This is a genomic window from Arthrobacter sp. USHLN218 (assembly GCF_037144715.1).
Taxonomy (GTDB): Bacteria; Actinomycetota; Actinomycetes; order Actinomycetales; family Micrococcaceae; genus Crystallibacter.
Genome location: NZ_JBBCYT010000012.1, coordinates 1 through 57,554, shown reverse-complemented (window position 1 = coordinate 57,554; position 57,554 = coordinate 1). Strand labels below are relative to the sequence as shown.

Here is a 57,554-nt window from a genome sequence, read left to right as displayed (position 1 = left end):
TGGGCATCCTGCTGGGCGGGCTAGGCATCCACCGCTTCTACCTGGGCTACGTCGGCCTGGGCATCGCCCAGATCGCCGTGACCCTGGTGACCTTCGGCGTCGGTGCCATCTGGGGCTTTATCGAAGGCATCATGATCCTCGTCGGCGCGGAGATGTTCCGCCGGGATGCCAAGGGCGTGCCGCTCAAGGAGTAGGACCGGTCCCGGCGCAGCGGCCGGGCTAACCGCATTCGGCGACGACCGCGGCGGGCGAGATCCTCACGAAACCTCACCCGCCGCCGTCGTACTTAATAAGTCAGGCAGAGACCTTCACGTCTTCGGCCTGAGGCCCCTTCTGGCCTTCCCCGATCTCGAATTCGACGCGCTGCCCCTCCTCGAGGGATCGGTAGCCGTCCATCAGGATCGCCGACCAGTGCACGAATACGTCCGACTTGTTTTCATCAACGGTGATAAAGCCGTAGCCTTTCTCCGCGTTGAACCATTTGACGGTTCCCAGCGCCATATTGCTCTCCAGTCCAGTAGTTCCCCCTGCAGCCACTGCTCCCGGCAATCAGGTGCGTTTACTCTATCGGCACCCGGGCCGGGATGTGAGGCGCGGCACATTGAACGTTATGGAGGTGTAATGATGCGGCGGTTGCGCGCCGCCGCGGGCTACTGGAAGCCCGGACCGAGTACCACGGTCACGTAGAGCGACACTGCGCCCTGGGCCGTCTCGCGCAGGTCGGTGATGCCCAGCAGCTGGCCGACCGCCTCGGCGTTGGCTGCCTGGCCCGGGTTGTAGTAGATGACCGAGTTCGGCATTGCCCCGCCCTGCCAGTTGTCGACCAGGGCGACGGACCAGCCGTCCGCGCTGAGGCGCCCGGACACCGTGCCGCCCAAGCCGGTGACGCCGGCGGCATTGAAGATCAGCAGTGGGTCGGCCCGGTTGACTGCCTCGCCTGCCGCTTCCGCGCTCGGATCCTCCGAAGGCTCTTCCGTAGGCTCGTCCGTCGGTTCGGCGGTGGCCTCCTTGGCCTCCTTTGTGGCCGCCTCCGTGGGCTTTGCGGCCTGTTTCGAGGCTGCCGGCTCCGTCGGCTCGGCCGTCTTCGTTGCAGCGGCCGGCGACTCCGCCGCGGTCGCCGTCTGCGTGGCCGGCAGGCCGGTTCCGCCTGCACCCAGCAGCGGGACGACGAAGAAGGACACCGCGCCCACGGCCAGGGCCAGCACGGAGGCCAGAATGATCAGGCCGAGCCCGCTGCTTTTCCTGACGTCGACGTGCGCGCGGTGGACACCGTGCCGGTCATACGTTTCAGGAACCTGGTCAAACTCGTCCCGGGGATACTTGGTCATCGCTGAAGAGTGCGTCCTTGTCAGTGGATGTCCGGAGGACCCGGATCAGGCGTTGGTGCCCAGCCGGCGGGCCGTGCGGGCGCGCTGCCGGGACGTACGTAGTCTACGCAATCTCTTGACCAGCATCGGATCGTGGGCCAGCGCTTCCTCGGTATCGATGAGCGCGTTGAGGATCTGGTAGTAGTGCGTGGCGGAGAGATCGAACAGCTCGCGGACCGCCTGCTCCTTGGCGCCGGAGTACTTCCACCACTGCCGCTCCAGGGCCAGCATCTTCTGGTCCCGTTCGCTCAGCGGGCTCGACTCGTCAACTTCGGTGTCGAGGGAGAAGGCGCTGGCTTCGGCGGGACCGGGCACGACGTACCGTCACTTCCTTTGGTTTGCCGGGGAAACTGTCCTGCCCATTTTAAGGCCGAAGCACAGCGTTGTCATTTATCGGCCGCGGTGATCCTGCCGACGCCCGGGCCGGCTCGCGCTTCCGTCCCTGTTCCCGGCACCATAGGGGGCATGACTGACGACGACGGTGCCCTGTTTCCGCTGCCGGCCCGCCAAGGCGCGGGGCCGGCAGCCGCGGCCTACCCTTTTGCCGCCCCGGCCGAACTCGGGGACGTCATGCATCCGCAGTGGGCGGAGGCGCTGGCCCCGGCGGCCGCAACCGTCCATGCCCTGGCTAACCAGCTGGCCGAGCAGCGGCGCGAGGGGCACGAGATCCTGCCTGCGCCGGCCAATATCCTGCGGGTCTTCGAACAGCCGCTCGACGCGGTGAAAGTGCTCATCGTGGGCCAGGATCCGTACCCGACGCCGGGCCATCCGATCGGCCTCTCCTTCGCGGTCGACCGCCGTGTGCGGCCGCTGCCCCGCAGCCTGGCCAACATCTACAAGGAGCTCCAGTCGGACCTCGGCATTCCGCCGGCGCCGCACGGCGACCTCAGCGCCTGGACCGGCCAAGGCGTGCTCCTGCTGAACCGGGTGCTGACCGTGGAAGCGGGCAAGGCCGGAAGCCACCGGCGCAAGGGCTGGGAGCAACTGACCGAGCTGGCGGTCCGCGCCCTCGTGGCCCGCGGCGGTCCGCTGGTGGCTGTGCTCTGGGGCCGCGACGCCCAGAACCTTGCGCCGCTGCTGGGCAATGTCCCCAGGGTCGAGTCCGCGCACCCCAGCCCGCTGTCGGCAGCGCGCGGCTTCTTCGGCTCGCGCCCCTTCAGCCGGGTCAACGGGCTGCTGGCCTCACAGGGGGCGGCCCCGGTGGACTGGCGCCTTCCGGCCAGCCCCGGCAGGTAACGCCAATTGGGCACGGGCGCGTTACTGGGTTAGGTTGGCCTAAGTATCAAGGAAGCCAGGAGCAGTCGATGTCGAGCCAGCCCGCAGCACCCGCCCGGACCCGAAAGCCGCAGATCAACCTGCAGGTCACCAGGACCGAGCGGCTCTCCGAACACATGGTCCGTGTCTTCGCCGGCGGCGAGGGGTTCGCGAAGTTCGAGCCCAAACCGGCCACGGACCAGTATGTGAAGATCTGGTTCCTCCCGCCGGACCTGGACGTCGAGCTTCCCGCGAATGTGGCGGAGCTTAAGGAAAGCCTGCCCGCCGACCGGCTCCCGGTCAGCCGCACCTACACGGTCCGCAGTGTGGACACCAAGGCCGGCGAGCTGGCCATCGATTTCGTGGTCCACGGCGACGAAGGCGTGGCCGGCCCCTGGGCCGCCTCCGCGCGTGCCGGCGACTGGTTGATGCTGACCGGACCCGGCGGCGCCTACTCCCCCGCAGCGGGAGCCGACTGGTACCTCTTCGCAGGCGATGACGCCGCGCTGCCCGCCGTCGCCGCCGCCATCGACGCCCTGCCATCGGGCGCCGCCGGCCATGCGTTCCTGGAAGTCGATTCCCCCGCGGACAGGCAGGACCTCGGCGCTCCGGACGGGGTCGAAGTGCATTGGCTCTACCGGCAGGGCCGTCCCGCCGGCACCACCTCGCTGCTGCGCGACGCGGTGGCGGAGCTGGACTGGCCGGCCGGAGACGTGGACGCATTTGTGCACGGCGAGCGCGGCGCGGTCAAGGAACTGCGCGATGTTCTGTTCAAGGACCACGGGCTGCACCGCAAGCAGGTGTCGATCTCGGGCTACTGGGCGTACGGCCGCGCCGAGGATGCTTTCCAGGCGGAGAAGAAGACCCCCGCCGGCCAGATCTTTCCCGAGAACTATCCGGGCTAGCGGCGGCGGTTCCGCCGCCGGCCCTCATTGGACCCGAGATCGCGGGTAAGGGGCTGGGCCAGATAGTCGCCGAGCACCGTGCCGCCGGCCATCGCCAGGATCACGGTCAGTGCGCCGAGCAAGCCGATCATGCCGTTGAACGCCTGCTCGGTGCTGATCGTCAGCTCATAGATGGCGCGGAAGACCGAGAAGCCCGGAAGCAGGAAGAGCACTGCAGGAACGGCGACTACCAGCTGCGGGGAGCCCAGCCGCAGTCCGACGATCCGCCCGAGGAAACCAATAACGACGGCGGCAACAAACGGGCTGATGCGCGATCCAAGTCCGGCCAGCAGGACGGCCTCGTAGACCATCAGCCCGACAACCCCCACCAGGGCAGTCGGCAGCAGGATGTTCGCCCGGGTCTGCTCCGTGATGGAAATCGCGATGGTGGCGACCATCAGCAGGGCGGCCCGGACGATGAAGGGATAACTGATCCCTCCTTCGACGAAGATTTCGGGCAGGCTGACCCCCGCCAGGTTTCCGGCAACCAGTCCCACGGCCACCCCGGAGGCAATGGCGGCAAAGGTCAGGAAGGCTGAGAGGTAACGCCCCATGGCCGTGACCGGGAAGCCGTTGATGGCGTCCTGGGTGGCGGACACCAGCCGGCCCGTCGGCAGCAGATAGAGGATGCCCCCGGCAATGACCAGCGCCGGACTGAGCGGAACGCGCAGCTGGAAGAAGACTAGTGCCGCGACGGTGGCCAGGCATGCGCCAACGGCGGTGACAAAGAAGTCCGGGACCCGCCACTTGTTGAGTTTCCGGCCGAGCAGACCCATCAGCACGGTGGCGAGCAGCGCCACCAGGCCGGCGAAGATTCCGCCGCCCATGAATCCGGTGATCGCGGCGGAGAACACGCCGCCGGCACCGATCGCCATCCAGCGCGGGAACGGCTTGGGACGCGAAGTGATCTGCTTCAGCCGCTCCTTGGCCTCGGTCCGCCCCACGCCGCCGTTGACGATGTCCGTCACGAGCTGGTGCACCGCGGACAGACCCGCGTAGTTGTTGGTCCACGAGCGCACGACGCGCAGGACGTTCATCGGCACCGTGTCCGGACGGGCATAGTTGATCACCACGGACTGGTTGGTGATGTCCACGTCGACGTCGCGCAGCCCGAAGGCGGCCGTCACTGCGATGATGCTGGATTCGACCTCCAGCGCACCGGCACCGAACCTCAGCATAGTTTCGGCGACGTCGAGGGCGAAGTCCAGTGTGAGGCGCGCCGACGCGTCCACCCCGGAGCTCTGCACGAGCGGGTTGGCGTAGGGGCTGCCTGCGAGGCGCTCGACGATGCTCATCGGGGCTGTCGGAGGGGCCTCGCCCTGTACCAGCTTGCGAAGCATCCGGCGAGCGGCCGCGTTGGTCCGCTGCTGGTTCTTGGGCAGGGGCAGCGGAGCCGTGCCGGCGGGGACCGGCTTGGCTTCCTTCGCCACAGGCCTCTTCGGCAGCTCCGGCTTTCCCCGGTGCCTGTGGTGCCGGCGGGACTGGGCCCTCGCCTGCCGGGGCTGTTGTTTCGTGGCCACCGGGCCATCGTCCGCGGATTCGGGGACGGGACGGCCCGGTCGAGGCTGGCCGGCCGCCGTCCCGTCGGGAGAGGCGCCGGCCTGGTTCACCGGCCTGACGATGGGCAGCATGCCGGCCCGCGGCGTCGTCACCGACTCCGTGTCCCGCTGACCGTCCTTCTCCTGCACTGCCCCTCCATTCCTTATGTGTCCCGGCGCTCCCGCCGGGGCCGGATTTCATGGTGACACACCGGCCGGAACCAGAAGTCCGCTTCGGCCGAGAATCGCATCACACCCCGTGCGGCCTCAACCCGGCGCGACCGGTGCCGGCCCTTTGCGCCGGTCTCCATGGACTCATTCTCGCCCTTGCGGCGGACAACCGTAAGCACCCGGTCTAAGCCGACCCGAGGGCGGCGTTGTGATATAACGCACAGGAGGGAACAAACGATTAATCACCCGGGAGGCACCTGCATGGCCTGGCTGGACCGCAAAAATTCCATCGCCCCGCCGGGGTTCAACCGCTGGCTCATTCCGCCGGCAGCCCTGGCCGTCCACCTGTGTATCGGACAGGCCTACGCGACAAGCGTGTACAAGAACGCCCTGGTCGCGCACTTCGATGCCAGCCTCACCGGAATCGGCGTCATCTTCTCCGTCGCCATCGTCATGCTCGGCCTGTCCGCTGCCGTCATGGGCACCTGGGTGGACCGGAACGGGCCCCGCAAGGCGATGTTCACGGCGGCGGTCTTCTGGTCCGCGGGATTCCTCGTCGGATCACTCGGAATCTTCAGCAACCAGTTGTGGCTCGTCTACCTCGGCTACGGGGTGATCGGAGGCATCGGGCTCGGCATTGGCTATATCTCCCCCGTTTCCACTTTGATCAAGTGGTTTCCTGACCGTCCGGGACTGGCCACGGGCATGGCCATCATGGGCTTCGGCGGCGGGGCGCTGATCGCCAGCCCGCTGTCCGGCGCTCTGCTCCAGTTCTACGATCCCTCCTTCGACGGCACCCCCGGCTGGGTCGCCAGCGGAGACGCCGTCGGCAAGCTCTTCCTGACCTTCGCCGTCGTCTATTTCCTGTACATGATGTTCGGCGCGATGACCATCAAAGTCCCCGCCGACGGCTGGAAGCCCGCCGGCTTCGATCCCTCCAAGGTAAAAGCGAAGGAGCTGGTGACGACCGCCAACGTCTCGGCCCGCAACGCCATCCGCACCCCGCAGTTCTGGCTGGTCTGGATCGCGCTGTTCTGCAACGTCACCGCCGGCATCGGCATCCTCGAGCAGGCCTCGCCGATGATCCAGGACTTCTTCAGGCAGGCCGACGGGAGTTCACTCGTCACCGCGGCCGTGGCGGGAGGATTCGTCGGGCTGCTGTCCATCGGTAACATGGCCGGCCGGTTCGCGTGGTCAACCACCTCCGACTACATCGGCCGCAAGAAGATCTACATGATCTACCTTGGCGTGGGCGCGGTGCTCTACGTTGCCCTGGCGCTGGTCGGCCACTCCGCCACCTCCCTCTACGTGCTGCTTGCCTTCGTCATCATCAGCTTCTACGGCGGCGGATTTTCGACCGTTCCCGCCTACTTGCGCGACCTCTTCGGCACCTTCCAGGTCGGCGCCATCCACGGCCGGCTGCTGACGGCCTGGTCCGCGGCCGGCATCGCGGGACCACTGATTGTCAACGCCTTCCTCGACGCGCAGGGCAAGCCGGGCGAGCTGACGGCGGCGGCCTACCAGCCGGCCCTGCTGACGATGGTCGGCCTGCTGGTGCTGGGGTTCGCCGCCAACCTGCTGGTCAAACCGGTCGACTCCAAGCACCATGAACCGGCGGCTGCGGAGCCTGCGCATCTCGATTCCGCCGTGGCAGGAAAGGACAGGCACTGATGAAGAAGGCACAAGTGGCAATGGGATGGCTGCTGGTCGGCGTCCCGCTGCTCTACGGAGTGGCGCAGACACTCATGAAGGCATCCGCGCTCTTCGGGTAAACGGCGCAGCGGTCCTGCAGCACGTCCTCCGCATTACCTTGACACCCTCGGCCACCGCCCTAACGTGGAGAGTGCGATGGATTGGTTGGAGGCCGACGGATTCGAGGTGGCGCGGCAGGTGCTGCAGCGCGGCATCGCCGCTGTCTACGCGATCGCATTCCTCTCCGCGGTGGCGCAGTTCCGGGTACTCCTCGGTGAACACGGACTGCTGCCCGTTCCCCGCTACCTGGCCCGGACGTCCGCCCGCGGACCCACGCTGTTCCGCTGGCGGTACTCGGACGGGCTGCTGCTGGCGGTGGCCTGGACCGGCGCGGTGGTGGCGCTGCTGCTGGTGGCCGGCGTGCCGCAGGCGGGGCCGCCGTGGCTTCCGATGGCGGCGTTCCTGTTGCTGTGGGGCCTCTACATGTCGATCGTCAACGTCGGGCAGACCTTCTACGGCTTCGGCTGGGAAACGCTGCTGCTGGAGGCCGGTTTCCTGGCGGCATTCCTGGGCTCCAACGACATCGCGCCGCCGGTCACGGTGCTCTGGCTGTTCATGTGGCTGGCCTTCCGGCTGGAGTTCGGGGCCGGCATGATCAAGATCCGCGGCGACCGGGTCTGGCGGGACCTGACGGCCCTGTACTACCACCATGAGACGCAGCCGATGCCGAACCCTGCCAGCTGGTTCTTCCACCATCTGCCCAAGCCGCTGCACAAGGCGGAGGTGGCTGGCAACCATTTCGCCCAGCTCGTCGTCCCGTTCTTCCTGTTCTTCCCCCAGCCCATCGGCAGCATCGCCGCCGCCATCCTGATCATCACCCAGCTGTGGCTGGTGCTCTCCGGCAATTTCGCCTGGCTGAACTGGCTGACCATCATCATCGCCTCGGCAGCCTTGGGCGACCGGGCCATCGCCGCCGTCCTTCCCGGAGATCCGGCCCTGACGCCGGACTACGGTGCCACGCCGCTCTGGTTCACCGTCATCGTCCTCGCCGTCACTGCGCTGATGGTAGTGCTGAGCTACTGGCCGGCCCGCAACCTGTTCGCCAAGCGCCAGCTGATGAACGCCAGCTTCAACCGCTGGCACCTTGCCAACGCCTACGGCGCCTTCGGCAGCATCACCCGCGAGCGCTTCGAGATCGTCGTCGAAGGAACGCTCGACGGCGACCGGTGGGAGGAATACCAGTTCAAGGGCAAGCCCGGCGACCCGCGGCGGCTGCCGCGCCAGTTTGCGCCCTATCATCTGCGCCTGGACTGGCTGATGTGGTTCCTTGCCCTCGGCGCCCCGGGCGATAGCTGGTTCATCCCGCTGCTGCGCAGGCTGCTGGCCGCAGACCGGCGCACGCTGCGGATGCTCGGCCGGGACCCGTTCGAGGGCGCTGCGCCGAAGCAGGTCCGCGCCCGTGTGTTCCACTACCGCTATTCGACCTGGTCGGAGCTGCGCCGGACGGGCCAGTGGTGGGTCCGCCGGCCGGTCGGCCTCCTGGTCGCCCCGACCAGCCGGCTTTGACGGCCGCTTCCCGCCCGCCGCAGCGCCGGCTAGGCCAGCCCGAATAGCCCAGCGAGGCGGCGGTCGGCCGCGGCCAGCGCGTCCGTGTCGAAGGTGTTCGTGGTGACCATCAGCTCGTCGGCCGCGGTCGCGTCCAGCAGCCGGCCGAGCCGTTCCGCCACCGCCGCGTCCGTTCCGGCCACCGACGCAGACAGCGACTCCGCTACCAGCTGCTGCTGGCGCGGCGACATCTTCGCCTCCCTGATGGCCTCGACCGGCGCCAGCGGCGGAAACTCCCCGCAGGTCCGGGACAGTGCCATCGCCCACGCCTCCGGAAGCAGCAGTTCTTCCGCTGCGTCCGCGCTCTCCGCCACCGCCACGTTGGCCGAGACGATCACGTACGGCTCGGAGTAGTAGGCGGACGGCTGGAAGTTCCGCCGGTAGCGCTCCAGCGCGCCGAGCGCCAGCGCGGAGGCGCGCCCGCTGAAGGCAGGACCCCCAACAACGACGGCGAGGCCCGCCTTGGCGGCGGTGTCCACTCCCTTTCCGGTCGCCAGCACGAACGGCGGTGTTGCCCCGCGATCCTCCGGGCGGGCCGTGATTGCCGCGCCTCCCCGCAGGTAGGACAGCAGCTCGGCGAGGTCGTCGGCGAACGCGTCGGCGGCGTCCCGGTCATGGCGCAGGGCGGACCGGACCGCCGGGGTGAAGCCCACAGACCTCCCCAGCCCCAGGTCGATCCGTCCGGGAAAGAGCGCCTGCAGGGTCGCCGCCTGCTCCGCGACGACCAGGGCTGGTGGTTCGGCAGCATGACGCCCCCGGAGCCGACGCGGATGCGTGCGGTCCGCGCCGCCACCGCCGCCATCAGCACCGTCGGCGCGGAACCCGCAATCCCGGGAACGCCGTGATGTTCGGCCACCCAGAAGCGGTGGTAGCCGAGCCGCTCGGCCCGCTGCGCCCGGGCCACGGTGGCATGCAGGGCGTCCGCCGCCGTTTGGCCCTCGCGGGCGTTGGCTCGGTCCAGGATGGAGAGGGGAATCGACGGTAGCTGCACACATGGCACAACGCCGCCCCGCCGCGGGTATTCCTGCCCCGGCCCCGCCGGCGGTGTCCGGCGGAATAGCCCGTTCCCCCGCGCGGTTCAATAAGATGCAAATGCATCAACCATTCGACAGAAAGGCCCGGCCTCCGTGGCACAGACACTAGAACTCGGCCTGGACACCTTCGGCGACGTCACCGCGGGCCCCGAAGGGGCCCTCCTGCCGCACGACCAGGTGATCCGAAACGTGATTGCGGAGGCGGTCCTCGCGGACGAAGTCGGCCTGGACTTTATCGGCATCGGCGAACACCACCGCCAGGACTTCGCCGTCTCCGCCCCGGACGTTGTGCTGGCCGCCATCGCCGGGCAAACCAAGCGCATCCGCCTCGGTTCGGCGGTGACCGTGCTGAGTTCCGACGACCCGGTGCGGGTGTTCCAGCGCTTCTCCACGCTCGACGCCGCCTCCAGCGGCCGCGCCGAGATCATTCTCGGCCGCGGCTCCTTTACCGAATCCTTCCCGCTGTTCGGGCTGGACCTGGCAGACTACGACCTCCTCTTCGACGAAAAGCTCCAGCTCTTCACGGAACTGCTCAAGGAGGAGGCCGTCACGTGGGCCGGCCGCACCCGTCCCCGGCTGGACAACAAGCGGATTTATCCGCCCACGGGCTCGGGCAGGCTGCCGGCCTGGATCGCGGTCGGCGGCACCCCGGAGTCCGTGGTCCGCGCCGCGCATTACGGGCTGCCGCTGATGCTCGCCATCATCGGCGGCGCCCCAATGAACTTCGCCCCGTTCACCGATCTCTACCACCGGGCCCTCGACCAGTTCGGCCGGCCACGGCTGCCCATCGGCGCCCACTCCCCCGGCTACATCGCGGCCACGGACGAGCAGGCGCGCGAGGAAATGTGGCTGCCCTATGCGGACATGCAGGAGCGCATCGGCCGCGAGCGCGGCTGGGGCCGGATGAGCCGGGCCCAGTTCGAGGCGGAGGCAGGCCCGGACGGGGCGCTCTTCGTCGGCTCCCCGGAGACGGTGGCCGCCAAGATCGCCAAGGTCGCCAAGGGCCTGGGCCTGAGCCGCTTCGACCTGAAGTACAGCCTGGGCACCCTGCCCCACGAAAAGCTGATGGCCAGCATCGAGCTCTACGGCACGAAGGTCGCGCCCCTGGTCCGCGAGCTGCTTGCCGGCTGATTCGCGCCGCACCCCCAGGTGCGCTTAACCAACGACGCCGGGATGAGACTTTCGCTGTAAAGTCTCCTCCCGGCGTCGTACGCGCAGGTTGCGGCGGCTAGACGGTGACGGCCTGGCGCTCCCCCAGTTCGGCGGTGGGAACCTTGTAGGTTTCGCGGGCGGTGAGCGCCGAGATTGCGGCAACGGCACAGATCGCGGCGGTGAAGAGGCTGGTGGCGACCCAGCCGCCTTCCTGGATGCCGCCCATCGCGGCCACGATGGACGGAGCGAAGCCCGCCATCAGGAAGCCCAGCTGGGTGCCGATGGCCAGGCCGGAGAACCGGACCTTGGCACTGAACATCTCGGCGTAGAAGGAGGGCCACACCGCATTGGCGGCCGCGTAGGCGCAGGAGAAGGTCAGCACGGACAGCGCGAACTGCAGCAGCGTGTTGCCCGACTCCATCGACAGCAGGTAGAAGGGCATGAACACGGCGCTGCCGACGGCCCCGTAGATAAAGACCGGCTTGCGGCCGATTCGGTCGGCGATGGTGCCGAAGAGCGGCTGCGTGAACAGGGCACCGGCGTTGCCGGCGACCACGAGCCAGAGCGTGATGCCCTCGTCGACGCTGCCAACCTCCGAACCGTACTTGATGGCCAGGGTGCCGTAGACGGTGGAGACCGCGGCGATGAATGCGCAGCAGATCACGCGGAGCACGTCGCGCCAGTGGTTCTTCAGCAGCACGCCGACGGGCAGTTTGGCGATCTCGTTGTTGGCCTTGGCCGCCTCGAACGTCGGGGTTTCGTGCAGCGAGCGGCGGATGAAGTACGTGACCAGGACGACGATCGCCGAGAGCCAGAACGGGATGCGCCAGCCGATGCTGTACTTGATCTCGTCCGGCAGCGCGACCACCGGGATGAAGACGAGCGCGGCGAGGATCTGGCCGCCCTGGGTGCCCGTGAGCGTCCAGGAGGTGAAGAAGGAACGCCGGTCGTCCGGCGCGTGCTCCAAGGTCAGCGAGCTGGCGCCGGCCTGCTCGCCGGCCGCGGACAGTCCCTGCATCAGGCGGCAGAGCACCAGGATCGCGGGGGCCCACCAGCCGATGGTGTTGAAGTCCGGGATGCAGCCGATGATGAACGTCGCGGCACCCATCATGACCAGCGTGAACATCAGGACCTTCTGGCGGCCGATCCGGTCGCCGAAGTGGCCCACGAAGACGGCACCGATGGGCCGGGCGATGTAGGCGAAGCCGAAGGTGGCCAGCGACATGATGCTGGCCTGGGCGCTTTCGTCCGGGAAGAACACATGCGGGAAGATCAGCGCGGCGGCGGATCCGAAAATGAAGAAGTCGTAGTACTCGACCGCGCTGCCCATAAAGCTGGCCAGCGCCGCCTTCTTGGGAGTCCGCGCGTGTTCCACGCTCTCCTGCATCGGTGCACTCATGAGAAGTCCTTGGTGTACGGGGAGGTTGGGGGTCCGGCAGCTCGAAGGCTCGGCGGGACAAGTTGTGCGCCATACGCACAACTGCGCGTAGATCGAACACTGAGTAAAGGTAGCGCGTATCACAGCAGCCTGCAAGGCCGGCAAAATCAGTCCGTCCAGCTAGTGCGATATACGCACAATTGTGCAAGAATCGAACAGGCCGTGAAATCGGGCACTTAATGCCCGCCAACAGAAAGCGAACCTCGCATGAGCACTGTGAGCGAGTCATACCTGGTCGGACTCATCGGCGAAGGCATCAGCGCGTCGTTGACGCCTCCGATGCACGAGCGCGAAGCGGACCATCACGGCCTGCGCTACCTGTACCGGCCGGTGGACTTGACCGAGATCGGGCTCCCGGGAGAGTCCGTCGGAGACCTGCTGCGGCAGGGCCGGAACCTCGGCTTCAACGCCTTCAACGTCACCCACCCGTGCAAGCAGCTGGTTTTGGACCACCTGGACGAGGTCTCTGACGACGCCGCCCGGCTGGGGGCCGTCAACACCGTACTGGTCCGGGACGGAAAGTTCATCGGCCACAACACCGACTTCTCCGGATTCGGCACCGGCCTGGCCCACGGGCTGCCCGGTGCGACGCTGGATAACGTCGTGCAGCTCGGCGCCGGCGGGGCGGGATCCGCCGTCGCGTATGCCCTGCTCAAGGCCGGCGTGCAGTCGCTGACCCTCATCGACCTCGACCCGGCTCGCGTGGCAACCCGCGCAGCAGCCCTCGCCGAGCTCTTCCCCGGCCGCCAGGTGGCCGCAGCCGGGCGTGACGGCCTGGCGGATGCACTGTCCAAGGCGGACGGCTTCGTCAACACCAGCCCCGTCGGCATGCACAGCCATCCCGGCCTCCCGATCGACGCGGACCTGCTCCAGCCGCGCCACTGGGTCGCCGACGTCGTCTACCGGCCGGTGGAAACCGAACTGGTCCGGGCCGCCTCGGCCAAGGGCTGCCGGGTGCTCGACGGCGGGCATATGGCCGTCGGCCAGGCGGTCGACGCGTTCGCGCTGATCACCGGCATCGCGCCGGACGCCGCCCGCATGCGGCAGCACTTCCTTGAACTGATCGGGCAAGGCCGCTAGGCCCGGGCCGGAAAGCAGCAGCATGAGAACCTCCATCGCCACCGTTTGCCTCAGCGGAACGCTTGAGGAGAAGATGCAGGCCTGCGCCGACGCAGGCTTCGACGGCATCGAGATCTTCGAGCAGGACCTGCTCGTCTCCCCCAGCAGCCCCGCCCGGATCCGCGCCTTGGCCGACGAGCTCGGGCTCAGCCTCGACCTCTACCAGCCCTTCCGCGACTTCGAAGGAGTCGGCGAGGACCTGCTGGAGGCCAACCTCTACCGTGCCGAGGCCAAGTTCAGGCTGATGAACCAGCTGGGCATCGACACCATGCTGCTGTGCACGAACGTCGCCACGGCCACCATTGACGATGACGAGGCCGCCGCCGCCCAGCTGCGCCGGCTGGGCCAGCTGGCCGCGAAGCACGGCGTCCGGATCGCCTACGAGGCCTTGGCCTGGGGCAGGTTCGTCAACGACTTCGAGCACGCCTGGCGCATTGCGGAGCTGGTCGACCTGCCGAACTTCGGCACCTGCCTGGACAGCTTCCACATCCTCTCGCGCAACTGGGACCCCTCCGGCATCGAAAAGATTCCGGCGGAGAAGATTTTCTTTGTCCAGCTCGCGGACGCCCCCCGCATGAGCATGGACGTCCTCTCCTGGAGCCGGCACCACCGGGTGTTTCCGGGCGAGGGCGACTTCGACCTGGCCGGCTTCATGGGACACCTGGTCCGCGCCGGGTACGACGGCCCGGTCTCGCTGGAAATCTTCAACGACGTGTTCCGGCAGACCGACGAGGTGCGCACCGCCGTCGACGCCATGCGGTCGCTGATCTGGCTCGAGGAACAGACCCTGCTGCACCTGCAGGAGGCGGACGGGCAGGGAAGCCGCTACGCCATGGAACTGGCGACGCTGCCCAAGGTGGACGACCCAACCGGATTCAACTTCACCGAGGTCAAGGCCGAAGACACCGCGCAGGTGCAGGAACTGCTGTACCAGCTGGGCTTCGGCTACGCCGGCCGGCACCGGACAAAGCCCGTCCAGCTGTGGACCCAGGGGCAGGCTCGCATCATCATCAACGAACAGCAGGCACGGAAGATGGAACCCACCATCGCGGCGCTGGGGTTCGATGTCGAGGACCCGGTGGCGGCCGCATCCCGTGCCGTACAGCTGAAGGCCACCCCGGTTCTCCGCCCCAGCCAGGCGGATGAGGAGGTGCTGCAGGCCGTTTCTGCGCCCGATTCGACCGAAATCTTCCTGTGCGAAGCCTCCGGGGACGGCACCGTGGCCTGGATGAAGGAATTCGACCCCCGGACCGGGGCACCGTACTACGCCGCGGGGGTGCCGGCCGCCGGCCTCATCACCCATGTGGACCACGTGAACCTGGCCCAGCCGTGGCAGCACTATGACGAGGCCGTGCTCTTCTACGAAAGCACCCTCTCGCTGGACCGGCAGGCGTCAACCGAAGTGCCGAGCCCGATCGGCCTCGTCCGCAGCCAGGTCATGCGCACGGAGGACCGCAGGATCCGCCTCGCGCTGAATATCGCCCCGCTGGCGCTGGAGCATCCGGCGTCGGCCCCGGGCTACCCGCAGCATGTCGCCTTCGCCTGCACGGATCTGGTGGCCGTCGCGCGGCGCGCCCTGGAACGCGGGCTGGATTTCCTGCCGGTTCCCGCCAATTACTACGCGGACCTGCAGGCCCGGTTCAGGCTGGAGGAGGGCTTCCTCGAGACGCTGCAGCAGTACAACCTACTGTACGACCGGGACGAGGACGGAGAGTTCCTGCATTTCTATACGGCCACGGTGGGCAATGTGTTCTTCGAGGTCGTCGAGCGCAGGGCCGGCTACGACGGCTACGGAGCGCCCAACACGCCGGTGCGGCTCGCCGCCCAGTACGCGCGCACGCGGCACGGACGCGGCTAGGCCGAATCCGGCGGCAGGGGTGCGCCGCTGTATCCTAGCTCTCGGCCCCCGGGCCTTTGAGCATGATTCATCGGAGGAGCATATGGTGACCGAGCCGGCCGAGCAGCAACCGGCCTACTACGTAAAGTCAGTGGAGAAGACCTTCGCGGTCCTGCTGGCTTTCACCTCCGACGAGCCGCGGCTCACGATGACCCGGGTCGCGGCCAAGGCCGACCTCAGCCGCGCCGCCGCCCGAAGGTTCCTGCTGACCCTTGCCGACCTCGGTTACGTCAGCACCGACGGGACGCACTTCGAGCTCACGCCGCGGGCCCTGGACATCGGCGCGTCCTTCCTGGCCAACCTGACCCTGCCGCAGATCGCCGAGCCGCACCTGCGCCAGCTCGCCGTCGATCTCAACGAGACCACCTCGCTGTGCATCCTGGACGGCACCGACGTCGTTTACATCGCCCGCGTCGCGGCGCCCCGCCTGCTCAGCGTCTCGGTGAACGTCGGCACGAGGTTCCCGGCCTGGGCCACATCCATGGGTCGCATCCTGCTGGCCGGGTTGCCGGCGGCCCACCGCGAGGCCTACTACAAGAGCATCCAGCTGACCCCCTTCACGGAACATACCGTCGCCAGCATCGACGCCCTGCGCAACGAGGTGGACCGTGCGGCAGAACTCGGTTGGTCACTGGTCTCGCGGGAACTCGACGACGGACTCCGCGGCCTGGCCGTACCCGTGCGGCGCGGCAATGACCTCATCGCCGCGCTGAACGTCTCCCTGCAGACGCACCGGCTGCCGGAAGCGGAGATCGCTCAAACCGTGCTGCCCCGCCTGCAGCAGGCAGCGGAGGCCATCGCCAGCGATTTCGGCGGACGCAGCCGCGGCGTCGCCTGACCCGCCCCTAGCCCACCGGCCGGTCGACCGGCCTGACCTTCACGTCCTGCTGCCGGCCGCCTCGGCTGAGTTCCACGGCCACGTTCTCATCCGGAGCGTGTCCGCGACGCACCACCAGCAGGTCCTCGGGCGTCTCCACCGGCTGGCCGGCCAGGGACACGACCACGTCGCCGACTTCCACCTTGTCCGCGCCGCGGATGACGTGCTCATTGGTCAGGATCAGGTCGACGAGGGCCAGCGGAGGAGGACTGCGTGACCGGCGGCTCTTCCTGGTTGACCGGCGCGGTGCACCCGCGGCGAGGACGACGGCGGCCACCGCCAGAGTCGATAGGGGCCAGGATGGCGTGTGGTTTCCCCGGGCAGGCTTCACGCTGCTGCCCACTCTCTGCGACCAAGCCCAACTCTCCGCCGTCCAGCCAGCTCCCCCGCCGCGGCGTCAAGACATTTCCCGGCTCCCCGGACCCGGCCGGCCGCATTTCGGACGCGCCGCGGCAGTGGGCCGAAGCTGTCAGAGCCCGGCGTTAAGTTGGGACCATGAGCACGACGAAGAACATCACCCCAGTTGCAGCCGAAGCGGCCGCCCACCCGCAGCGCGGCCGCCGGTACGCCATCGAAGAGCTGGTCAGCCTCGCCGAGGCCGGCGACCCTTGGGCCATGGCCAAGGTGGACGAGTGGGAACAGCATTTCGCCAACGAGTATGCCGGCGACCTGTCGGAGGCGTGTCCCGACCAAGGCTGCGAACACTTCGGCGAAGCCGTCAACATCCTTTATGGTGAGGACGGCGGCGTCCTCGAGGTGGACCATGGCGCCTGGGCACACTACCCGGCGCTGGCCAAGGCCTCCTGACCGAACTCCGGCTCAGCTGCCGAGCAGCAGCCCGTTCCAGCCGCCGACGCCGATCGTCGCGCGTCCCTTGATCCTGTTGCCCGCGACAGGGTAGTGGTGCAGGTTGCCGGACCGGTCGCGCGCCAGGATCCCGGGCAACCCGTTGCCCAGGTGGTTCTCGATGGCGGTCAGATGGTCCATGGCGTTCCATCCGGAGCTGCCTACCGTGCGGCGCGTTTCGGAGATGAAGCCGGAAGCGCCGTTGCCGCGGTAAAGCTTCAGCTGCCCGGCAGAGGTCCTGGCGACGAGGTCGGTCCTGCGGTCGGCATCGAAATCCAGTGCGAAAATCTCGAGGGAACGCCAGCCGGTGCCGATCTGCTTCCTCGCTCCATGCTTGGTGCCGGACGGATTGGCATAGTAGTAGAGCCGCCCGGTCGCGGTATTCTTGGCGACGATCCCCGGATACGCGTCCGCTTGCTTCCAGTCCGTGACCAGAATGTCATACCCGGCCCAGCCACCGGACCCGATGGTGAAGGCGGCATCGAAGCCTCCTGCGGAACGCCCGTAGTTGACGGTGAGGCGCCCGTTGCTCCACTTCACCACGATGTCCTGGACACCGTCGGAATTCCAGTCCGCGGTTTCGACTTCCTTGGCGCCCTGCCAGCCGCCGGAGACGTAGGTGCGGTCCCAGAGGTCTCCGCCGCCCGCGGAGGGATAAACGTAGAGGTAGCCGGCGGAATCTACCGCCGCGATGTCGCCCGGGCTGATGGTCCCCCCGGTGGCACTCTGGCCGCCGCCGGGGTGCGGCGGAAGGCTGCTTCGCGTGGTCGGATACCCGGCCACATTGGCCACCGCGAAGTACTGTCCGTACCAGCCGGCCTTCGTCGTCTTCATGTAGCCGATCCCGATGTCGGTCGCCTTCGGGCTCAGCACGATTGAACGGTGGACCGGGGAACTCATCCACCAGTCGACAATCGCCTTGGGCGTGCTGTTGTAGGCGATGATTTCCGTGCCGTAGTCGAAGCCAGACGGGATCTGCTGGGTGCCGTAGCCGGAGCGGTGGATCGTCTCGAGGCTGTAGGTGCCCTTGTTGATGCGGGTGTTCTGCACCTCGGACCATTCCTGTGCCACGTTGGCGACGCCCTGGTTCCACACCACACGGGAGAGTCCGTTCTCGGCGCGGTATTTGTTCACCTGCGCAAGGATCTCCTTGACCACCGGATCAGTGGAACTCCTGGTGATGGCCGCTGCGGGACTAAGGCCCGAAAAGAGCAGGACAACCAGGACTGCGAGCGCCATGAATGGTTTAAGTACTTTCCCCATGGTCAGCAAGTGTAAGTGCAGATGCCCTGATATAGCACGTTTAATCAGCAAAACGACGCATTGTGGCGGCGTGTCCCCAGCCTTGGCGCCGCACGCCTGCCCCCTACACTTGTCCTACCAGACGGCACACCACTGAAACGGGACAGCCATGATCGACGTTGATCCTGAGTACCTGATCCTCTCCTACCGGCTGACGTACCTGGGTGTGCCCGACGCACAAGAATCACCCGAGACGTACCCCCTGGCGTGGCGCATCAACATATACGCCGAGGTCTTCGCGGAGAACGACGCCGTCGAAGAGCACAGCATTGGCTCCGCCATGGTCTACACGGTTCCGGACGCCGGGCGCATCGATCTGGCCAGCACCCTCGACGTCGACAAGAATCTGGCATCGTTCGGCAACATCCTCGGGGTGCTGCACCCCGACCTCCTGGATGCGGCCGGCATGAGGGATCTCGGTGGCGATCTAATGATCCTGTCCAGTCTGCTGATCAAACCGCCCTACCGGGGGCAATGGCTCGGCCACCACGTGCTGTTGGCTGTTCTGGCTACCATTGGCCGCAGCGTCGCCCTCGTCGCGCTGTGTGCTGCACCGCCGCTGGAACACGACGTACCCGAGGAGGAAACTCCGGAGCAGGGCGCAGTCAAGTCAGCCGTGCGCTCCTACTGGGAGTCCTTCGGATTCATCCCCGTGGAAGGCGGGTCCGCAGACTACATGGTCTACTTCACCGGCCCTCCCGAGCTCTCGGACGAGGTCCTGCCCCGATGACAGGCGACACTGCAAAAACATCGGATCGTCGGCGCAAAGTCTGTGGGCTTCCGTCCACTGACGAAGAGGACAGACGAGCGTGTAGAAACCCGCCTGCACTCCACGATAGTTTGGCCAATCGGCGGATCGCCGAAATCACGAACGCGGTCATCCACATCCGATTCATGGCAAACCTGAGTGGACTGAGGCACTGAGGCTCCGGTAACCGCCTCGCTTGCCGGAGGCTCCTGGTGTGCTCCTGTCCTCGCTCATAACGACTTCTACCCTGCCCTCTAGTCAGTCGGCAGCAAGGTTGTCTAGGCCACCTGACCTTAGGCCCTACCCGAGCACAGGTTCGGGATTTACGTTTGCTGCCACCGCACCGAAAAGACGCGGGATCACATGCAAACCAAATATCGGCTCAAGATGGCCACCGCAGCCGCAGCTCTGGTTCTCGCTACCGAGGGCTGCGGCGGTAGCAGTGACGGTGATAGCACGGGGTCAGCCGGGGAGGCCCCGGCAGCGCCAGCCGAGCCCGCTCCCCCTCCCCAGGCATTGGGAGACACACCCTAGTCCACGAACCAGCTGACGCCGTCGATCCAGATCTCGCTGGAGGCTGTGTTACCTGTGCGGATGCGCAACTGTCCACTGGTCTGGATATGGGCCAACGACGAGTTCTGGTAAGTGGTGCCGCCGGCCGCCGGTTTGGCATCCTGCGTGGGCCGATAGCCGGCAGGCAGGAAGCCGGGAACGGTGACGAAGGAGTTTGCCGTAAAGTTCCCGCCGACGGTACGGATGAACGCCCCCCGCAGGAATACCTGCCTGCCGATCTTGCGGTACTGCGGCAGGCTGGTAGCGTGCGGTGAGAGCCCTCCGCCGGGCACGGGGAAGTTCTGCCAGCTTTCGCCCTTGCTGTACAGCTCGGGAGTGTTGCCGGCCCAGGCCGAATTGTCCCAATCGATGAAGGTGGACTGTGGGTCGGTATTCCACGGCCCGACGCAGTTGACGATGCGGTTTCCCGTGAAGGTCCCTGAGCCTTTGACCGCGGCGCTCTTGCCAAAGAGGGAAATGCCGTAACCACCGGCGATGTTCCTTCCGTCGACGTAGTTTCCGGCGACAACCAGGTCCTGCGGCGGCATGACCCTGGTGCTGTTGCCTAGGACGATGGCCAGCCCCTGCCGACAGTTGACCACGATGTTGTTCGCAACGGTCAGGGCCTTTCCGCCGTGGGTATCGAACCCGGCCCACTCGGGGAAGTTCAGGATCACATTGCCGTCCACGTTGACACGCTCGGACCGGGCAGCCTCATAGTTGCCGACGTCGGTCAGCGCGATCCCGTAACTGTTGGCCACGACCCCGCCGTGGGCGAAGGCGTCCCGGACCAGGTTGTCATGGATACGGCTGTCTTTCATGGAAACAGCCATGATCCCGGCATAGCGCACCCGTTCGACGAAGTTCTGGGCCACGTCCGCGTTCCGCAGCCAGGTCAGGCGCATCGCCTCTCCGCTGGTGTCGTGCAGCCAGCACCGGAGGATGGTGAGACCGCTCAACGGGTTCTGCTCGCTGCCAACCGCATTGATCAGGTTGTTGCCGATGGTGTAGGTACCGGCTTGTCCAGCCCCGACGAGCTCAATCCCTTCGAGGTGCACGCCGCTGCTGGTCACATTGAATATTTGATTGTTGGAGCCGGCCTGGATCCTGCCGTTCATGAGAGTCAATGGTTTGGCAATGTTCACGTAGCTGCTCACGTTGCACGTCGGCCCGGAGGGCAACCGCAGCTTGGCGCCACTCGGCGCATTATCAATGGCTGCCTGAATGGCGGCTGTGTCGTCGTTACCTTGGCCGACGCCGGGAATTTCCATTTCACACTCGTCCCTTCCGCTGCCGGATGGCGCCACAGGCACTGCATGGCAGCTGAAAATGCAGCAAGTACGCCAAGGCTAGCGGCCCCGGGGCAAACCGCCATCAGTCGGTGATGGATATGGCTCTTAAGGAGCAGGAAAAACGGAACCAGGGCCGTTACTCGAATGGGGAGGGGCCTCCGGCACCGCGCCGCACGACCTCCGCAGCCACTAAAGAAGTCCACCACGGTTTGTTGGTTCCGATCCACACTCGCCGGAATCCACCACGGCCTCCAGCTGATGGTCGAGCTGCTCCTGCACGTCGAAATATCTCGCAACGCCATGAGCGTACGGCCCGGGGCGGATTCGCGCACCGCCGCACCGTCAGATCCTCCCCGTCGCCGAAACGGGCGTCGGCCGGAAACATCAGCGTGTACTTCACTCCCCTGCCATCGACACCGATCACGCAGTTCTTTGCGGACAACTCCAGTGTCCCCACGAACCCGGCCCCCATCTCGAAGTTCTCCTTGCCGCTGGCCGGATTGACCAGCAGTATCTCCCCGGCGGGGCCGGACCGAATATTCTCGGTGTGAGCGATTTCTGAACAAGAAGAACCCCTTCCAACTTGGCGTTTTGCCTAGTCAAAAGGGGTTTTGCGGAGCCCCCTGCCGGATTCGAACCGGCGACCCCCTGTTTACAAGACAGGTGTTATCTCTAGGCCGAACCCAGCACGTCATCGACGTCATCGATGACTCTTGGGGGTGTCCTGATGACACACGGTTGCCTAACATGTCCTCCATGAGGCACCTATGGCGAAGGTGAGGAGAGTGAACCTTCGGGAGAAGTGGGCCGTGTTAGACGAGCGGGGGTTACCCATCGCAGAGGTGTCCCGTTTCCTGCGCCATCTGTCTCAGACGGAAAGTTCTGACAATACGGTCAAGGCTTATGCATCCGATTTAGCCCACTTCTATACCTTCATGGAGCTGCAGCAGATTGCTTGGAATGCAGTGACGAATGAGGTTTTGGGTTCCTTTATTGCGTACCTGCGGACACCGTCCCTGACAGTGGTGCGTTCGTCAAATCCCGAGGGGATTCGGAGCGCCCAGACGGTCAATCGATGCTTGGCGGCCGTTGTCTCGTTTGCCCGTTTTCTATACGACGCTGCCAACGATACGGTGTATCCTCGACTGCTCCGCACAGCCAGGCGCCGCAGGGTCTTCTTGACGGAACAAGGCCAAGAGGTGGTCACAGCCGGACCGCGCCTGTCTGTGAGCCGTTCACCGCTCCCGGTGCTGACTAATGACGAGATTGCTGCCATTACCGATGCAGCAGAGAACTTGCGAGACAAGTTCATGTTCACCCTGCTGGCCGAGACCGGCTTGCGAATTGGCCAATTGCTTCTCCTTCGGCACTCGGACATCAATGTTCCCAAATCGTTCGTTCGGATACTTCGCAGGGACGTCCAACCTGGCGTGGAAGCAAGGAATAAGAGCCCGAAGTATGCGTACATTCCCGTCAGAGGAAGCGTCATACGCCTCTATGCGGCCTACATGCACGCAGAATACAAGATGCTTGATTCGGACTTCGTATTCGTGAACCTCTGGAACGGACGCTACGGTGCGTCGTTGTCATACAAATCCGTCGAACAAACCGTCAAGCGGATCCGTGAGAAGACTGGCATTCGAGGCTGGTCGGTGCACACCTTCCGACATTCGTTTGTCACCCGGCTCCTTAACGCCAGAGTCCCCATGGAAGTCGTCTCATATCTGGTGACGCATTCCTCAGTGAGCACGACCATTGACACGTACCTGCATTTAGAGGTTGATGACGCCAGGAAAGCACTCATGGAAGCGGGGGTTTGGGATGACAGGTAATCTTGCATTTGAACAAGCCAGCGATTATCTAAGGGAGTTGCTCTCGCGCCTCCCAAAGCAGTTTCTTGAAGGGTCCATACCTGCAGATCCTGCCGGCAGGTACTCCCGCAAGGTGTGCATAGTGTCCGGGTGCATCCGCATCAGCAAGCGCACCAATGTTGATCTTTGCCGGCCACATGGGGAGGACTTCAGCCGGACTCTGCGAGAAAGTCCCGGCTTGGAAGTTGAAGCATGGGCTGCGTCCGTCTCAGGGCCGGTCCGGAACCACCGGGACGGAAGGTCGACCCTAGGTCATTTCGACGTTGCCCTCGCGCAGAACGAAGTCCTGCAGATGGAACTTGCTTACGGCCTTTACCGGCGGGGGCAGCGTGACGTGGCTACCAAACCTGAAGTACTGAATCGTTTGGCGCGAGAACTCGCCAAAAATCCGTGCCGGTCAATAGTAGAACTGCGGTACAACCGCATCGCGATCTGCGACCTTACTGCCGCATGCGGCGGTTACAGCGATACGGCCCAAGCATTCCTGCTGGATGCGCTCGACGAGTTGTGTGAACTCCAGGGTGTCGAACCTACCCGCAGGCATCTGGGTATGGGATCGGGAGGTGGTTCCGCATTTGTGAACCTGAACCAGATAGAAAACGAAGAGTTCCGGGCCTCGATTCTGCGGTGAATGAACTACCGTATCCAAGCCGAAGCTGGGACCGCGTCGTACATTCAGAGCATTGTCTCGCACATGACACTCTTTTGCTGCTGGCTCGGCTCCATCGGCGTCAATTCGTGGAGAAACCTGGAACGGCAGAACCTGCTGGATTTCCTTACCTACCTGCGCAAGATTAGTATGCCTGATGGAAAAACGTACAGTGAAAAATACCTCGGCGCCATCGTCAGCCATATCTCGGTATTCATCGAAGAAGCCAGCATGAACGAATGGGCTGATATTTCCAGGTCTGTGCGCTGGCTCCGTCATGAAAGGCCCCGCCCCCAAAAGAACGATCCGCAACTCATGGGGCAGCAGAATGCTGCCCGCCTGCGGCACCCCGACAACTTGAAACTGATTGAAGATCCAGACTTCAGGATGGCGATCAATATCATTGCCGAGACGGGCCTACGCAGACGTGATGTGGTTTACGGAATTTCCATGAATTGCCTGATCGACGTAGGAAACGACAAATGGTCCCTCCGCTACATGAATACAAAGGGTGCTGAGCCTCTAAGCATACCTATCAGTCCCCAGCTGGCAGGAACAATCGGAGAGTTTATTCAGCACAAACGCGCACGGTTCCCGCACGCTACAAAGCTATTTGTGCGGAAGGATCCAGACCGTGTGCTCACCCTGACGCTCGTCAACAATGCACTCAAGGACTACGTCGAACTACTCGACCTGCGCGACTCTGCGGGAGACCTTGTGTCCGTGACCCCGCACATGTTTAGACACCAGAACGCCACGGACTGGCTGGAGCAGGGCGTTCCCATGCCTGTCATCCAGAAGCTACTAGGCCATAAGAGCCTCAGCACTACCGAGATTTACGCTCGAATGAGCGAGAAGAAAGTCCGGGAGGAGTGGGAGAAGATGCGTGCCGTGAATCGTACAGGCGACCTAGTCGATTTTCCCATGAGCGATTTGGAAGAGGCCGCCTGGACGCACGCCTTCATGGGCGGAGCCTCTCAGGCCCTGCCCAATGGCCGTTGCGGCATGCCCTGTAATGAAACCTGCGAACATGCCAATGCCTGCTTGACCTGTCCGCTGTTCATGACCACGCCAGAATACCTGCCAGTCCTACGCGAGCAACGCGAAGAACACCGGCAGATGATCGAGCTCGCGGAGCGGGAAGGTTACCAGCGGATAGTGGAAAAGAACACCAAACCGTTTGAAGCGCTTACGCACCTCATTGACAAGCTGGAGACCTTGGAGGAACCAAGACCGGCAGGCGTAGGCTGACGTATGTCTGACGCGTCGATGAAGCCCTCCGCGCTGGCGGAGCACGCATCACAACGAACGGCCAAATGCATTTCTGCTGTCCGCAACGGAGTCAGGGTACTGCGTTCCAGGGGCGAAGCCGTGACTGTTGCATCCGTGGCACGAGCGGCAGGCGTGTCCCGGAACTTCATCTACACCACGCCCCAGGCATTGGAGATCGTAGACAGGGCTAGAAGAGAACGTCCCCGCACGCTCGCTTCCAGCGGAAAAGCCAGTTCCGGCGGCTCTCAAGAGTCGCTGCAAACACGGCTTATTGCCGCTCTGGACGAGATCGAGCGCCTGAAATCCGAAATGTCATCGTTGAAGGCGCACAATACGGAACTGATTGAGGCCATAGTGAACTTGCAGAACCCTCCCATCAAGGAGAACGTAACCCAGCTTCGCCGGCGTCGGTTCTGACCGTTTTCCGCGCAGCCTGATTCTGCCCGTCCTTACCAAACAGCACGTGCGGTACATTCGAAGAGCGGAGCGAGTCGATTGAACTGCACGTGCTGTCTAGCGCCAAAGCTGCATAGCTCGGCCCTTCCCCACACTGAAAATTCGCTTTTCCAGAGGTTTCAGGCGAAGGTGGTGCTTCCGATACCAGCTGCCATGCGAAGTGAAGAGCCTTACCCCCTACCCTTTGCCGGGCGGTACGTAATAGTTTTCGCCACCGGGACGACTTCTGAAGGCCTTCTTCATGAGTAGCAACCCCGTCGTCGTTTCGGAGCTGGCCGCGGACCTGACCGCGTCGATCGTGACACTCCCTTTAGAAACTCTTAGATTTCAACCTGACAATCAAGGGTCGGAGGCGCAGTGACGGGGCAGCGGATCGGGTACGTTCGGGTCAGCACCCTAGACCAAAACGAACATCCGAGTTCGAACGCTCGCTCATCACGGAGCGCCAGCGCGAGGGCATCGCTCTGGCTCGGGATTACGGCATCAGTCGAGAGACGGTCTACCAGTACCTGCGCCAAGCCGCAGCAGTGACAGCGGATGGAGCATAGCCGGCCTCGGCAGCCTCTCTCCTGCCTCGAGCGATCGAGCTCACAGAGTTCCCCCGTATGGCCCACGGTCCGTTTGTGAAGAAGTATGCACGTCGTCGCAGGCGGAATCCCGCCCGTAGGACGCTGAAGGCGTGCGAGTGATGCCGCGCTGCCATGCTGGACACTCGATGCGCTCAAGGCAATAGACCCAGGACGGGCACGTCGAGCTACTAGACGCCCCTACTGGCAGCCCTTCCAAGACGACACTGCAGGTGGTCCAGCACGGCAACATCAACTGTGCAGCAGCGCTGGATAAAGTTCCTGTATGGAAGCCATTAGTGCCGTCGCTGCATCTGTCTCTATAGCCAACGGAACCGTGGGTCTTATGCAGACCGCGACCAAAGGTGTCCGGTCTGCATATCGCCGTGCCCGGTTGAGCGGGACGATCGACCAGAGCTGGCTGAAGTTAGGTGCCCTTTCAGGCAAAGACGTGCTGCTTTCTGCTGCTGAAGTCGATGATATACATGCTTTCCTCGAAAGCGATTCGGTCAAGCCGATCTTGGCGCTTCTCGCTGTCGGGACAGTTCTTTCCGACGCTGAGGAAGTAGTGAATGGTGCTCGCGTCGGATTTCTCAACGAGTGCAAGCGGTGGGGAATTAAGTCAGAGCTGAAGTGGGCTCCTAAGGGCGACGCAATTTTCGACTCGGTTGTCGAACTTTTTCGGGGTGTACTGCCTGACGCTAAACACTCGGAGGAACTACACGAAGAGATCGAGGCATACTCTGAGTTTCTTGCGACCCCGCTAAGGGGTCAAGAAAACGAGGGGGCTCACCGGGCATATGTAGGTCGCTTGCTGGCTCTTACAGGCGACCTAGAAACTCTCAGACGAACTGCCCAGCTTTCCGGCGAACTCGCCGAGTCAATCCTAGCCGGGGATCAAGAACAAATCATTGGCCATGCCGAAGTAGATAACCAGGTGAGCTTCGACGATCTCTATGTCAGCCGTGACTTCATTGACGTCAGCTCAGAAGCCACCGAAGATTCAGGAGGATTAGTATCGTCCGGGGTCCCCTTTCGAGTGCTCATCATGGGTTCTCCCGGAGCTGGCAAATCAACATTCGTAAAGTTCCTCACCGCTGGCTTAGCCAATCCCCAGTTACGCAATCCTGCTCTACCGAGTGTGGTAATAAAATGCCGCGACTACGCCCGAGAGGGATTCTCTGGTTCGTTGGTCAGCTTTGCAGCCAAGCAATTGACAGCTGAATTTCAGCCGGTGTCAGATGACGCGCTGGAAGCGCTGCTGTTGACTGGCAAAATCTCTGTGATATTTGATGGGCTCGATGAGATAACCGACCTGCCGCGACGCCAAGACATGGTGAAGCGCATACACCGCCTTACTGCACAGTTTCCATCAACCTCCATCCTTGTCACCACAAGAGAGGTGGGTTATGTAAACGCCCCTCTGAACACGAAGGTCTTCCGCAGCGTAAGACTTCAGGAATTCACTTATACTCAAGTCGAGGAGTATTGCCATAGGTGGTTCAAAAAGAACAACAAGGGTCATTTGGTCGACCACTTCCTTGCAGAATCTGAAGCAGTCAGTGACCTACGATCCAATCCCCTTCTCTTGTCATTGCTCTGTATTCTGTACCGTGACAGCGGGGCCATCCCCGCAAATAGGAGAGGCATCTATAGAGAGTGCGCGCAACTACTCTTCCATAAATGGGATGCCCACCGGCAGATAAAGCAGTTCGAGGTGATGCCGGACTATACAGACAGACTGATGGAAGAAATCGCTCGGTGGATTTACACTTCGTCCGCGGCACAGGCGGGTCTGGAAGAGCAAGTCATCATCAAGACCCTCTCGAATTACATGGTGTCAGACCTTGGCTTCTTGCAAAGCAAAGCGGAATCAACTGCCAGCGAATTCTTGGACTTCTGCGCGGGACGCGCGTGGCTTCTGGGCGTCACCGGCACCAGTAAGCACGGGGGCCATCGAATATTTTCTTTTACCCATCGAACCTTCTACGAATTTTTCGCCGCAGAGGCCTTCGCACGGGAAGCAGAAAACGCGGGTGATATGGCCGGGCGGCTGCGGAAAGCTTATGAAAAGGACAGTACTTCCGTGCTGCCCGAGCTTCTCATCCAAAGCTTCGATCAGACCCGCACCCGCGGTGCAACAAACGTCTTCAGCAGTCTCTGCCAAGATGCGGCTCCTCCCGCTCTTCTTCTTAGATTGATGGACGGCGCTAATTTGGCACCTCATGCACGGTCCAAAGGTTTCGAGCTCATTATGCGAGACTGGAAATTAACGTTAGACGCTGAGCTTTTCACTGCTCTGCTGCAAATAAGCGGGCCTGCCAGGGATCATTTCCAAGACGAATACCTGCGCCCTGCGTCGGGCTCCCTTGCGCGGAGAAAATTTCTTTATGGGTGGTCCAGTCTCCAGCTATCCGGATCGGGTAACCGATTCACCGGAATTTGGGCTCCGATTATAGAAGAGATGTTGGAAGCCTACGCAGATGAACTCGCATCGCTCTCAGACCCAGTCATCGTGAACTGGCTCCTAGGTAAAGGATTGACGGCAAAGAACCCGGAGGAAGTCTGGGAATACTTCGTGTGTTATGGCCTTTACGGGTGGGTGCCCGGCGTGGCTTGGTGGATGATTGACGGGGTTTTCAACACCGGGATGCGCACTGCTCCGAGCCCCCATCTAGAGCTGATCATCAACGGCCTTGTAGAGGATCTGAACCAGAATGCACGGTTCCCTGACATGGTGATTTCGCGACTCCGCGACTCCCTGGAGTATGTACAGGCACACAGAGGCAGCTGGATCGCTCTCGATCATCCAACGAACTTCGAACAAGTGGTACGAAAAATGCTCTCGTACGTCGTGCTAGCACTTACCGAAGGACAGGACAATGAGCATGAACTCGTGAATGGTTTGACTCGTTGTTGGCCCGAACTGCCCACAATTCTAGCAATTCGTGCCGCATCCAGTCGGCGTAGACCGAGACGTTCATCGTCAGGGATCAGCAGCCATCTAGTGCTGGATCTGCCGGAACGGCTAAAGAAATGGACTGAAGGTTCCGTCAACCTCGTTGATTTCAGCGTGTTCGATGACGATCCATTGGGTGTCAAATACCGCCATCTCCCCCCTCTGCACTTTAAGCAAGAGGTTGGTGGGGTGCAGAGGGCATCCTCAGAGGGACCGGCCCCGGCCAAACATGATTTTGTGCCCCCACATCCATAAGCAAGGGCGAGGTTCATCCGGGGCCCTGGTAGCGATAGGGCCGTGCTCCTTCGGGTTCGTGTAACCATGTAAGAATGCCACTGCAAGGTCAACATGATCAGTTCGAGAATAGGTATATGGCGCAGCTTTGGTGCACCGCTGGCCAATGACGGTATTCAAGTCGAATGTCCTCGGGATCACGCCGCGATAGATACTGGCCTTCACCTATTCCTCGAGGGCCCGGGTAATAATTTCCAGTCCACCCATACGCGGGTCTGGTTCCAAGCCAAAGGAAAGCGAGTCGCCACCCTTTCCGCTGAGCAGTTCGATGCAGCAGCGGAGGCTAGCGTGAGTGTGAAAGTTGAACATCTCGAATATTGGTTTGCTGCGCCAGAACCCGTGTATCTCGTGGTTTTCGTCGAAGCGAAACTGCTTTTCATCGCTGAAGATGTGCGCGCCATCGTCTACAGGATGTGGCCAGACGGTAACTTTTACGACGCCGTACACGAACAAGAGTCAGTGACCGTGCATCTGGACAAGGAGGCAGTCCTTGATGGGGGAAGAATCGCGTCGTTACTCAGTCATGAGAGCATGCGGATTGATGGCGCTAAACGGAACCTGAAGGTCGTGGTTCCGCGCATCTCCGCACGACGAGCATCACACGAGACGAGTTACAGGCGTGAATGACTTGCCCTATCCAAATCCATAGGATTCGCAGTCCGCGCAGATCCGCCAGTCATCCTCCGCAGAATAAATCCTGCTTCCGCATCTTTCGCATGCGGTTAGTTCTTCTTCTGTAAAGGTGTGCCCGCAGGAGAAACAAACAAGATCCACGTCAGGCTGGCCAACTACAGTAACCTGGCCTACCAGCGAAGAAGGCATATCACACTCCGGACAGTTGTAAATGGGGGCGTCGCCACCGCTCTTGATTTCGTAGTAGAAGTCAAAATGGGCGACCTGAGAGAGATACTCATGGGCCATTTCGGTAGCTGGGAGAGCATAGTGGCAGAAGAAGCACTTCGGGTCGTTGCCCAGTCCAGTCACGAGCGCAGGTTGCGTGCATCGAGGACATTCCAGAACAACCTCTCCTCTAAGATCCCCATCCCTTAGAAGCATCATTCGTTTTTCTGCAAAGTCGCGAAGCTCGGAAAACGTGAATCGAATGCGAGCTTGAGCTTGTTCAACGCTGGGCAAATCTTCTTGCTGAACGTGTGGCTTCAGCTGATTCTCGATGAAATTCGTGACAAAGCTGAGCGCCCGGGCCAAAATCACTCGCACCGCCTCCTCTTCGGCAGCGGGAGCAAAGTGGACGATCCTGTTCCTCAGTTGAAAAACTCTGTCGATTTGGTCTAGCTCTAACTGCAAACCGGATATATCGTTCAGGCGCTTTCCGGCCTTGGAGACCTGAACGCTAATGAAGTTGCCCGAATGGAAGTTGGCAAGGTTGGCCCTGCCTGGATCCTCAAACACAAGCGACCAGTGTTCCCTAATTAGCCGGGCCTTCAGGAGAACTTCAATTCCTGACGCCATGTATAGGACAGCATATTTGTTCTCTTCTTCACTCTGTCCTGAATCAACGCTGACTTCTTCAACAGCTCGGGTGATGAAGTCAAGGGCGTTCTTCAGTAGCTGTGGCTCATGACTGGCGTTGATTTGAGGCATGATGTGAGCGTATTCCTCGGGACGGTGTTATTGCCACATTCTGATTCCCGCCAATGACATGCCAGCGCGCTGAGAGGATGTCCCTGCACTGGGCGAGGATGGGCATATGACGCACGCGCATCCCCGCCGTGCTGGCGGAAGCCCTCGATGGCGAAGCCCGACCCCAGAACACATTCTCTTGGATGAAGCAGCCGTGGCTTGACCAAATGCACGACCTTCCAGAGTGTCTGTCGCTCCTCGACCGTCTTCCCGAGCGAGTCAGCCGCCACTCAACCCGCGATGCGGTCTTGGCGGAGCTGAATGCGGTCAGGGTCCTACCCGCATTCAGCGCGGTGATGGTGTGGGGATGGGGGCACGACCGCTGGCATGGCTGCGCTGCGCACACGCTGGGTACTCACCCAGAGCAAGGCCAAGAGCACCGACGCCTTCTTGGAACCGGTGAATTCCGTTGTCGCAGACCGACCGGAAGCAGGAGTCAAATCAGTGCGCGGAAACAGGCCCCTCGACGCTTTCCGGTTGATGAACAACGAGGGCAGCATCCTTCCTCAGATCCTCCTACTTCACCAAGTGGTTGTACTTCACCTCGACCGTCAACGGCCCTAACGGCGCGGCCCCGGCCCAGTCCCGAAGCCAAGCGAGGATCCGGTCGTCGAGGATCGGGGCGGCGTCCGGTTCTACGACCATGGATTCGACGCCCAACCCTCTTGGCCCAGATTCTTCTTGGCGTACTATCGAAGCGCCGAAAAGCCTGCTCCTCATGAATTATTTCGGTTTTCGAGGTCCTCAGCGCAATGCCCTATTAAGCCCCTGAGCGGAAGGCTGAGTGTACTAAAGGGACTTTGCTCCCAGAGCTTTGCCTTGCATAGCAGCAGCGCAGCGGCTAACGTGCAGTTGCTCCGCCGTCTGCCCATCCCTGTTGAAGGGGGGCTTACTCATCAGACGGAGTTCCTCTTCTAAGGGCTTCGTTTCATCCGCTGACGGGAGCGCGACATAGGACAGGGCGAGGTTGTTGCTCATCCATGCACTCAGAGCTGTTTCGTGTTCCTGGATCAGGCGGGGATGAGCTGAACGTCCCTGCCAGACGGCTTGCAAGCCCATTAGGGACGCGATGGTCCTGCGCAACGTCGACTTTGCTGAAGAATGCTTATGGTGCTTGGTGCGGGAACGCAGACTAGTGGCTCTTCCCACATACAGCAAGTCCCCCTGCCTAATGGGGGTGAGCAGGCTGGGCCAGTCAAACGAAGCAGGCAGCTCCCCAATCAGGAACCATTTGTACACTCCCGGCCGGACTGGCGTGCGAGACCATGCCAGTTCCGGTTCGTCGGGACGGCTCCACGCGAGCAGGGATGATTCGGCAGCGTAGATAGTTCCAGAAGCCATGACCTCATACTAATTGAGGCCCGGTAGACTCCTCCATGGCTGCCTCTGGAAGTCCTGCTCGAATCCGTTCAATCAGGTCTTTCAGCTCCGCCGGCGTCAGCCATTGCCTTCCACGGTGAATCATCCGGTGGCAGTTGGCGCACAGCATCGCGAGGTCGCCCAGTTTCGTGCGCGTCTCCCCTGAGACGTGGAGCGGCAGCACATGGTGGACCTCTATGTAATCCTTCCCCCTTGAACCGTACGTTGTCCCGAAGTCGAAGGAGCAGACCTCGCACACGGTTGCCTGGCCATTTTTCTGGTGTGCCTCTATTTTTTTCCGGCGAAGCCCGGGATCGCGTTCACGTCTGCGGTGACGGGCCAAGAGAAGCCGTCCTTCAACAGCCCCTTCCTCGTCATCGCCCTCGGGCTCCAGCCAAAAAAGCGTGGGAACCTCCTGACGTTCGATCGCTATCCTGATCTCCCTGGCGGCAGCTCGCATTCCTTGCGGGTCCATGCGGAAATCTTCGAGCACTTCCCGGTCAAGCCGGTTGCCCTTGGTGCGCTTTTTTGGATAGTCAGGGTGCTGCGTGGCGATGTCCCACGTCTTACGAGCCACGCCGTTGGGATTGCGAAACTTGTCATCCCGGTCCTGAACGGGGTGCAGCGGGCTCGCCTTTAGCAACCGGGACAATTCGCGAATGTCCTGATGGGAAGGGTTCATGCCCTTCCAGCCATTTCGCTGGACCAGATCGCACGCGAGAATGATTTCATCGCGGGTCCAGTCGACACTCATGGCCCAAATCCTAGCCGGTTTGCAGCTCTACGGCGGGCTCCTGCGCCGCCATTGTCGGTAGTCCCCTCGCACAAAATTGCTTCAGACCCAAAGAATCTGTTTGGACATCCGCGACTCCCTTTCCGCTGATCTGGAGAACTGCGATTTCCCTCTTCCCAGCGCACCATCAGGGAACGAACGACTGCGGGCCCTGTCTGGTGGCCTGGAGATCAGTTTGCTCCGCGTCTATCGGCGTCTAAGAACTCGCTCCAGGTAGCGCTCACGCCGGAGCTGGCCTTCACCTCGCATTCCCAGACAACGAGGACGCCCCAGCCCATATCTTCGAGCAGTTTCCTCTGCATGGCATCACGTTCCTGATTGCGCCGCCTCTTGCCGGCCCAGAACTCCGTATTGGTCTTGGGCAAGCGGGCACCAACGGGGCATTCGTGGCCATGCCAAAAACACCCGTGCACGAAGATGACTTTTCGGCGTCCGGCAAAGACTAAGTCCGGCCGTCCGGGCAGTTTGCGGTCGTGGAGCCTGTACCGGTAGCCGGCCCCGTGCAGCATCCGTCGCAACCTCAGTTCCGGCTTGGTGTCCTTGGACCGGATCTTGGACATATGGGCGCTTCGCTGTTCGGGACTCATGAAGTCCGCCATGCATCCATTCTAGGTACGCCCGTTGCAGCCGCTGCATGCCAGAAGACGCTATAGGCTCGCGCACCGGCCCCGATCCTCATAGATGACCGACGACACCCTCGCGGCCGGGTACGCTGCGCAATATCGTCGCCATGCTCCGGCAGAATAGGGTAGTGATGAAGTACGTAGACCTTTTTGCAGGCTGTGGTGGGCTCTCCCTCGGCATCGAACGCGCTGGCGGCGAGCTGGTGGTAGCAGTGGAGAAGTCCGATATGGCGGCGCGGACTTTCCGTCACAACCTCATCGGGGACGCTTCGGACCCGGCAGATTGGGAACGGTATGCCGCCGCACCCGTCACTGAACAGGTTCAGGCCGGGCTTGTGGTCCGTGAGCTAAGCGCGCTCCTGTCCGATGACGAGGCGATGGAGGGCCTAGCCGCGGAAAAACTGGATCTCGTGGTGGGCGGGCCGCCCTGCCAGGGTTTCTCCCTGGCAGGGCGCAGGAATCCCGATGACGTCCGCAACAAGCTGCCGTGGGAGTACCTGCAATTCGTCGAGCGCACGGGCCCAAAAGCAGTCGTCATCGAGAACGTCGTCGGCATGAACCGTAGGTTCGGCAACGAAGAGGAATCATCCTTCCTGCAGCTCCAACAGGCTTTAGCTGAAACGGAACCGGGGTACGTGGTCCAAGGCGTGCATGTGAACGCCATGCACTACGGCGCGCCCCAGCATCGACCTCGGCTCATGATCATTGCCCTTCGATCAGACATCGCGGCGGAAAGGAACATAACTTCAACGGGTTTGCTGTGGCGCTCGGACTTCACGGACGTTATGCAAACGCCTCTCGCGCCCCTTGCACCGGTTCCTACAGTGTCGCGAGGGGACTTGAGGACGGTGGCCGACGCGATTGCGGACCTGTCCCCCCACGGAGACCGGACAGGGACAGGCAACGCCCGGTACCTCGGCGAGCTGCGGCAGGACGCGTGGAATTCACGCCATGGTTCGACGGATCGTCTGCTTAACCATGTTCCACGGAAGCACCAGCCGCGAACCAAGAACCGGTTCCGCCTCTACCAATATCTGGCCGGTTGCGGCCAGGACCAACGGATTGTGAGCCGAGTCGCGGACCTATCAGCATCAGACGCTCGGCTTCTAGTGAAAACCCGGCTCGCCGAGTCAGACCTGCCTGCGGTGTCGCCGGACGAGACCGTAATCGCCACGACGCTGGAAGAACTTACCGACTTCGTCCTGTCCCTTGCCACCCGGAAGCACTCGCAAAAAGTTCTTAGCTGGGACCAGCCGGCTCGCACCGTCGTGACCCTGCCGGATGACTACGTCCATCCGGCAGAACCCCGTATCTTCACGGTGCGCGAACTGGCCCGCTTCCAAGGCTTTCCCGAGGGGTTCGAATTCCTCGGCAAGGAAACGACCGGGGCACACCGGCGGCGTCTGGAAGTACCACAGTACTCACAAGTAGGAAATGCTGTCTCCCCATGGCTATCGTGGGCAGTGGGCAAACGTATTTCCGAAATCGTGGGGGGCCAGGAAACACATGAGGGATCCGAATGACTTCGAAGCCGGTAACCTAGCGTTCCTGAAACTTCGCGGCTTCGACTTTGGCCTGCTTGAACCTACCCCAACAGGACTAGCCAAAAGCATCATGGACGCAACCGGGCCTTACCGGGACTTCCTTGCGCGCAACGGCATCCACGACTACGGGTCGCAGCCCCGGGGAAGGGATGGCAAGCGCATTCTCGCAGCCGGATTCCTCGACCCCTCAGGAGAGGTAGTGGCGACGGCTGCCTCCCTATACCGGCCTGGAACGGGCAACGGAGACCCAAGGATTTGGTTCTCCGGTCTCGGCAAGTACATCCACGCAGGGGACATCTTGGTCACCCTATGGGATGGCAGGCAACTGCTGCTCGCCAACGCATCCCAACTGGACCTTTCCAAAGAGCAATGGGGCATGATGAACAACGCAACCACCCAAGACACCAGGCCTGGCTACTGGCAAATCCTCGGCCGCCTTTGGGACAAGGCCACCGGGGGCAGCGACGTCGCCGCCCGCCCCTCCTCCAAGACCGATGACGTATGGCCCACCGCGCCGCGCCCGCCCGGAGTTGAAGAGGCGTGCCAGTGGATCAGGGAAGGGTTGGAGGCGTCCACAGCGGAACCGCGGATGCTCTTCCTCGTCGGTGGTCCGGGAGCGGGAAAATCCCATGCCGCGGCGGAAACCGTCGCGTCGCTCACGGAACGAAGCGCAAGGGGAGACGGACTGGCCCACCGAAGCTACCGTTACCAAGCAGCCGACCGGGACCTGCTCCTGATTAACGATGCCACCATCGGCAGCGACACCCAAGAGCAGCCACCGCTCATCACCGACATCAACGAAGCCATCTCGACAGGATCACACGTTCTGGCCTGCGTGAACCGCGGGATTTTGGTCGAGGAATCCTCCAGAACGAGACAATCCCCCGGGTCCGGCGGAGCAGGGGAAGCGGCCGTTCGGTGGCTCCACGGGGAAAGTGACCAGCCCGGTGCTGAGTGGACCATCGACACGGACGTTTCGCGGCGTTCCTACATCCGATCCGGCCACCTGATCCGGTCCGGCCGCCCAGTCGCCCGGGTGCTGGCGGTCTTCGTCGATGTGTGCTCGCTTCTGGAGCGAAGCCCGCAGGTAGCTCTCGCCCAGCCTTCCCCGGACCGGCTCGAGGTCCGGGCAGAAGCGTACTTGATCGGCGACTTCTCGGAACGATCCGCAATGGACGCCTCCGCTACACCAGCAGGAGCGCTTTTGACCGAAGTTCTGGAAATAATCGGAAACTCCACGCCATCGGATTCCATCAACCCACGGTTCAATCCGATCTTGGCGAACCAACATTCCCTGTCCAACCCTCGCGTACGCAACAACCTGCTATCCGTTCTCCGGGCCTCAGAGATTGCCAGCACCCAGCGCATGACCTACCGCGAGGTATGGGGCGCCCTCACGCGCTGCCTGATCGGGGAGACCCCGGAACTGGTCGGACCCACCGGACTGGAGCACTATCTTTCCCTGATCCAACCCACATCGGTGGACGCCATCGACCGGTTTAACGAACTACGGCGGCTCGCCGGGCTGCGCTACACTCAGGCCCTGTTCGGGGTCTCGGGCCCGGGTATCCCCGGATTGGATCCCCAACGGAACCCCATCACCAAACTGACTCACGTCATCGACCCGGTCAAGGACTCCATACCGGGCCGGTTCGACGGAACCTGGAACTCCGGCTGGGCCACTCCTCTGGCCGATGCTTTCGCCGGAACCATCAGCCCGGGGTCCCCACTCAAGGCGTTGCTATCGGAGCTGGACCCGGAGGATGCCTTCCCCTCTGCCGTGACTTCCTTCGACGAGGAGGTGGATCGGGCCTTCGTCGAAGCGACCCAGCATCCTTCGCTCTCCGATGGGGACCGCTACGCCTTTATCGCCTGGTACGGCGGCTACCTGATGAGGCTCTATGCCACAGCCAACGGCATACCGGCATACCGAAGGGAAGTCGCGGCTTGGACCCGAGCCTGGTACATGGCCCCAGACATCACCGAATTCGAATCCCGGCTCCGGACCCTGCTTCGGCCACTGAGAGTCCCCGGACAAGGCGGATCGGCTTCCCTCATTCCCCTGTTTGACAGCCGGACCAACCCGATCATGGGGAACCTGTCCAACCCTAAGCTTGCCCTTCGCTCCGATGACTTCGACATCGAGACATCGACCGACTCTGAGTCGCTGTTCCTGCATCTGACAGAAAAGGGCCGCGAAGTGGCCCAAATCAGCCTCGATTTCGCCCTGATGCGGGAAGCCTTGGCATGCGAAGCCGGGCATTCCGGAATCACGGAGCTCTCGGACGCTACCTCTCCCCGGCTGGAACGGTTCAGGGCGGCACGGCTGGTGCCCCGCCAGCTGCGGGAGACCCGACATTTCACAGTGGTTTCGGGCAAAGAGGAACACGCCCTCGTCGTGGGAGGGCAGTCATGATTCCGGATGCCAAGAAGATGCTCCTGCCGTTGCTGAGGCCCCAGTACGTGGCTGTGCCGGAAGCGCTGATAACCGCACTGGCCTGGCGCGTATTCGACGTTGAGGTCCAGCCCGACCCCACCCGCAAGCACGTCGGGCTACTTTTTCGCACGAACCCTAAGCAGACCAAGACCCTAACTATCCGCGCGACCGAACCTGAAGGTGAGCGCCTGCGAGCTTTCAGCGAGGCACTGCGGAAGGAAGGACTAAAGACCTCCGGCGACCCCATCACCCTCGCCCGGGCTGTGTCTAGCAGCATTGCCGGCGTGCGTGCAGGAAAAAGCGGATCGCAGCCTGCCAGCCCTATCACGCCCGCCTTGGCCCTCCTGCAGAACATGCGCGGGCTCCAAGGTGCCAAAAATCCGCCTGATTTTGCCGAAATCATCGAATCGCTTTTCCGCATGGGCCTCCCAGCCGGCGCCAGCTCGGACGGACCGGCCGAACTTTGGCTGGCCTCGACAGAACATCGGATGGAAACCGACCCCCTGGTGAGTGCCCTCGACCGCGCCGCCGATGCAGCGTTGCTGGACGGCGCCCGACAGCGGCGTATAACCGATCGCACGCAGCGGGCCGAGCCATGGCAAGGCCTCTTCGCTGACACGCCGTTCGAATGGTTCGCCAGTTCGTGGACCCGCCTGAATGAGCCGCTTTGGGTTGAAGCCTTGCCGGCACGGGTATGGGTGGACTGGGCCACCACTGTCCTCCGCTTATCGGTTGGCCTTGGATTCCTTTGGGAAGCCGCGTGGTACGAGGCGTTGGCTCGGGAAGTCCTCGGCCTCAAGTCCCCTACCTGGGACGGCGTAAAAGCGAGCATGGCATCGCCTCTGCCCTGGAAGTCATCCCGTGCCGGCCTCGGTATCCGGGACGTCGCTCCCCTGCTCGGACGCCGCGTGCACCGCGGTGACCAGATCCGAGGGTTGCTGGGCGAATGGCTGGAAGATAACGGAAAGCAGGACGAGGACTTTACCTCCGCGTTGCACCGTATGCATGCCGATGAGAGGTTTTGCGACCGACTCGCCGAGGCTCTCGGCAGCCGGCGGCGCACTGCATCCGGAGGGAATCTCTGGGAAGCGGTGAAGTACGCCCTCAAAACCAGGGAGAACAGCGGCCCCTTCGCCGACTATTACGGCCTGCTCCAATCAAATGGTCGCTTCTTGACCGTCGATCCGGGAACCGAGTGGATGGCGGTAGTTGCGAGTCTGGCCTGCCCCCGACCCGGGACACCAACTGACGTTGGAGCGGTGCTTGCGTCCCTGAGCCAGCTGGGGGTGCGCCCAGAGCTGGCAGACCTCGTAACCCTACTCGAGCGTGCCGGTCTGGCGAGGGGAAGCGCCGACGCCGATCAGGGCGTCGTGGTCCAAAGTGCGTTCTAGGAGGAAATCGTGACCAAGGAATTGCTGGCCAACGCACTGGGACTGTGTCTGGCCCGTCTGAACACCCTCAACGCCGTCTACATACCCGAAGGCGTCTCCGAATCGGCTGCGGCAGCGATAGTGCACACAGCCAACTTTCGGAGGCCGGGTAAGCCCCCCTTCGCGATTCTGGTATCGATGGAACCCGAAGACCTATCCGATGAATGCTGCCTGCGCCTCACACCGCAGACCGCCATTCAGTACCGGCAGGACGACCGGCTCGCTGTCGTGGTCGGCCGCCATCCCGATTTGGCTTCCTTCGTGCAGGCGTTCCGTGAAGTTCTGGGCCAGTCCTACCCCGGCTCCGCCGCAGACGCCGTCTCGCTAGAGAAGGTCGCCGCCGCCGCCTTGGACGGGGTCTTGGCCGGCGCCGGAGCAGCCGCCGGCAGAATCTGGAACCGCGCACAAGCCGAAGAGCGCCTGGCCAGCTGCCTTAGCCAGCTCTCGTTGGCCCACGAAGCCCTGGGCCAAGGGACGAAAGGCTGGAACACCTACTGGTTCGAGCATGTGAACTACGGGTTGAATACCTTGGAAAAAGTCCTCGCCGCAAGGACGGACATAGACCTAGACCAGCTGTTCGCCCAATACACGTACGCCTGCTTCGCCCTGCCCGCACCCAAATCCGGCGTGTCCTTGAAAAACGGAGACACTGCCGTCGGCAAAGCCATCGTCGAAGCCGTGAACTCCTGGTGGCTGGACTCCGCGGCAATCGTCACCACCGCCAAGCAACTTGCCCATCATCCGGACAGCAATGGCGAGCCGCACCCCGTGTCCGAGCTGGACTGGACCGGGTTCGACCGGACCCTCGCCGCAGAAGACAACCACCTCATTGCGCTGCTCCGGCACGCTGCATCGACGGATGCCATCGATGCATTCGCGACCTTGACGGAGGACCAGTTTTTTAACCCCCTCGGTTCTGCGAGCCGCCTCAGCCAGCTTGACGTCCGCGACGGCAAAGGCCGAAGCCTCGCGGCATCGGAAGACTCCGACAAGGGCCCCTTCGTCCTGCGTTCCGAGGTCGAGGCCTCAGACACGTCGGGCATGCTGCTACGGTCCGAGCCCGTTCGGGTGAAGATTCCCACCTTCGCCTCTCCCAGCCACGATGATGTCGAGGCCTCGGCTCTGACACTTTGTGCCACGGGCCAGAAAACGGAGTGGTCCGGCCACTTGGAGCTCGACCGCGACGGCGCACTGTGGGCCGTCGGACGCTTCATCCGGAACGCTGGCAAGGCCCCACACAAGATCACCATGGGTCCGGTGAAGTTGACCGTCCGCTCGAGCCCCGTGGATCCCTTGGTGGGAATCGTGGACAACTCAGTATCGTCATCCTTCTACCTGCTGCCGCCATCCGGCCCCGGGCTGGTGTTCATGGCCATCAAGCGGGGCGGCGCGCTGGGGCGGGCCACCTACGTCGGCCCTGACACCTTCGAGCCGGATCCCGAACAGGCGGCCGAGGACAGTCGGTTCGCGGGAACCTTCGACGACGCCACATCCCGTTTCCAGATCCTGGCCTGGGCGTCCGGTAACGATGAGCAGGCGTACATGGAGCGTCGCGCCCTGCCGCTGCTCCGCAACAGAGAAGGGATCTTCGCTGCGGTCCTGCAGCCGAGCGGACTTGATGAAGTTACGGTTAACGGTGCTACCTTCGAACTGCGCACACCGCAGCCCAAGGCAGCATGCCATTCTCCCGTCGTCGCCGCTGCCACGGGCCAGCAGATCTCTGCAGAACGCCCCGCACCCGAGACCGAGGAATCCGTTCGCGGAGTCCTCGAAAGCCTCATCGCGCGGCATGCCGACACCTCCGAGTGGATGCGCGCCCACGGACACATCGTCCTTCCCTCCGACAGGGACACCCCTGTCGCCGATCTGCATACCGAGGGCGATGACGCACTGTTGATGAGCCCCGGCATCCGGGCGCCGTGGAAGGCCGTCACCGGTGTCTCCGTCCCCCCCTCCCTTGCCGGCTCCGTGGAGGCAGAGCGGTTCCGGGAAGCGTGGGCAGCGCTTGAGATCGGAGAGACGCTGCAAAGCGGGCCCACCGAGATCACGGCGGTACCGGAGTGGCCCTCACGCACGTCTTGGCGCCATCTCTGGCTTGATAAGAAGGAAGCCTTGGGCCGGTACCTTGATGCGTATTCGGACTTAATCGGACGGGCTAGGGACATTGGCGATCCCTTTGGTGTCTTTTGGGCGACGTATCCCTTCAGTGCCAGCGTGTGGGACACGGTCTCAACGGGCAAATGTCAGGCGGTCCTGCTCAGCCCGTTCCACCCGCTGCGCCTCACCTGGCTCGCCGGAGTCGAAGCCACCCTTTGGGAGGCGCGGGAGGCTAGGTACCTAGCCGGGACCATCGAAGGCTGGAACTTCCCGCTGCTGGGTCCCCGGGAGACTTCCAGTGGCCGGATGGTGGCGGTTCCCATGGACAACGGCGAAGATCAAGTCTTCCTCGGCTGGTCCATGTTGGTAGAGGCTTCCATTGATGGACACACACCTCTGAAGGCGCCGACCCGTCTGGGCAACTTGCCAGCGCCCGGAAGCGCCGCAAGCGGATTGAACGCCACGGCAGCTGCGGCAGCGCTCCGCAGCTACCGAAACATGAATCCCCACGTGTCCACGCTGAGCATCGACCTGGCCGCGGTCGGACCGACCGCCCGGCTGGCGGAAGTCGACGAGGCGGTGCTGGCAGCCGTCGAGAAGTGGACGCAGGGCAAGGACGCCCAGTTGCTGGGAGGCGCCCGGATCTGGGATTCCCTGCACAGGGGTGGCGAAGCGCCCCGGGAAGCGGTGACCCGTCTGGTCAGGGGCAGTGCAGGAGTTCCTTTGACCTGGTCCCGATACGAACCGGACGCCGCCGCCGCGAAGACCTCGAACATCCGTCTCCTCCAAGACTCGGGGGTGCAGCTGGAAGTGGGTTCCGCCGGGAACGGAAACCTCGGCATCGTCGGAATGGTGCCGCTGCGGCGATTCGAAGCGCACCAGCCTCCCTCCGGTAGTTCGCAGCTGTCGGAATCCCGACCGGCATTGCAGCCCGGAGCAGGATGGGAACCCTTCGCGAACGCCTTGATGCTGGTCGAACGCGCAAACAGCCAGCCACGCATCAGCTCCCGCTTGTTCAAGGCCCTGTTAGTGGACGGAAGCGCCGATTGGAGCGTTTCAGGAGAAGCGCTCATGGGTCCCAGCGCCATGGCCTCTTTAGTGAGGAATGCTGGCGGCGGCAGCCAGATGCTGTGGGAGTGGCGGCCCCCGTTCCTTGATCCCTCCGAGGACATACCGCTGCTTGAGCGTCGGCCCTTCGTCTCCGTGGCCCGCGTGCCCGCCAGCTTTCGCCAGCAAATCAAGACCATGCTGAACAAGGTCCACGACCGTCCCGTAGGGGAGGAAGCCGTCAATGACCTGCTTGGCAAGCTCGGCGCCCGCGGCGTCGGCCTCTCCGCCCTGCTCTCCATGGGTGGTACTCATGCCGCCGGCGCCCTCGGCTTCTATCTGGCGTTCTCTTTGATGGAAAGACTGCCAGTGGACGGTTGCGAACAATTCGTCCTGCCCATCGACGCGTGCGACACTTTCCTCAAGGCCCTTGCCTCGGACTCCAACCACGGCGGGTCCACCCGCAGGGCTGACCTTTTGGTCGTTCGCCTCGACGACGAGGCCATCACCCTCATTCCCATAGAAATCAAGTTCTACGGACTGGATGCCTCCGGGCCAGCCCCCAACCTTCCGCAACCCGGCGACGATACCTTCAAACGCGCGCTCCAACAGCTCGACTCCACTGTCGGGCTGCTCCGCAGGCTTCAGGCGCGGTGGACGGACCTAAACCTGCAGGGGAATATCGCCGAGCGTGCCCTCTGGCACAATGGCTTGGCGACGCTGGTCGAGGCAGGAGCAAGGCTGCGCCCCGGTACGGACGAACCTTCCAGCGAACTTGCATCCCGCCTGCAGCGCCTAGTAGACGGAAACATTCCGGTTAAGGTCGGCCGGCCCATCCTCACCTATTTCAGACACGACTCCTTCACGGCACAAGGCCGAGACTTCGCCGCCTATCTGGACGAAGAGTCCAAGTCCGCCTCAGCAGGAAGATACGCCGCGCTGGTTGCGAATGCCGGCGCCGCCTTCGAACAAGTGGGGCAGGCCTCCAGCGAGATCCTCGGGGCGTGGCAGGACGTTATCTCCTGGGCCGCCGCACCGGCCCCCGACCAGGAAGCCACGCCGGCAGAGCCGGCCCCGGGCGAAGAGACCGCCCTTACGCCCGTACCAGGGCAGGCCGCAGCTGAACCCCCAGCAGCCGAGCAGAACGTCCTAGTGACGGTCGCGCGCCATCCTGCAGCTGAGGAGCCACTGGCCGAGGCGTCCACGCCTCCTGCCGGAAACCACGGCCCCATACCCCCTGCCGAAACAGGAAACGGGAAAGTGACAATGCCCGACGGCAGCGGAGTCCGGTTCCCCGTCGGCGAGCTGCTCGGCAGGGTCGGCAAGGGCGAGGCCGAATTCTGGCCCAGCAACACGGCGCTCAACCAACTGAACATCGGCGTGGTGGGAGACCTAGGCACGGGCAAGACACAGCTGTTGAAGTCGCTGATCCTCCAACTGCGTTCCAACACCGCCCAGGTCCAACAGAACCCGCTGTCCATGCTCGTCTTCGACTACAAACGCGATTTTCAGGACGAGCAGTTCCTCCAAGCAGTGGGGGGCAAAGTCCTCCGTCCCCAACGTATCCCCCTGAATATCTTCGCCCTGCCCGCCGGCTACACTCCGCTTGCGGCCTTCCAAAGGGCCCAGGCCTTCTGCGACATCATCGGCAAGATCTATTCCGGTGTAGGCCCCGTCCAGCGTGATCGGCTCGTTACGGCCATCACCCAGCTGTACAAGGATCAGAACGGCAGGCCGCCCACATTGACTCAGGTCCTTGAGCGGTACCGCGACGAAGGCGGCAGGCCCGATGCCGTAACCGGCATACTCAACACCTTCGTCCTCGGCGAGATTTTCAGTGACGAGTCAGAAAGCCTCGTCCCCTTTGAGGAGCTCATCCACGACAAGGTCCTCGTGCTCGCCCTCAGCGATCTCGGGATGGACCAAAATGCCAAGAACGCCCTAGTAGTCCTATTCCTGAACATGTACTACGACTACATGCTCAAGGCACCGAAATGGCCTTACGTAGGCCAGGACCCCCAGTTGAGGCGCTTGAACTCTTTCCTGCTCGTTGACGAGGCGGTGAACATCATGAAGTACGAGTTCCCCGTCCTCATGGACCTCATGCTTCAGGGCCGCGAGTTTGGGTTCGGCGTGATCCTCGCTTCCCAGTACCTGTCGCATTTCCGCACCAGCGGAGCGAACTACGGCGAACCGCTGCTCACATGGTTCATCCACAAGGTCCCCAGCGTGAGCCTGCGGGAACTGGAACAACTGGGCCTGACCGGGGTTCCTCAAGGTGCGGCCACGCATATCCCCGGCCTGAAGGTGCACGAAGCCCTGTACAACTCTCTGGGCTACCCGGGCAGCTTCATCAAAGGCATCCCGTTCTACCGACTCGCGTCCCCACAGGAACAGGCTGGAAAGCCTCGTCCTGAGCAGGAAGCGTTCGATGAGAATGGTGAATGAGGCCAATCGGTTAATTCACCATACTCTGCCGCTGAGAGCGGCCCGGTTACCCAGTGGAGCTGCGGGACATGAGACCTTGCATCCAGAAACGGCCCCCGAAGCCTAGCGGGCCGCCCTGCTGCTCCTGAAGTAGGCGCTTCGCATGGCGGACCGTTACCGCAGCGGCTTTTTTGCCAGCTCTCGTATCCACTTAGGCGTCTCCAACCCGATTTTCCTGTCTGTCGTTACGCGCAGGCGAGCAGCTCGAATCCTGATGCGTTCCTGCTGGCTAGCCTCAGCAGCTGCCCGCAGCGATGACTTCGTCTTACACTGCCCCAGCGCAAATATTCCCATGCTCGCCCGCTCCCTTTCTAAAATCAATCGTCCGTCCGCGACAACAGGCGGATGGGCATCCTGCAGGCAAGGGAGCAAACCACCGTGAGGTCGTGGCCGTGACCCGACTGCCTTATCCGCAGGGCAATCTGCTGGGCGACCCGCAGATTCGCAATGGTTCAACCCGCAACGGAAAGTTACCCGGCCAAACTAGGACTGCATTCCCGTCGCGGCTGAGGTTCATGTCGAGAACATCGACGCGGGTTTGCTCTCCGTTCGGATGATCGATCGTGTCGATCACGCGCTGGTGCCAGTGTCCAGCGAACACTGACGCTGGCCGGAGCGCGTCAACGGCGCGACGAAGGCGCGCTCTCGTTGCCTCTGACGCCTCTAGGACCTTTGGAGGCAGGTGCAGGTCGCTCTTGACTCTTACGCCATATGGAACGTCGTGTGTAACGAGAATGTCTGTTGGACCGCCTGCGATCAGCCGGTCAACGTCTTCGTCGGTTACGTCCTCATCAGGCCACCAGTCTTTGCCTGCTGTACGCCATTCCTGGTCGATTGAATATGCGCCGCCCAAACCAGCAATGGTCAACCCGGCGTATGTGAAGCGTGCGCCCCGCGGTAAGTACCTGATGCGCGGGCGCAGGGGCGCAAGCCCCTCATCGTCAAGCTGCAACAAACGCAGCTCTTGATGGTTATCGTGGTTGCCGTCCACGAAGACAAGGCGCATATCCCGTAACTCCAGGCGCTGCTGAAGCCTGCGGTCAAACTTTCCCTTGTCCCGGCCCGGCCATAAGACAGCAAGATCACCGACATGCAGAATAAGTTCAGCACCAGCGGCAGCAGCGGCATCAACCACAGCCCGCATCCAGGGAACGTCGCCATGCCAGTCACCGGCAACAGCGACCGGCTTCGCAATCTCAGACATCCATTGCCCCCTCCTTTTGACATCTTTGATGGAGCCGCACATAATTCATGGCCGTTCCGGTTTCTCCTGCGCCAGTTCGATGACCCACTTCGGCGTCTCACGGCCCAAATGCTTATCGAGCTCGCAACGCAACCGTGCTGCCTCAATCTTGACCCTCCGCTCCGCTGCCTCTTGCTGCGCGGGAGTCCGCCGGCGTCGACGCCGAGAGCCATCGGTCCAACTGGTCGGCAAGCAGGCATTAGAGCCGAAGTCGCTTTCACCTTGGGAGACAGACAGGGCCGCGATGAGGTTATGGTCCTCGAACGTGTAGCCGTCATCAACACCGAGGCGGTGCTGCAGGTTGGCGACGTACTGAAAGAATCGTTGGTCGGATCCACTCCGTTTCCAATCAAACGCGATAAGTCCCAGGAGCAGGTCAATACGGTCTCTCGGTCTCGCTGGTAACCCGGCGAAGGGATTTTCCGTCATATGTCCGTCCCTCCGGTTTCAAGCCAGGCCTGGGTTTTGTTCTCACACACGCCTGTTGCAGGGACAGGCGACAGCCACACGTCTTTCCATTTGCTTCTGACGGGCCAGTGTGGCCTGTACATACGCCAGCTCTCACCGTCCACCTCCAGTGCGACGACAAAATGCTGCGGCGGCGAGCCGCGGAGGATCTCGTACTCAGCAGCCAAAGCGTCCACTATTTCGTTTAGTTTTCGGGCACGAGCCGACAGACCGGGCACCTCCGGCACTTCAGCAATCCAACAGTCACCGGTTTTCTTTACTCGCGCGGCCAGTTCCATCGGGGTTTCATGTCTTCTCGATTCTTGAAATGGAGATTAGAGGCGTGGTGCCGCGGAAGGTGGGTATACCGTCTTCGCGCACATCAACGAGCAACGCACCCGAATGGCCAATCTGGAGTCGATATATCGATAGGAGTCTCAGAGCTTCCCCGTCTCTCCTCAGATCGGAAGAGGGAAATCGATCCGAATCTCCGTACATGTCCTTATGACTCGGCAAACGAGTCATAGTCCGATTGCCATGCGTAAGGTCGAACACGTAGAGCGTCCCAGAGACAGTGCGGACCTGCCACCGGCCCTCCTCGCGATCTGTCAGCCTGTCCGTAATTTCCACCATAGTTAGCAAGTCTTGGCGGTCCGCTGGATTGCCTGCCCCGTCCAGGTCGTCAACGATCTCGACGCTGATCCTGCGGGCGGGCAGTATCTGCTGCACTGCAGACAGCAGCAGACGCGCTCTTTCCCCGCCAGCCTCCGGCTGTTGTGTCTGCACAAGGAGATACAGATGGTCAAGCCCCTCGAAGTATTCATTAGACGAGTTAGGAACGACCCATACCCTATCGATTCCAACCTCCCGTGCCGCTCTGAGAATCTCTCCGAGGCAGTCCTCGCTTCTCTCGATCACCGTTCGGTTCCCTACTATGGCCGGGCTACTTAGCCTGGTTGCTTCTGCCCAGAAAAATACTGAGCCCAAGGTACCGAGTTGCGCTATTTCCACCTTCTGACCAGCGCAGATCTCGATCAAGGTCGGCATTTTCCGGCACACACTCCAGAAATTGTTGAAGGTCCCGGACGCTCACAGGTCCGGCAAGGTCTACAAACGCATGAACGGGCAAAATGAACTCCTGATAGAGCTAGTAGTACATGAGTCTTGCCACATGTACTACTAGTAGGGCAGACAATCATGGTCAATTCTAATGGCATGAAGTGTGCCTATCCGACCTGAGCAGACCCCCAAGACGCAGCAGTACAGATGGTCCCGAATAAGGGCACAAGTGGGAGGGCGGATAAGGGAGCTGCGTCTGGCTCAAGGTTTGACCCAAGAAGCCCTCTCACTGGAAGTGGGAATGAGCCGCAACATGCTCATACACCTTGAATGGGGAAAAAGAAGCATCGCGTACGAGCGCCTTTGGGACATAGCCGAGGCCCTGAACGTCGGTGTTGAAGAGTTGCTGAAACCTCCCGCGATTGCTCCGACGGGCGAACCCTACGCCGGAGGCAACGGACCGGGCGGAAGGCGCTAAACCATTGCTCCCCTTCACGTCAGGCATAGCTGAGCGAATGGGGCACAATAGTGCAATGCTCTCCGCGACCGCCTCAGCCAGCGAATCAACTGACCCAACCGTTCTGCTAGCCGTAGCCGTCATTGGTGTTATTGGGGTGGCCTTCGGAGGAATTATCACGAGCGCCTCACAGCACTGGTCAGTTCGCCAGACCCAGATAGAGCAAGTCCGCACCAGGGCGGCTGAGGCGGGGGCCCTGACCATGGAATATGTCGGCAGTCTCCGTCACGTAATCAACGCTGCACAACGCGGGCAAACTCAGACAGATCTTAATGAAGCCCTCGATCAACTGAATGATACCTACAGGCAGTGTCGCCGAGCAGTCTCTCTCCTTTACGGGGCCCCCGACGTTCACATATCAGAACAGGCAGGGCAGCTGCATAACTTGGTGGTCCAGATGTCGAATGAAGTCATGCCTCTCGTGAGCGGCGGGCGCTTTAAAGAGGCGCAGTCACTTCTTGACACAAGAGACGTTCCCATTCAGGCTGCCAACAACATTCTGTTGACGATGGTGGAGCCGCTGGAACGGATGACCAACCGTTGGGGGACGCCGATGTTCAGGAACAAACATCAGGCTACGACCGTCCTAATTGAGCGAGGAACTGAACGGCAGAGAGCCGGTCAGTAATTATGCTGCTGAAAATCCCTACTAAGATCGCTGCTCTGAAGCGTTGAGTGGCGCTCTAGGGTGACTTCCCTCTGATACTGACGGAATAAGCTATCGGGATATTCCTCTTCGGGCGACCGCCCAGAATGCGGGACCGCGATAATAGCGCCAAACATAGACGGCGGCTCCGCGGGCCCTCGCCCGCGGGCCGCCTCACACTACGACTTACTACCAGAGCTGCCTATCGGACTCGAACCGATAACCTACGCATTACAAGTGCGTTGCGCTACCAATTGCGCCAAGGCAGCAGGAATATTCAATTATCCTACACGCCCCACTTCGAGGACATGTCATCCACGCTGACGCCCGGATTTGCCAGCACTCCGGCTCATCGCCTAGAGATAAGCAGCGCTCTGGCCAACTGAGCTAAGGAGGCGGACTGGTCGTGGACCAGCGCGGCTGGATCAGACCAGCTAGATAAGGTTAGCCCAGGTGGACGCCCGGCGTGAAACCGCGGCGCCCACCCGGGACACAGCTGCCTGGACTACGCGCGGGCGTCCAGGATCGGCTGGGCGAACTCGACGAAGTCACCGGTGTTGTCCCACAGCTTCCCGTCGACGTAGACGGCCGGGGTGCCGCCGACGCCCTCGGCCCTGGCCAGCGCGTCCGTGTACTTGGCGTACGGGCGGTAGGTGCCGTCCTTGATGCAGCTCTCGGCCCCGCCTGCTCCGGCCTCGGAGGCGATGCTGGCCAGTTCGTCGCTGTCCATGCCGGTCGGGACCTGGCGCTCGAAGAGGGTTTCCATGAAGGGCAGGAAGCTCTTGGGCGAGGTATTGGCCACGCAGGCCAAGGCGTTGGCGCCGCGGGACGAGTAGTTGCCGGTGGCCGGCTGGTCCAGGAAGGCTACCGTGCGGTATTCAACCGTGGCATCTCCGCTGTCCAGCCACTTCTTCAGCTGGCCCGAGTACGCGGCTTCGAATTCCGCGCAATGGGGGCAGGCTGTGTCAACGTAGATGACGATCTGGGCCGGATCGCCCTTGGGCGCTGCTGCGACCCCGCTGGGCACGGCCGGAGGCTTGGCCTCCGGATCCACCGTGGAGACGTCCACCGTGGCGGCGTCGGAGGTGGCCAGTTCCGTGCTGGACGTCAGCGTGATGCCGCCGTACTTGTTGCCGTGCGCGGGCGTGGAGCCTGCGTCGGGGAAGTCGCCGCGCTGGTTGGTGGCGACCACGACGGCGATGATGGCCACGATCGCCACGACTGCGGCCACAACACCCCAGCGCACCAGCAGCGAATTGCGCTTCTGCTTCCGCTGCTCGGCCTCACGCATCTGGCGGGCTTTTTCGCGTGCCTCCGCGGTGCGCTCGGCCTTGGTGGGCCTCGGTGTGTTCTGGCTTGCCATAAGTCCTCAAGTCTTTCAGTCTTCGGGCACCGTGGCGGCCGCCCTCGGGGACAGTTTTGTTGAAACTACAACGGTCTAACGGTACCGCGCAGCATGCCGGCGGTTCCATTGTTAATTAACGCACCGCAGTCTGCCGTTGGTTCCGGTCTTATAGAGTCAATGGCAGGATTCACAACTACAGGAGAGTCATATGGTTACTAAGCCCACATCATTGGACGCGGAACCGGAGGGCTCTGACTACGGACAATACGACTTCATCGTAGTCTCCAACCGGCTGCCGGTGGACCGTGTGCAGGACGACGACGGCGGGACCTCCTGGCGCCGTTCGCCCGGCGGCCTGGTAACGGCACTCGCCCCGGTGATGGCCAAGACGGACGGCGCCTGGATCGGCTGGCCCGGCTCCGCCAACGAGGTCCTGGACCCGTTCGACCACGACGACATGCGCCTGGTCCCCATTCCCATGAGCGACGACGACGTCGAGCTCTACTACGAGGGTTTTTCCAACGCGACGCTGTGGCCGCTCTACCATGACGTTATCGCCCCGCCGGAGTTCCACCGGACCTGGTGGGAGTGCTACAAGACGGTCAACCAGCGGTTCGCGGATGCCACCGCGAAGGTCGCGGCCGTCGGGGCCACCGTCTGGGTACAGGACTACCAGCTGCAGCTGGTGCCCAAGCTGCTGCGCGAACTCCGCCCGGACCTGAAGATCGGCTTCTTCAACCACATCCCGTTCCCCCCGCTGGAGATTTTCGCCCAGCTGCCGTGGCGCCGACAGGTGATCGAGGGCCTGCTCGGAGCGGATCTCCTGGGTTTCCAGCGGCCCAGCGACTCAAGCAACTTCCTGCGCTGTGTCCGCCGCTTTACCGGCCACCCCATCAAATCCCAGCACGTGAACATCAAGTCAGACTCCGGCACCCGCATCTGCCGGGCCGGCGCCTTCCCGATCTCCATCGACGTGGCCCAGATCAACGAACTGGCCAACCGCCCCGACGTCATCGAGCGTGCTCGCCAGATCCGCGAAGAACTCGGCAATCCCAAGACCGTGCTGCTCGGCGTGGACCGGCTGGACTACACGAAGGGCATCGGGCACAGGATCAAGGCCTACGGCGAGCTCCTCGAGGACGGCCAGGTGACGGTCGAGGATGCGGCGCTGATCCAGGTCGCCAGCCCAAGCCGCGAGCGGGTGGAGTCCTACCGTCTGCTGCGCGAGGAAATCGAGGCCTCCGTCGGCCGGATCAACGGGACGTACGACACGCTCAGCAATACGGCCATCCGGTACCTGCACCATAGCTATCCGAAGGAAGAAATGGTGGCCCTGTACCTCGCGGCCGACGTCATGCTCGTGACTGCCCTGCGCGACGGCATGAACCTGGTGGCGAAGGAGTACGTCGCCTCCCGCACGGGGATCAACGGTGCCCTGGTACTTAGCGAATTTGCCGGGGCGGCAGACCATCTCAAGCAGGCTCTCCTGGTGAACCCGCACGATATCGACGGACTCAAGGATGCGGTGATGAGGGCCATCAACATCTCCCCCGGCGAAGCGACCCGGCGGATGCGGACCATGCGCCGGCAGGTGCTGCAGAACGACGTCGAACAGTGGTCGCAAAGCTTCCTGCGGGCCTTGCAGGCCGGACCCGGCGAAGAGGCCGAGGGGGAAGAACAGTGAAGGACGGACTCGCCCCGGAACTGCTGGAGGCGCTGCGGTCGGTCAGCCGCACGCAGCGGCTGCTGGTCGCCCTCGATTTCGATGGCACCCTCGCCCCGATCGTCGAACGTGCCGAGCACGCCCGGGCCCTGCCGGCGTCGGCCGCCGCAGTGCGGGAGCTTGCCGCGCTCCCCCGGACCTACACCGCCTTCATCTCCGGGCGCGCGCTGGACAGCCTTCGGGTCGTCGCCTCGCCCGGCGAAGAAACGCTGCTGATCGGCTCGCACGGCGCCGAGGTCTTCACCGGACCGGATAGCCCCGCCCTGACCCTCGACGACGCCCAGGCGCTGGCACTGCGGCAGGCGACCGCCGTCGTCGAAAGCGTCGTCGCAACCCATCCCGGCACCCGGCTGGAAGCCAAGCCCGCCGGCGTCGTACTCCACACCCGTACGGCGGACGACGACGTGGCCCTTGCGGCCACCGAGAGCGCGCGGAAACAGCTGGCCGCGATCGCGGGAGTGCACCTGAAGGACGGCAAGCGGGTGCTGGAAACCTCCGTAATCAGCTCGGACAAGGGGCAGGGTATCGAATTGCTGCGCGGGGTCACCGGCGCCACGGCGGTAGTCTTTGCCGGCGACGATGTCACGGACGAGGACGCCATCGGGGCGTTGGGATCGCAGGACCTCGGCATCCGAATCGGGCCCGGCGCCTCCCGCGCGGCCCACCGGGTGGACTCGCCGGAAGATTTCACCCGTGTCTTGGAGGCCTTGTCCGAGCTGCGCCGTACCGCCGTCGAATCCGGCGTGCAATACTGAGCACACACAACTGAATTACCGCTTCACTACGGATCGTCGGGCACGTACCTGCCCGTGAAGGGATATGAACATGGCAACGGTAACGTTCGATCGTGCTACCCGGTTGTACCCGGGGACGGATAAGCCGGCGGTGGACGCGCTGAACCTGGAGATCGCCGACGGCGAGTTCCTGGTCCTGGTGGGCCCGTCCGGCTGCGGCAAGTCCACCTCGCTGCGGATGCTCGCAGGCCTCGAGGACGTCAATACCGGCCGGATCCTGATCGGCGACCGGGACGTCACCGATGTCCCGCCGAAGGACCGGGACATCGCGATGGTGTTCCAGAACTACGCGCTCTACCCGCACATGTCGGTCGCGGACAACATGGGCTTCGCGCTCAAGATCGCGGGGATCGACAAGGACGAACGGCGCCGCCGGGTCGAGGAAGCCGCGAAGCTGCTGGACCTGGAGCAGTACCTGGACCGCAAGCCCAAGGCGCTCTCCGGCGGCCAGCGCCAGCGCGTCGCGATGGGCCGGGCGATCGTCCGCTCCCCGCAGGTGTTCCTGATGGACGAACCGCTCTCCAACCTGGACGCGAAGCTGCGCGTGCAGACCCGCACGCAGATCGCCTCGCTGACCCGCCGCCTCGGGGTCACCACCGTGTACGTCACCCACGACCAGGTCGAGGCCATGACCATGGGCGACCGGGTCGCGGTGCTCAAGGACGGGATCCTGCAGCAGGTCGACACCCCGCGGAACCTCTACGACCGGCCGGCCAACGTGTTCGTCGCCGGGTTCATCGGCTCCCCGGCAATGAACCTGCTGGAACTGCCCGTGACCGAGGGCGGCGTGCAGTTCGGCGGCACGGTCTACCCGGTGCCGCGGAACGTGCTCGGCGAAGCCCACGGCACCACGGTTTCCCTGGGCGTGCGTCCGGAGGACTTGGAACGCGCCGAGGACGGCCAGGGCCTCGAGGTCGCGGTCGACGTGGTCGAGGAACTCGGCGCCGACGCCTACGTCTACGGCCACACCATGCTCGACGGCCAGCGCCACGAGATCACCGGCCGCACCGACGGACGCCGGCCCCCGACAGCCGGCAGCACCGTCTACGTCCGGCCCAAACCGGACCACGTCCACCTCTTCGACTCCCAGACCGGCCTGCGCCTCGGCGGCCACGACCCCGCTACCCCGCAGGCCTCCCTGACCGACCTGGAATCAGCCGTGGAGACGAGCGACCGGGCCTGAGGCCCGCGCCGGAGCCGGGATGCCCATGGACGCCAGCTGGCAGAACGAGCCCACCGACTTCCGCCAGATGGGCAAGCTGCCGCGGCGCAGCGGGCCCTCGGAAGCGGCTCGGCTGGGTCCCTTGAGCATCACGTCCGCCACGATGGACGAGGAACTTCTCGACCTGCCGTGGCATGTGGCGCTGGAAGAGTGGCCGGTGCACAACCTGGCCGCTCTTCCACGCGGCATTTCGCGGCATGTGGTCCGGTTCGCGCACCTGGGCGGCTCCGTCATTGCGGTGAAGGAAACCAACGAGCATGTGGCGCGCCATGAGTACCACATGCTGCGCAAGCTGCAGCGGCTGGCCGTGCCGTGCGTGGAACCGCTGGCGATCGTCGCCGGCCGGCGCAATGCCGCCGGCGAGGACCTCAAGCCCGCGCTGGTCACGCGCCACCTTCGCTTTTCCATGCCGTACCGGGCCGTGTTCTCGCAGACCCTTCGCCGGGCCACCCTGACGCGGCTGATCGATGCGCAGGCGCTGCTGCTGGTCCGGCTGCACCTGCTCGGTTTCTACTGGGGCGACGTCTCCCTGTCCAACACGCTCTTCCGCCGGGACGCCGGCGCATTCGCCGCCTACCTGGTGGACGCCGAGACGGGCGAACTCTACCCGGAGCTCTCCACGGGACAGCGCGAGTACGATCTGGAGGTCGGCAGGGTCAACATTGCCGGCGAGCTGATGGACCTGATCGAGGGCGGCCTGGTCGAGGAGGCCGTGGACCCAATTGCCGTTAGCGAACGCATCATCGACAGCTACCGGAATCTCTGGGCGGCTCTGACCGAGCGGGAGAGCTTCGAGTTCGGCCAGCGCTGGCGGATCAACGCCCGTATCCGGAGGCTCAACGAACTCGGATTCGATGTGGAGGAGTACTCCATCCTGACGGCCCCGGGCCAGTCCGAGGTGCAGCTCCAGCCAAAAGTCGTCGACGCCGGACACCACCAGCGGCGCCTGCTGCGGCTGACGGGCCTTGACGTGCAGGAAAACCAGGCGCGCCGGCTGCTCAACGACATCGACGCGTACCGGACGGACACCAGCACCGCGCAGGATGAAGAGCTGGCAGCCCACGAGTGGGTCACCCACGTCTTCGAGCCCATCGTGAAGTCCATCCCGCGCGGACTCTCCGGCAAGCTCGAACCGGCCGAAGTGGTCCACCAGGTACTCGAGCACCGCTGGTACATCTCGGAGGCGCAGCACCGCAACGTCCCGCTCGCCGAGGCGCTGCAGGCCTACCTGGACGATGTGCTGCCGCACCGGCGGGACGAAGCCGCGATCATCCTCGACCCCACGGCGGGCGGTCCAGGCCTGGCGGACTACGACGACGCCGAATAGCGGCCCTAGCTGGCCCGGCTGAAGACCGCCACGAGGAAGTCCGACGACGGTGAGAACGGCCGCAGGTCCCACGTGGAAAACAGGTGGTCCACGGCCAGCCCGGCACCCGCGGCGTCCTTCAGGAAGACCTCGAATTCATAGCCCCGGCCCGCACCGAAACCGGTCACCAGCCGCCCGGCCGGCGTCAGATGGCGTGCCAGCCGCGCCAGGACCTCCGGCGCTGTGCCGGGCGCCAGGAACGTCAGCACGTTTCCGGCGCTGACAATCAGGTCGAATGGCGCCGTGATGCCCTGGGCCGGCAGATCCAGCTCGGCCAGGTCTCCCACCAGCCACCGCACCTCGGGGTGGTCCTTGCCGGCCGCCTCGATCAGCTCCGGATCGACATCGATCCCGACCACCTCGTGCCCGCGCCCGGCAAGCTCGCCGCCCAGCCGCCCCGGGCCGCATCCGGCGTCGAGTATCCGGCTTCCCCGGCCGGCCATCGCATCGATCATGCGCGCCTCGCCATGGAGGTCCATGCCTTCCGAACGCATCGCCTCGAACCGCTGGATGTACCACGCCGAGTGGCCCGGGTTCTTACGCTTCTGGGCTTCCCACAGAGTCTCTTTCCGCACGTTCCCAGCCTACGCGCTAACGACGACGGCGACAGCCTCCGGTTCGCGGCCGCCCGCCGGGCCTTAGGAGACCTGCGGTTCCACCCGTTCCGGCAGCGCCTTGCCCGGGTTCAGCAAGTCTTTCGGATCGAACAGTTCCTTGATCCCGCGCTGCAATTCGAGCACCTCCTCGCGCTGCTCCAGCGGCAGCCACCGCAGCTTGTACTGCCCCACGCCATGCTCCCCGGTGATCGTCCCGCCGAGCCGCAACCCGACTTCGATCGATTCGTCCAGCGCCGCGTCCAGGACCGGGATCTTCTCCGACTGCCCCGCCGGCACCCAGAACATCGGGTGCAGGTTGCCGTCGCCGGCATGCGCCACTACTTTCAGCCCGACGCCACGCTCTGCTGCGATCCGTTCCAGCTCGGCGATGTAGTGCACCAGCTGCGAGCGAGGTACCGCCACGTCCTCGCCGACGCGGAACACGTCGTCGATCTCCGCGCCGCGGCTGTGGCGCCGCAGTTCCACCAACTGCACTGCCTCCTCGCTGACCTCCGCCGTCACCGTGGCTCCCAGCTCCGTGAGCACCCTGCGGATGATCGTGGCTTCTATCCCGGCGCCGTATCCGTCCGTCTGGATCAGCAGCAGAGCTCCGCCGCGCCGGCGCAGGTCCGATCCTTGGTCCTGGTCCAGCTGGGCCAAGGTATGCCCGTCGAGCAGTTCCATGATCGACGGCTGCACCCGTGCCTTACCAACCGCCAGCACACCCGCCGCCGCAGCGGTCACTTCAGGGAAGAACGCCGCAATCGTCTGCACCTCCGCGGGGAGGTAGCGGAGGCGGAGAGTGGCCCCGACCACCACGCCCAGCGTTCCCTCCGAACCAACAAACAGCCCGGTCAGGTCATAGCCCGCGACGCCCTTGAAGGTCCGTCGCCCCGTGCTGATCAGCGAGCCGTCGGCAAGGACAACGTCCAGCCCGAGCACGGACTCCCTGGTCACCCCGTACTTGGCGCAGCGCAAGCCACCCGCATTCGTAGCGATGTTCCCGCCGATCGTGGACAGCCTGTAGCTGGCCGGGTCCGGTGCGTACATCAGGCCGTGCTGGGCCGCCGCCGCATTCAAGTCTGCGTTGATCACCCCCGGCTCGACCCGCGCGACCTCGTCCTCCGGATGGATTTCCAGAATCCGGTTCATGCGCTCGAGGCTCAGGACCACGGAGCCGGGAGTCGCGTGCGCTCCGCCGGAGAGGCCCGTTCCCGCCCCGCGGCACACCACCGGGACGCCATGCCGGTCCGCAAGCCGCATCACCGCCTGCACATCGCCGATGCTTTCAGCCCAGACCACGGCCGCGGGCAGCCAGCGATCCTGTACAGGTCCCTGGTCCACTGCGTAGGACACTAGAACGTCCTCGCTCGTACTGAAGCGCTCCGCCGGCAACGCCGCCCGCAGCGACTCAATCATCGATTCGCTCATGGCTTGCAAGGCCTCCTCGCCCAAGTCCCTGTGTGCCTGCCGCTGTCGTCCTAGAGCCCCGGCGGGAGCACCCGCACGCTGGAACGAATGCCGCCCATGAACCGGGCATACTTCGCCAGAATCTCCGGCCACTCCCCGGCGTACTCCTCCCGCGCCGCCTCTCCGGCCGGGACATGCTGCCACCCGGAATGAACCAGCCGCACGGTAGTACTTTCGGAGCCGTCCGCCTCAAACGACACCTCAAGCCGGCTGGCTGCCGCCGGGCCAGAGCCCCGATGCCAGGAGAGCCGGATCTGCACGCCAGGCGCCCACTCCAGGATGTCCGCCCAGATCTCGATCTCGTCCCGGTCGGAGGTCTCCACCAGCACCCGCTCCTCGAACTCAAGATGCGATCCCTCCCCGAACACCCCGTAGTCGGCTATCGGCCACCAGAGATGGATCAGCTCGCTAAAGCCTTCGAAGGCCTGCTCCCGCGCGTGCGGAACGGACACCTCGCAAATGATCGGTGCCGCGGACCTGCCCGGCTCGGAAGGCTGTGGAGCATGGGAAAACAGGGAAGACGCCATGAAGTAACCCTAGCCGCAGACCGGCCGAACGGGCCGAACCGTTCTTCCTCCGGCGGCGGGCGGTCGCCGGTAGGGCCGGCTTTAACGGGGGCGGGCTCCGGCCGCGGGGGTGCGGCGGAGCCCGGAAGTGTGGTGTGTGTTGTGGTGGTTAAATGCGGTGAGGGGCGCCGCCGTCGTTGGCGGTGCCCCTCATCGTGGTGGTTGTGTCCGGCGGTGACCTACTCTCCCACACCCTCCCGGGTGCAG

49 protein-coding genes, 2 tRNA genes and 2 pseudogenes (1 of these 53 running past the window's edge) are annotated in these 57,554 nt (G+C 63.4%); 29 read left to right on the top strand and 24 right to left on the bottom strand.

The genetic code is table 11. The features are described from left to right. A protein-coding gene (locus WFH44_RS20395; protein ID WP_336716338.1) for a TM2 domain-containing protein crosses the window boundary here: on the top strand, window positions 1-194 show its 3' end. The gene continues 421 nt to the left of window position 1, outside the view; 194 of the gene's 615 nt are visible here — the last part of the coding sequence; its start codon lies beyond the left edge, outside the window; it ends in the stop codon at window positions 192-194. Between the two features lie 100 nt (window positions 195-294). Here WFH44_RS20395 and WFH44_RS20390 read toward each other — a convergent pair whose 3' ends face one another. From WFH44_RS20390 to WFH44_RS20380, 3 genes are all read right to left on the bottom strand, one after another. Next, complete coding sequence (locus WFH44_RS20390; protein WP_262106141.1) at window positions 295-501, bottom strand: cold-shock protein; 207 nt, start codon at window positions 499-501, stop codon at window positions 295-297. 149 nt (window positions 502-650) lie between these two features. Further along, window positions 651-1,328 (bottom strand): LytR C-terminal domain-containing protein, encoded by a 678-nt coding sequence (locus tag WFH44_RS20385; RefSeq protein ID WP_336716335.1) that lies wholly within the window; start codon window positions 1,326-1,328, stop codon window positions 651-653. 45 nt (window positions 1,329-1,373) lie between these two features. After that, entirely contained in the window at window positions 1,374-1,682 is a 309-nt protein-coding gene (locus tag WFH44_RS20380; protein WP_336716333.1) for a DUF3263 domain-containing protein, read from the bottom strand. A gap of 150 nt (window positions 1,683-1,832) precedes the next feature. Between WFH44_RS20380 and WFH44_RS20375 the strand changes: the two genes are divergently transcribed. Both WFH44_RS20375 and WFH44_RS20370 read left to right on the top strand, forming a co-directional pair. After that, window positions 1,833-2,603 (top strand): uracil-DNA glycosylase, encoded by a 771-nt coding sequence (locus WFH44_RS20375; protein WP_336716331.1) that lies wholly within the window; start codon window positions 1,833-1,835, stop codon window positions 2,601-2,603. A 68-nt stretch (window positions 2,604-2,671) separates the two neighbouring features. Continuing rightward, window positions 2,672-3,526: a siderophore-interacting protein gene (locus WFH44_RS20370; RefSeq protein WP_336716329.1), complete on the top strand. Its 855-nt coding sequence runs from the start codon at window positions 2,672-2,674 to the stop codon at window positions 3,524-3,526. Here WFH44_RS20370 and WFH44_RS20365 read toward each other — a convergent pair. Continuing rightward, on the bottom strand, window positions 3,523-5,010 hold the full coding sequence (locus tag WFH44_RS20365) for a threonine/serine ThrE exporter family protein (protein WP_442892945.1): 1,488 nt from the start codon (window positions 5,008-5,010) through the stop codon (window positions 3,523-3,525). The genes WFH44_RS20370 and WFH44_RS20365 overlap by 4 nt on opposite strands. A gap of 525 nt (window positions 5,011-5,535) precedes the next feature. Between WFH44_RS20365 and WFH44_RS20360 the strand changes: the two genes are divergently transcribed. The 3 genes from WFH44_RS20360 to WFH44_RS20355 all read left to right on the top strand — a co-directional run bounded on the left by WFH44_RS20360 (window position 5,536) and on the right by WFH44_RS20355 (window position 8,532). Then, window positions 5,536-6,945, top strand: coding sequence for an OFA family MFS transporter (locus WFH44_RS20360; RefSeq protein WP_336716325.1), 1,410 nt, complete (start codon window positions 5,536-5,538; stop codon window positions 6,943-6,945). After that, entirely contained in the window at window positions 6,945-7,046 is a 102-nt protein-coding gene (locus tag WFH44_RS21485) for an MFS transporter small subunit (protein WP_442892944.1), read from the top strand. Before WFH44_RS20360 ends, WFH44_RS21485 begins: the two co-directional genes overlap by 1 nt. Window positions 7,047-7,122: 76 nt before the next feature. Then, a complete protein-coding gene (locus WFH44_RS20355) occupies window positions 7,123-8,532 on the top strand; it encodes a lipase maturation factor family protein (RefSeq protein ID WP_336716323.1) in 1,410 nt (469 codons plus the stop codon). Between the two features lie 29 nt (window positions 8,533-8,561). Here the strand turns inward: WFH44_RS20355 and WFH44_RS20350 are convergent. Continuing rightward, a pseudogene (locus WFH44_RS20350) lies at window positions 8,562-9,475 on the bottom strand (MsnO8 family LLM class oxidoreductase). 223 nt (window positions 9,476-9,698) lie between these two features. Between WFH44_RS20350 and WFH44_RS20345 the strand changes: the two are divergent. Beyond that, window positions 9,699-10,736, top strand: coding sequence for an LLM class flavin-dependent oxidoreductase (locus WFH44_RS20345; protein ID WP_336716321.1), 1,038 nt, complete (start codon window positions 9,699-9,701; stop codon window positions 10,734-10,736). A 97-nt stretch (window positions 10,737-10,833) separates the two neighbouring features. On the opposite strand, the gene WFH44_RS20340 is transcribed toward WFH44_RS20345, so the two are convergent. Further along, window positions 10,834-12,156, bottom strand: coding sequence for an MFS transporter (locus WFH44_RS20340; protein ID WP_336716319.1), 1,323 nt, complete (start codon window positions 12,154-12,156; stop codon window positions 10,834-10,836). A gap of 246 nt (window positions 12,157-12,402) precedes the next feature. Between WFH44_RS20340 and WFH44_RS20335 the strand changes: the two genes are divergently transcribed. The 3 genes from WFH44_RS20335 to WFH44_RS20325 all read left to right on the top strand — a co-directional run bounded on the left by WFH44_RS20335 (window position 12,403) and on the right by WFH44_RS20325 (window position 16,049). After that, window positions 12,403-13,275, top strand: coding sequence for a shikimate dehydrogenase (locus tag WFH44_RS20335; RefSeq protein ID WP_336716317.1), 873 nt, complete (start codon window positions 12,403-12,405; stop codon window positions 13,273-13,275). 22 nt (window positions 13,276-13,297) lie between these two features. Continuing rightward, complete coding sequence (locus tag WFH44_RS20330; protein ID WP_336716315.1) at window positions 13,298-15,172, top strand: bifunctional sugar phosphate isomerase/epimerase/4-hydroxyphenylpyruvate dioxygenase family protein; 1,875 nt, start codon at window positions 13,298-13,300, stop codon at window positions 15,170-15,172. An 82-nt stretch (window positions 15,173-15,254) separates the two neighbouring features. Then, window positions 15,255-16,049 (top strand): IclR family transcriptional regulator domain-containing protein, encoded by a 795-nt coding sequence (locus tag WFH44_RS20325; RefSeq protein ID WP_336716313.1) that lies wholly within the window; start codon window positions 15,255-15,257, stop codon window positions 16,047-16,049. Between the two features lie 7 nt (window positions 16,050-16,056). Here WFH44_RS20325 and WFH44_RS20320 read toward each other — a convergent pair whose 3' ends face one another. Beyond that, window positions 16,057-16,365, bottom strand: a complete 309-nt coding sequence (locus WFH44_RS20320; protein WP_336716311.1) for a hypothetical protein — start codon at window positions 16,363-16,365, stop codon at window positions 16,057-16,059. Window positions 16,366-16,583: 218 nt separating this feature from the next. Between WFH44_RS20320 and WFH44_RS20315 the strand changes: the two genes are divergently transcribed. Next, entirely contained in the window at window positions 16,584-16,895 is a 312-nt protein-coding gene (locus WFH44_RS20315) for a hypothetical protein (RefSeq protein ID WP_336716309.1), read from the top strand. A 12-nt stretch (window positions 16,896-16,907) separates the two neighbouring features. Here WFH44_RS20315 and WFH44_RS20310 read toward each other — a convergent pair whose 3' ends face one another. Then, complete coding sequence (locus tag WFH44_RS20310) at window positions 16,908-18,173, bottom strand: CAP domain-containing protein (RefSeq protein WP_336716307.1); 1,266 nt, start codon at window positions 18,171-18,173, stop codon at window positions 16,908-16,910. A gap of 172 nt (window positions 18,174-18,345) precedes the next feature. On the opposite strand from WFH44_RS20310, the gene WFH44_RS20305 reads away from it, so the two are divergent. Beyond that, the gene (locus WFH44_RS20305; RefSeq protein WP_336716305.1) at window positions 18,346-18,966 is read left to right on the top strand and encodes a hypothetical protein; all 621 of its coding nucleotides are present in this window, start codon (window positions 18,346-18,348) and stop codon (window positions 18,964-18,966) included. A gap of 548 nt (window positions 18,967-19,514) precedes the next feature. On the opposite strand, the gene WFH44_RS20300 is transcribed toward WFH44_RS20305, so the two are convergent. Together WFH44_RS20300 and WFH44_RS20295 are read right to left on the bottom strand one after the other, a co-directional pair. Next, window positions 19,515-20,807, bottom strand: a complete 1,293-nt coding sequence (locus WFH44_RS20300; RefSeq protein WP_336716303.1) for a right-handed parallel beta-helix repeat-containing protein — start codon at window positions 20,805-20,807, stop codon at window positions 19,515-19,517. A 641-nt stretch (window positions 20,808-21,448) separates the two neighbouring features. Next, a tRNA-Thr gene (locus WFH44_RS20295) sits at window positions 21,449-21,512 on the bottom strand. A 101-nt stretch (window positions 21,513-21,613) separates the two neighbouring features. Here WFH44_RS20295 and WFH44_RS20290 point away from each other — a divergent pair. The 7 genes and pseudogenes from WFH44_RS20290 (at window position 21,614) to WFH44_RS20260 (ending at window position 29,522) form a co-directional block, all read left to right on the top strand. Further along, window positions 21,614-22,660: a tyrosine-type recombinase/integrase gene (locus tag WFH44_RS20290; protein ID WP_336716301.1), complete on the top strand. Its 1,047-nt coding sequence runs from the start codon at window positions 21,614-21,616 to the stop codon at window positions 22,658-22,660. 217 nt (window positions 22,661-22,877) lie between these two features. Next, on the top strand, window positions 22,878-23,330 hold the full coding sequence (locus WFH44_RS20285; RefSeq protein ID WP_336716299.1) for a hypothetical protein: 453 nt from the start codon (window positions 22,878-22,880) through the stop codon (window positions 23,328-23,330). Continuing rightward, on the top strand, window positions 23,331-24,599 hold the full coding sequence (locus WFH44_RS20280; RefSeq protein ID WP_336716297.1) for a tyrosine-type recombinase/integrase: 1,269 nt from the start codon (window positions 23,331-23,333) through the stop codon (window positions 24,597-24,599). It begins immediately after the preceding gene. A 3-nt stretch (window positions 24,600-24,602) separates the two neighbouring features. Then, complete coding sequence (locus WFH44_RS20275) at window positions 24,603-25,037, top strand: DUF6262 family protein (protein WP_336716295.1); 435 nt, start codon at window positions 24,603-24,605, stop codon at window positions 25,035-25,037. Window positions 25,038-25,489: 452 nt separating this feature from the next. Then, window positions 25,490-25,624, top strand: a pseudogene (locus WFH44_RS20270) (recombinase family protein); the annotation flags it as partial. A 304-nt stretch (window positions 25,625-25,928) separates the two neighbouring features. After that, the gene (locus WFH44_RS20265; RefSeq protein WP_336716293.1) at window positions 25,929-28,856 is read left to right on the top strand and encodes an NACHT domain-containing protein; all 2,928 of its coding nucleotides are present in this window, start codon (window positions 25,929-25,931) and stop codon (window positions 28,854-28,856) included. 93 nt (window positions 28,857-28,949) lie between these two features. Beyond that, window positions 28,950-29,522 carry a DUF4365 domain-containing protein gene (locus WFH44_RS20260; RefSeq protein WP_336716291.1) on the top strand — a complete coding sequence of 191 codons (573 nt, stop codon included), beginning with the start codon at window positions 28,950-28,952 and terminating at the stop codon, window positions 29,520-29,522. Between the two features lie 6 nt (window positions 29,523-29,528). Here the strand turns inward: WFH44_RS20260 and WFH44_RS20255 are convergent, their stop codons facing one another. From WFH44_RS20255 to WFH44_RS20240, 5 genes are all read right to left on the bottom strand, one after another. Next, the gene (locus WFH44_RS20255; protein ID WP_336716289.1) at window positions 29,529-30,497 is read right to left on the bottom strand and encodes a hypothetical protein; all 969 of its coding nucleotides are present in this window, start codon (window positions 30,495-30,497) and stop codon (window positions 29,529-29,531) included. Between the two features lie 555 nt (window positions 30,498-31,052). After that, entirely contained in the window at window positions 31,053-31,181 is a 129-nt protein-coding gene (locus tag WFH44_RS20250; RefSeq protein WP_336716286.1) for a hypothetical protein, read from the bottom strand. A 144-nt stretch (window positions 31,182-31,325) separates the two neighbouring features. Beyond that, window positions 31,326-31,877 carry a GIY-YIG nuclease family protein gene (locus tag WFH44_RS21480; RefSeq protein WP_442892943.1) on the bottom strand — a complete coding sequence of 184 codons (552 nt, stop codon included), beginning with the start codon at window positions 31,875-31,877 and terminating at the stop codon, window positions 31,326-31,328. A 4-nt stretch (window positions 31,878-31,881) separates the two neighbouring features. Continuing rightward, the gene (locus tag WFH44_RS20245) at window positions 31,882-32,649 is read right to left on the bottom strand and encodes an HNH endonuclease (RefSeq protein WP_336716283.1); all 768 of its coding nucleotides are present in this window, start codon (window positions 32,647-32,649) and stop codon (window positions 31,882-31,884) included. A 209-nt stretch (window positions 32,650-32,858) separates the two neighbouring features. Continuing rightward, complete coding sequence (locus tag WFH44_RS20240) at window positions 32,859-33,287, bottom strand: very short patch repair endonuclease (protein ID WP_336716281.1); 429 nt, start codon at window positions 33,285-33,287, stop codon at window positions 32,859-32,861. A 155-nt stretch (window positions 33,288-33,442) separates the two neighbouring features. On the opposite strand from WFH44_RS20240, the gene WFH44_RS20235 reads away from it, so the two are divergent. The 4 genes from WFH44_RS20235 to WFH44_RS20220 are packed head-to-tail and all read left to right on the top strand — an operon-like array spanning window position 33,443 to window position 44,314. Beyond that, the gene (locus WFH44_RS20235; RefSeq protein ID WP_336716397.1) at window positions 33,443-34,834 is read left to right on the top strand and encodes a DNA cytosine methyltransferase; all 1,392 of its coding nucleotides are present in this window, start codon (window positions 33,443-33,445) and stop codon (window positions 34,832-34,834) included. After that, window positions 34,818-37,271, top strand: a complete 2,454-nt coding sequence (locus WFH44_RS20230; protein ID WP_336716279.1) for a hypothetical protein — start codon at window positions 34,818-34,820, stop codon at window positions 37,269-37,271. Before WFH44_RS20235 ends, WFH44_RS20230 begins: the two co-directional genes overlap by 17 nt. Beyond that, on the top strand, window positions 37,268-38,683 hold the full coding sequence (locus WFH44_RS20225) for a hypothetical protein (RefSeq protein WP_336716277.1): 1,416 nt from the start codon (window positions 37,268-37,270) through the stop codon (window positions 38,681-38,683). The genes WFH44_RS20230 and WFH44_RS20225 overlap by 4 nt, the downstream gene beginning before the upstream one ends. A 9-nt stretch (window positions 38,684-38,692) precedes the next feature. Then, entirely contained in the window at window positions 38,693-44,314 is a 5,622-nt protein-coding gene (locus WFH44_RS20220) for a hypothetical protein (RefSeq protein ID WP_336716275.1), read from the top strand. A gap of 445 nt (window positions 44,315-44,759) precedes the next feature. Here the strand turns inward: WFH44_RS20220 and WFH44_RS20215 are convergent, their stop codons facing one another. From WFH44_RS20215 to WFH44_RS20200, 4 genes are read right to left on the bottom strand one after another with little or no spacing between them, the layout of a single operon-like run. Beyond that, a complete protein-coding gene (locus tag WFH44_RS20215) occupies window positions 44,760-45,557 on the bottom strand; it encodes a metallophosphoesterase family protein (protein WP_336716273.1) in 798 nt (265 codons plus the stop codon). A 45-nt stretch (window positions 45,558-45,602) separates the two neighbouring features. Further along, on the bottom strand, window positions 45,603-46,025 hold the full coding sequence (locus tag WFH44_RS20210; protein ID WP_336716271.1) for a hypothetical protein: 423 nt from the start codon (window positions 46,023-46,025) through the stop codon (window positions 45,603-45,605). Next, window positions 46,022-46,342 (bottom strand): hypothetical protein, encoded by a 321-nt coding sequence (locus tag WFH44_RS20205; RefSeq protein WP_336716269.1) that lies wholly within the window; start codon window positions 46,340-46,342, stop codon window positions 46,022-46,024. The genes WFH44_RS20210 and WFH44_RS20205 overlap by 4 nt, the downstream gene beginning before the upstream one ends. Window positions 46,343-46,349: 7 nt before the next feature. Beyond that, window positions 46,350-47,081 carry a hypothetical protein gene (locus tag WFH44_RS20200; RefSeq protein WP_336716267.1) on the bottom strand — a complete coding sequence of 244 codons (732 nt, stop codon included), beginning with the start codon at window positions 47,079-47,081 and terminating at the stop codon, window positions 46,350-46,352. 184 nt (window positions 47,082-47,265) lie between these two features. Between WFH44_RS20200 and WFH44_RS21475 the strand changes: the two genes are divergently transcribed. Then, complete coding sequence (locus WFH44_RS21475) at window positions 47,266-47,580, top strand: helix-turn-helix domain-containing protein (RefSeq protein WP_442892942.1); 315 nt, start codon at window positions 47,266-47,268, stop codon at window positions 47,578-47,580. A 55-nt stretch (window positions 47,581-47,635) separates the two neighbouring features. Then, a complete protein-coding gene (locus WFH44_RS20195; RefSeq protein ID WP_336716265.1) occupies window positions 47,636-48,247 on the top strand; it encodes a hypothetical protein in 612 nt (203 codons plus the stop codon). A 214-nt stretch (window positions 48,248-48,461) separates the two neighbouring features. Here the strand turns inward: WFH44_RS20195 and WFH44_RS20190 are convergent. Then, window positions 48,462-48,534, bottom strand: a tRNA-Thr gene (locus WFH44_RS20190). 236 nt (window positions 48,535-48,770) lie between these two features. After that, window positions 48,771-49,628: a DsbA family protein gene (locus tag WFH44_RS20185; protein WP_336716263.1), complete on the bottom strand. Its 858-nt coding sequence runs from the start codon at window positions 49,626-49,628 to the stop codon at window positions 48,771-48,773. Between the two features lie 190 nt (window positions 49,629-49,818). On the opposite strand from WFH44_RS20185, the gene WFH44_RS20180 reads away from it, so the two are divergent. From WFH44_RS20180 to WFH44_RS20165, 4 genes are all read left to right on the top strand, one after another. Then, the gene (locus tag WFH44_RS20180; protein WP_336716261.1) at window positions 49,819-51,294 is read left to right on the top strand and encodes an alpha,alpha-trehalose-phosphate synthase (UDP-forming); all 1,476 of its coding nucleotides are present in this window, start codon (window positions 49,819-49,821) and stop codon (window positions 51,292-51,294) included. After that, window positions 51,291-52,088 carry a trehalose-phosphatase gene (otsB, locus tag WFH44_RS20175; protein ID WP_336716259.1) on the top strand — a complete coding sequence of 266 codons (798 nt, stop codon included), beginning with the start codon at window positions 51,291-51,293 and terminating at the stop codon, window positions 52,086-52,088. Before WFH44_RS20180 ends, otsB begins: the two co-directional genes overlap by 4 nt. A gap of 70 nt (window positions 52,089-52,158) precedes the next feature. Then, entirely contained in the window at window positions 52,159-53,310 is a 1,152-nt protein-coding gene (locus tag WFH44_RS20170) for an ABC transporter ATP-binding protein (RefSeq protein WP_336716256.1), read from the top strand. Window positions 53,311-53,335: 25 nt separating this feature from the next. Next, complete coding sequence (locus WFH44_RS20165) at window positions 53,336-54,676, top strand: DUF4032 domain-containing protein (RefSeq protein WP_336716395.1); 1,341 nt, start codon at window positions 53,336-53,338, stop codon at window positions 54,674-54,676. A 5-nt stretch (window positions 54,677-54,681) separates the two neighbouring features. On the opposite strand, the gene WFH44_RS20160 is transcribed toward WFH44_RS20165, so the two are convergent. The 3 genes from WFH44_RS20160 to WFH44_RS20150 form a co-directional block, all read right to left on the bottom strand. Beyond that, on the bottom strand, window positions 54,682-55,290 hold the full coding sequence (locus tag WFH44_RS20160) for a class I SAM-dependent methyltransferase (RefSeq protein ID WP_336716254.1): 609 nt from the start codon (window positions 55,288-55,290) through the stop codon (window positions 54,682-54,684). A gap of 63 nt (window positions 55,291-55,353) precedes the next feature. Continuing rightward, a complete protein-coding gene (locus WFH44_RS20155; RefSeq protein WP_336716252.1) occupies window positions 55,354-56,742 on the bottom strand; it encodes an FAD-binding oxidoreductase in 1,389 nt (462 codons plus the stop codon). Window positions 56,743-56,792: 50 nt separating this feature from the next. Then, window positions 56,793-57,233: an SRPBCC domain-containing protein gene (locus WFH44_RS20150; RefSeq protein WP_336716250.1), complete on the bottom strand. Its 441-nt coding sequence runs from the start codon at window positions 57,231-57,233 to the stop codon at window positions 56,793-56,795. Between the last annotated feature and the right edge of the window lie 321 nt (window positions 57,234-57,554).

Excerpts from the sequence above, each read along its gene's own strand:
- WFH44_RS20155 (WP_336716252.1), bottom strand. The coding sequence starts at position 56,742 with ATGAGCGAATCGATGATTGAGTCGCTGCGGGCGGCGTTGCCGGCGGAG.
- WFH44_RS20370 (WP_336716329.1), top strand. The coding sequence starts at position 2,672 with ATGTCGAGCCAGCCCGCAGCACCCGCCCGGACCCGAAAGCCGCAGATC.
- WFH44_RS20250 (WP_336716286.1), bottom strand. The coding sequence starts at position 31,181 with ATGGTCGTAGAACCGGACGCCGCCCCGATCCTCGACGACCGGATCCTC.
- WFH44_RS20255 (WP_336716289.1), bottom strand. The coding sequence starts at position 30,497 with ATGCCTCAAATCAACGCCAGTCATGAGCCACAGCTACTGAAGAACGCC.
- WFH44_RS20170 (WP_336716256.1), top strand. The coding sequence starts at position 52,159 with ATGGCAACGGTAACGTTCGATCGTGCTACCCGGTTGTACCCGGGGACG.
- WFH44_RS21485 (WP_442892944.1), top strand. The coding sequence starts at position 6,945 with ATGAAGAAGGCACAAGTGGCAATGGGATGGCTGCTGGTCGGCGTCCCG.
- WFH44_RS20360 (WP_336716325.1), top strand. The coding sequence starts at position 5,536 with ATGGCCTGGCTGGACCGCAAAAATTCCATCGCCCCGCCGGGGTTCAAC.
- WFH44_RS20180 (WP_336716261.1), top strand. The coding sequence starts at position 49,819 with ATGGTTACTAAGCCCACATCATTGGACGCGGAACCGGAGGGCTCTGAC.
- WFH44_RS20230 (WP_336716279.1), top strand. The coding sequence starts at position 34,818 with ATGAGGGATCCGAATGACTTCGAAGCCGGTAACCTAGCGTTCCTGAAA.
- WFH44_RS20355 (WP_336716323.1), top strand. The coding sequence starts at position 7,123 with ATGGATTGGTTGGAGGCCGACGGATTCGAGGTGGCGCGGCAGGTGCTG.
- WFH44_RS20305 (WP_336716305.1), top strand. The coding sequence starts at position 18,346 with ATGATCGACGTTGATCCTGAGTACCTGATCCTCTCCTACCGGCTGACG.
- WFH44_RS20385 (WP_336716335.1), bottom strand. The coding sequence starts at position 1,328 with ATGACCAAGTATCCCCGGGACGAGTTTGACCAGGTTCCTGAAACGTAT.
- WFH44_RS20165 (WP_336716395.1), top strand. The coding sequence starts at position 53,336 with ATGGACGCCAGCTGGCAGAACGAGCCCACCGACTTCCGCCAGATGGGC.
- WFH44_RS20265 (WP_336716293.1), top strand. The coding sequence starts at position 25,929 with ATGGAAGCCATTAGTGCCGTCGCTGCATCTGTCTCTATAGCCAACGGA.
- WFH44_RS20275 (WP_336716295.1), top strand. The coding sequence starts at position 24,603 with ATGTCTGACGCGTCGATGAAGCCCTCCGCGCTGGCGGAGCACGCATCA.
- WFH44_RS20390 (WP_262106141.1), bottom strand. The coding sequence starts at position 501 with ATGGCGCTGGGAACCGTCAAATGGTTCAACGCGGAGAAAGGCTACGGC.
- WFH44_RS20310 (WP_336716307.1), bottom strand. The coding sequence starts at position 18,173 with ATGGCGCTCGCAGTCCTGGTTGTCCTGCTCTTTTCGGGCCTTAGTCCC.
- WFH44_RS20245 (WP_336716283.1), bottom strand. The coding sequence starts at position 32,649 with ATGAGTGTCGACTGGACCCGCGATGAAATCATTCTCGCGTGCGATCTG.
- WFH44_RS20315 (WP_336716309.1), top strand. The coding sequence starts at position 16,584 with ATGAGCACGACGAAGAACATCACCCCAGTTGCAGCCGAAGCGGCCGCC.
- WFH44_RS20375 (WP_336716331.1), top strand. The coding sequence starts at position 1,833 with ATGACTGACGACGACGGTGCCCTGTTTCCGCTGCCGGCCCGCCAAGGC.
- WFH44_RS20215 (WP_336716273.1), bottom strand. The coding sequence starts at position 45,557 with ATGTCTGAGATTGCGAAGCCGGTCGCTGTTGCCGGTGACTGGCATGGC.
- WFH44_RS20340 (WP_336716319.1), bottom strand. The coding sequence starts at position 12,156 with ATGAGTGCACCGATGCAGGAGAGCGTGGAACACGCGCGGACTCCCAAG.
- WFH44_RS20280 (WP_336716297.1), top strand. The coding sequence starts at position 23,331 with ATGAACTACCGTATCCAAGCCGAAGCTGGGACCGCGTCGTACATTCAG.
- WFH44_RS20225 (WP_336716277.1), top strand. The coding sequence starts at position 37,268 with ATGATTCCGGATGCCAAGAAGATGCTCCTGCCGTTGCTGAGGCCCCAG.
- WFH44_RS20335 (WP_336716317.1), top strand. The coding sequence starts at position 12,403 with ATGAGCACTGTGAGCGAGTCATACCTGGTCGGACTCATCGGCGAAGGC.
- WFH44_RS20330 (WP_336716315.1), top strand. The coding sequence starts at position 13,298 with ATGAGAACCTCCATCGCCACCGTTTGCCTCAGCGGAACGCTTGAGGAG.
- WFH44_RS20300 (WP_336716303.1), bottom strand. The coding sequence starts at position 20,807 with ATGGAAATTCCCGGCGTCGGCCAAGGTAACGACGACACAGCCGCCATT.
- WFH44_RS20185 (WP_336716263.1), bottom strand. The coding sequence starts at position 49,628 with ATGGCAAGCCAGAACACACCGAGGCCCACCAAGGCCGAGCGCACCGCG.
- WFH44_RS20235 (WP_336716397.1), top strand. The coding sequence starts at position 33,443 with ATGAAGTACGTAGACCTTTTTGCAGGCTGTGGTGGGCTCTCCCTCGGC.
- WFH44_RS21480 (WP_442892943.1), bottom strand. The coding sequence starts at position 31,877 with ATGGCTTCTGGAACTATCTACGCTGCCGAATCATCCCTGCTCGCGTGG.
- WFH44_RS20205 (WP_336716269.1), bottom strand. The coding sequence starts at position 46,342 with ATGGAACTGGCCGCGCGAGTAAAGAAAACCGGTGACTGTTGGATTGCT.
- WFH44_RS20210 (WP_336716271.1), bottom strand. The coding sequence starts at position 46,025 with ATGACGGAAAATCCCTTCGCCGGGTTACCAGCGAGACCGAGAGACCGT.
- WFH44_RS20195 (WP_336716265.1), top strand. The coding sequence starts at position 47,636 with ATGCTCTCCGCGACCGCCTCAGCCAGCGAATCAACTGACCCAACCGTT.
- WFH44_RS20260 (WP_336716291.1), top strand. The coding sequence starts at position 28,950 with ATGATCAGTTCGAGAATAGGTATATGGCGCAGCTTTGGTGCACCGCTG.
- WFH44_RS20325 (WP_336716313.1), top strand. The coding sequence starts at position 15,255 with ATGGTGACCGAGCCGGCCGAGCAGCAACCGGCCTACTACGTAAAGTCA.
- WFH44_RS20240 (WP_336716281.1), bottom strand. The coding sequence starts at position 33,287 with ATGGCGGACTTCATGAGTCCCGAACAGCGAAGCGCCCATATGTCCAAG.